The 57,671-nt window shown below is 40.1% G+C and carries 50 protein-coding genes (1 of these 50 running past the window's edge); 25 read left to right on the forward strand and 25 right to left on the reverse strand.

Translation table 11 applies throughout. The features are described 5' to 3' along the window. Nucleotides 1-174 precede the first annotated feature (174 nt). From E0D95_RS14415 to E0D95_RS14425, 3 genes are all read left to right on the forward strand, one after another. Entirely contained in the window at nt 175-1,566 is a 1,392-nt protein-coding gene (locus tag E0D95_RS14415; RefSeq protein ID WP_130804721.1) for a 3-oxoacyl-ACP reductase, read from the forward strand. Between the two features lie 115 nt (nt 1,567-1,681). Beyond that, on the forward strand, nt 1,682-2,536 hold the full coding sequence (locus E0D95_RS14420; protein WP_130804723.1) for a MaoC family dehydratase: 855 nt from the start codon (nt 1,682-1,684) through the stop codon (nt 2,534-2,536). A 66-nt stretch (nt 2,537-2,602) separates the two neighbouring features. After that, nucleotides 2,603-3,865 (forward strand): serine hydrolase domain-containing protein, encoded by a 1,263-nt coding sequence (locus tag E0D95_RS14425; protein ID WP_130804724.1) that lies wholly within the window; start codon nt 2,603-2,605, stop codon nt 3,863-3,865. Here E0D95_RS14425 and E0D95_RS14430 read toward each other — a convergent pair. Further along, nucleotides 3,862-4,368, reverse strand: a complete 507-nt coding sequence (locus E0D95_RS14430; RefSeq protein WP_130804725.1) for a GNAT family N-acetyltransferase — start codon at nt 4,366-4,368, stop codon at nt 3,862-3,864. The two genes, E0D95_RS14425 and E0D95_RS14430, sit on opposite strands and share 4 nt — an antisense overlap. A 71-nt stretch (nt 4,369-4,439) precedes the next feature. Beyond that, on the reverse strand, nt 4,440-5,033 hold the full coding sequence (locus E0D95_RS14435) for a TetR family transcriptional regulator (protein WP_130804726.1): 594 nt from the start codon (nt 5,031-5,033) through the stop codon (nt 4,440-4,442). Nucleotides 5,034-5,148: 115 nt separating this feature from the next. On the opposite strand from E0D95_RS14435, the gene E0D95_RS14440 reads away from it, so the two are divergent. Both E0D95_RS14440 and dnaX read left to right on the forward strand, forming a co-directional pair. Continuing rightward, nucleotides 5,149-6,651 carry a SmvA family efflux MFS transporter gene (locus E0D95_RS14440; protein ID WP_130804727.1) on the forward strand — a complete coding sequence of 501 codons (1,503 nt, stop codon included), beginning with the start codon at nt 5,149-5,151 and terminating at the stop codon, nt 6,649-6,651. A 166-nt stretch (nt 6,652-6,817) separates the two neighbouring features. After that, nucleotides 6,818-9,061 (forward strand): DNA polymerase III subunit gamma/tau, encoded by a 2,244-nt coding sequence (gene dnaX, locus E0D95_RS14445; protein WP_130804728.1) that lies wholly within the window; start codon nt 6,818-6,820, stop codon nt 9,059-9,061. A 26-nt stretch (nt 9,062-9,087) separates the two neighbouring features. Here the strand turns inward: dnaX and E0D95_RS14450 are convergent, their stop codons facing one another. Together E0D95_RS14450 and E0D95_RS14455 are read right to left on the reverse strand one after the other, a co-directional pair. After that, nucleotides 9,088-9,546 (reverse strand): acyl-CoA thioesterase, encoded by a 459-nt coding sequence (locus E0D95_RS14450; protein WP_130804729.1) that lies wholly within the window; start codon nt 9,544-9,546, stop codon nt 9,088-9,090. Beyond that, entirely contained in the window at nt 9,543-10,703 is a 1,161-nt protein-coding gene (locus E0D95_RS14455; RefSeq protein WP_130804730.1) for an iron-containing alcohol dehydrogenase, read from the reverse strand. Before E0D95_RS14455 ends, E0D95_RS14450 begins: the two co-directional genes overlap by 4 nt. A gap of 117 nt (nt 10,704-10,820) precedes the next feature. Here E0D95_RS14455 and E0D95_RS14460 point away from each other — a divergent pair, with 117 nt between their 5' ends. The 8 genes from E0D95_RS14460 (at nt 10,821) to E0D95_RS14495 (ending at nt 20,717) form a co-directional block, all read left to right on the forward strand. Continuing rightward, a complete protein-coding gene (locus E0D95_RS14460) occupies nt 10,821-11,339 on the forward strand; it encodes a low molecular weight protein-tyrosine-phosphatase (RefSeq protein ID WP_130804731.1) in 519 nt (172 codons plus the stop codon). Nucleotides 11,340-11,383: 44 nt separating this feature from the next. After that, on the forward strand, nt 11,384-12,418 hold the full coding sequence (gene murB / locus E0D95_RS14465; protein WP_171478595.1) for a UDP-N-acetylmuramate dehydrogenase: 1,035 nt from the start codon (nt 11,384-11,386) through the stop codon (nt 12,416-12,418). Between the two features lie 6 nt (nt 12,419-12,424). After that, on the forward strand, nt 12,425-13,567 hold the full coding sequence (locus E0D95_RS14470) for a YdcF family protein (RefSeq protein WP_130804733.1): 1,143 nt from the start codon (nt 12,425-12,427) through the stop codon (nt 13,565-13,567). Continuing rightward, a complete protein-coding gene (locus E0D95_RS14475; protein WP_130804734.1) occupies nt 13,568-14,593 on the forward strand; it encodes an alpha/beta hydrolase in 1,026 nt (341 codons plus the stop codon). Between the two features lie 25 nt (nt 14,594-14,618). Continuing rightward, complete coding sequence (locus tag E0D95_RS14480) at nt 14,619-14,972, forward strand: hypothetical protein (protein ID WP_130804735.1); 354 nt, start codon at nt 14,619-14,621, stop codon at nt 14,970-14,972. Nucleotides 14,973-15,068: 96 nt separating this feature from the next. Continuing rightward, on the forward strand, nt 15,069-18,527 hold the full coding sequence (mfd, locus tag E0D95_RS14485) for a transcription-repair coupling factor (RefSeq protein ID WP_130804736.1): 3,459 nt from the start codon (nt 15,069-15,071) through the stop codon (nt 18,525-18,527). Between the two features lie 262 nt (nt 18,528-18,789). Then, on the forward strand, nt 18,790-19,224 hold the full coding sequence (locus tag E0D95_RS14490; RefSeq protein ID WP_130804737.1) for an HIT domain-containing protein: 435 nt from the start codon (nt 18,790-18,792) through the stop codon (nt 19,222-19,224). Nucleotides 19,225-19,340: 116 nt separating this feature from the next. Next, a complete protein-coding gene (locus E0D95_RS14495) occupies nt 19,341-20,717 on the forward strand; it encodes an adenylate/guanylate cyclase domain-containing protein (RefSeq protein ID WP_431830766.1) in 1,377 nt (458 codons plus the stop codon). Nucleotides 20,718-20,760: 43 nt separating this feature from the next. Here E0D95_RS14495 and fdx read toward each other — a convergent pair whose 3' ends face one another. The 8 genes from fdx to E0D95_RS14535 all read right to left on the reverse strand — a co-directional run bounded on the left by fdx (nt 20,761) and on the right by E0D95_RS14535 (nt 26,881). Further along, nucleotides 20,761-21,099, reverse strand: coding sequence for an ISC system 2Fe-2S type ferredoxin (gene fdx, locus E0D95_RS14500; RefSeq protein WP_130804739.1), 339 nt, complete (start codon nt 21,097-21,099; stop codon nt 20,761-20,763). A gap of 15 nt (nt 21,100-21,114) precedes the next feature. Beyond that, nucleotides 21,115-22,974 carry a Fe-S protein assembly chaperone HscA gene (gene hscA, locus E0D95_RS14505; protein ID WP_130804740.1) on the reverse strand — a complete coding sequence of 620 codons (1,860 nt, stop codon included), beginning with the start codon at nt 22,972-22,974 and terminating at the stop codon, nt 21,115-21,117. A 37-nt stretch (nt 22,975-23,011) separates the two neighbouring features. Next, entirely contained in the window at nt 23,012-23,527 is a 516-nt protein-coding gene (gene hscB / locus E0D95_RS14510; RefSeq protein WP_130804741.1) for a Fe-S protein assembly co-chaperone HscB, read from the reverse strand. A gap of 85 nt (nt 23,528-23,612) precedes the next feature. Next, nucleotides 23,613-23,933, reverse strand: coding sequence for an iron-sulfur cluster assembly protein IscA (gene iscA, locus E0D95_RS14515; RefSeq protein ID WP_130804742.1), 321 nt, complete (start codon nt 23,931-23,933; stop codon nt 23,613-23,615). A gap of 28 nt (nt 23,934-23,961) precedes the next feature. Next, on the reverse strand, nt 23,962-24,348 hold the full coding sequence (gene iscU / locus E0D95_RS14520) for a Fe-S cluster assembly scaffold IscU (protein WP_130804743.1): 387 nt from the start codon (nt 24,346-24,348) through the stop codon (nt 23,962-23,964). 80 nt (nt 24,349-24,428) lie between these two features. After that, nucleotides 24,429-25,646, reverse strand: coding sequence for an IscS subfamily cysteine desulfurase (locus tag E0D95_RS14525; RefSeq protein WP_130804744.1), 1,218 nt, complete (start codon nt 25,644-25,646; stop codon nt 24,429-24,431). A gap of 1 nt (nt 25,647) precedes the next feature. Next, the gene (locus tag E0D95_RS14530) at nt 25,648-26,121 is read right to left on the reverse strand and encodes an Rrf2 family transcriptional regulator (RefSeq protein ID WP_130804745.1); all 474 of its coding nucleotides are present in this window, start codon (nt 26,119-26,121) and stop codon (nt 25,648-25,650) included. Between the two features lie 112 nt (nt 26,122-26,233). Then, entirely contained in the window at nt 26,234-26,881 is a 648-nt protein-coding gene (locus E0D95_RS14535) for a hypothetical protein (protein WP_130804746.1), read from the reverse strand. 193 nt (nt 26,882-27,074) lie between these two features. Here E0D95_RS14535 and E0D95_RS14540 point away from each other — a divergent pair, with 193 nt between their 5' ends. The 3 genes from E0D95_RS14540 (at nt 27,075) to E0D95_RS14550 (ending at nt 29,968) form a co-directional block, all read left to right on the forward strand. Continuing rightward, nucleotides 27,075-27,530, forward strand: coding sequence for a phasin family protein (locus tag E0D95_RS14540; RefSeq protein WP_130804747.1), 456 nt, complete (start codon nt 27,075-27,077; stop codon nt 27,528-27,530). 167 nt (nt 27,531-27,697) lie between these two features. Next, the gene (locus E0D95_RS14545; RefSeq protein WP_004925576.1) at nt 27,698-27,970 is read left to right on the forward strand and encodes an HU family DNA-binding protein; all 273 of its coding nucleotides are present in this window, start codon (nt 27,698-27,700) and stop codon (nt 27,968-27,970) included. A 129-nt stretch (nt 27,971-28,099) separates the two neighbouring features. Further along, entirely contained in the window at nt 28,100-29,968 is a 1,869-nt protein-coding gene (locus E0D95_RS14550; RefSeq protein ID WP_130804748.1) for a SurA N-terminal domain-containing protein, read from the forward strand. A 70-nt stretch (nt 29,969-30,038) separates the two neighbouring features. Here E0D95_RS14550 and E0D95_RS14555 read toward each other — a convergent pair whose 3' ends face one another. Next, nucleotides 30,039-30,974, reverse strand: a complete 936-nt coding sequence (locus tag E0D95_RS14555) for an AraC family transcriptional regulator (protein ID WP_130804749.1) — start codon at nt 30,972-30,974, stop codon at nt 30,039-30,041. Between the two features lie 186 nt (nt 30,975-31,160). On the opposite strand from E0D95_RS14555, the gene E0D95_RS14560 reads away from it, so the two are divergent. Further along, entirely contained in the window at nt 31,161-32,384 is a 1,224-nt protein-coding gene (locus E0D95_RS14560) for an alkane 1-monooxygenase (RefSeq protein ID WP_130804750.1), read from the forward strand. A 69-nt stretch (nt 32,385-32,453) separates the two neighbouring features. Here the strand turns inward: E0D95_RS14560 and E0D95_RS14565 are convergent, their stop codons facing one another. The 9 genes from E0D95_RS14565 to E0D95_RS14605 all read right to left on the reverse strand — a co-directional run bounded on the left by E0D95_RS14565 (nt 32,454) and on the right by E0D95_RS14605 (nt 42,632). Further along, nucleotides 32,454-32,945, reverse strand: coding sequence for a GNAT family N-acetyltransferase (locus E0D95_RS14565; RefSeq protein ID WP_130804751.1), 492 nt, complete (start codon nt 32,943-32,945; stop codon nt 32,454-32,456). 97 nt (nt 32,946-33,042) lie between these two features. Further along, nucleotides 33,043-34,248: an acyl-CoA dehydrogenase family protein gene (locus E0D95_RS14570; RefSeq protein WP_130804752.1), complete on the reverse strand. Its 1,206-nt coding sequence runs from the start codon at nt 34,246-34,248 to the stop codon at nt 33,043-33,045. A 15-nt stretch (nt 34,249-34,263) separates the two neighbouring features. Beyond that, the gene (locus tag E0D95_RS14575; protein WP_171478596.1) at nt 34,264-35,547 is read right to left on the reverse strand and encodes an acyl-CoA dehydrogenase family protein; all 1,284 of its coding nucleotides are present in this window, start codon (nt 35,545-35,547) and stop codon (nt 34,264-34,266) included. Nucleotides 35,548-35,790: 243 nt separating this feature from the next. Then, on the reverse strand, nt 35,791-37,164 hold the full coding sequence (locus tag E0D95_RS14580) for an ABC1 kinase family protein (RefSeq protein ID WP_130804754.1): 1,374 nt from the start codon (nt 37,162-37,164) through the stop codon (nt 35,791-35,793). 272 nt (nt 37,165-37,436) lie between these two features. Continuing rightward, nucleotides 37,437-37,742, reverse strand: coding sequence for a hypothetical protein (locus tag E0D95_RS14585; RefSeq protein ID WP_130804755.1), 306 nt, complete (start codon nt 37,740-37,742; stop codon nt 37,437-37,439). A gap of 255 nt (nt 37,743-37,997) precedes the next feature. After that, nucleotides 37,998-39,962: a family 2A encapsulin nanocompartment cargo protein cysteine desulfurase gene (locus E0D95_RS14590; RefSeq protein ID WP_130804756.1), complete on the reverse strand. Its 1,965-nt coding sequence runs from the start codon at nt 39,960-39,962 to the stop codon at nt 37,998-38,000. After that, nucleotides 39,937-40,869 carry a family 2A encapsulin nanocompartment shell protein gene (locus tag E0D95_RS14595; RefSeq protein ID WP_130804757.1) on the reverse strand — a complete coding sequence of 311 codons (933 nt, stop codon included), beginning with the start codon at nt 40,867-40,869 and terminating at the stop codon, nt 39,937-39,939. Before E0D95_RS14595 ends, E0D95_RS14590 begins: the two co-directional genes overlap by 26 nt. A gap of 275 nt (nt 40,870-41,144) precedes the next feature. After that, nucleotides 41,145-42,068, reverse strand: coding sequence for a serine O-acetyltransferase EpsC (gene epsC / locus E0D95_RS14600; protein ID WP_130804758.1), 924 nt, complete (start codon nt 42,066-42,068; stop codon nt 41,145-41,147). Between the two features lie 69 nt (nt 42,069-42,137). Continuing rightward, nucleotides 42,138-42,632, reverse strand: coding sequence for a rhodanese-like domain-containing protein (locus tag E0D95_RS14605; RefSeq protein WP_130804759.1), 495 nt, complete (start codon nt 42,630-42,632; stop codon nt 42,138-42,140). A gap of 242 nt (nt 42,633-42,874) precedes the next feature. Here E0D95_RS14605 and E0D95_RS14610 point away from each other — a divergent pair, with 242 nt between their 5' ends. The 4 genes from E0D95_RS14610 to E0D95_RS14625 are packed head-to-tail and all read left to right on the forward strand — an operon-like array spanning nt 42,875 to nt 45,800. Next, on the forward strand, nt 42,875-43,639 hold the full coding sequence (locus E0D95_RS14610; protein ID WP_431830767.1) for a HesA/MoeB/ThiF family protein: 765 nt from the start codon (nt 42,875-42,877) through the stop codon (nt 43,637-43,639). Nucleotides 43,640-43,661: 22 nt separating this feature from the next. Then, entirely contained in the window at nt 43,662-44,960 is a 1,299-nt protein-coding gene (locus E0D95_RS14615) for an ABC1 kinase family protein (protein ID WP_130804761.1), read from the forward strand. 17 nt (nt 44,961-44,977) lie between these two features. Beyond that, entirely contained in the window at nt 44,978-45,358 is a 381-nt protein-coding gene (gene folB, locus E0D95_RS14620; protein WP_130804762.1) for a dihydroneopterin aldolase, read from the forward strand. Beyond that, complete coding sequence (locus E0D95_RS14625; protein WP_130804763.1) at nt 45,315-45,800, forward strand: 2-amino-4-hydroxy-6-hydroxymethyldihydropteridine diphosphokinase; 486 nt, start codon at nt 45,315-45,317, stop codon at nt 45,798-45,800. The genes folB and E0D95_RS14625 overlap by 44 nt, the downstream gene beginning before the upstream one ends. 52 nt (nt 45,801-45,852) lie before the next feature. On the opposite strand, the gene coq7 is transcribed toward E0D95_RS14625, so the two are convergent. Then, nucleotides 45,853-46,488: a 2-polyprenyl-3-methyl-6-methoxy-1,4-benzoquinone monooxygenase gene (gene coq7, locus E0D95_RS14630; RefSeq protein WP_130804764.1), complete on the reverse strand. Its 636-nt coding sequence runs from the start codon at nt 46,486-46,488 to the stop codon at nt 45,853-45,855. Nucleotides 46,489-46,492: 4 nt separating this feature from the next. After that, a complete protein-coding gene (locus E0D95_RS14635) occupies nt 46,493-47,812 on the reverse strand; it encodes an MFS transporter (RefSeq protein ID WP_130804765.1) in 1,320 nt (439 codons plus the stop codon). A gap of 166 nt (nt 47,813-47,978) precedes the next feature. Here E0D95_RS14635 and E0D95_RS14640 point away from each other — a divergent pair, with 166 nt between their 5' ends. From E0D95_RS14640 to E0D95_RS14650, 3 genes are all read left to right on the forward strand, one after another. Beyond that, nucleotides 47,979-50,756 (forward strand): autotransporter assembly complex protein TamA, encoded by a 2,778-nt coding sequence (locus E0D95_RS14640; protein WP_130804766.1) that lies wholly within the window; start codon nt 47,979-47,981, stop codon nt 50,754-50,756. Nucleotides 50,757-50,779: 23 nt separating this feature from the next. Then, the gene (locus tag E0D95_RS14645; protein ID WP_130804767.1) at nt 50,780-55,285 is read left to right on the forward strand and encodes a translocation/assembly module TamB domain-containing protein; all 4,506 of its coding nucleotides are present in this window, start codon (nt 50,780-50,782) and stop codon (nt 55,283-55,285) included. Between the two features lie 138 nt (nt 55,286-55,423). Beyond that, complete coding sequence (locus E0D95_RS14650) at nt 55,424-55,783, forward strand: hypothetical protein (protein WP_165443245.1); 360 nt, start codon at nt 55,424-55,426, stop codon at nt 55,781-55,783. Nucleotides 55,784-56,454: 671 nt separating this feature from the next. Here the strand turns inward: E0D95_RS14650 and E0D95_RS14655 are convergent. After that, entirely contained in the window at nt 56,455-57,195 is a 741-nt protein-coding gene (locus tag E0D95_RS14655) for an SDR family NAD(P)-dependent oxidoreductase (RefSeq protein ID WP_130804769.1), read from the reverse strand. A gap of 184 nt (nt 57,196-57,379) precedes the next feature. Here E0D95_RS14655 and E0D95_RS14660 point away from each other — a divergent pair, with 184 nt between their 5' ends. Continuing rightward, nucleotides 57,380-57,671: the start of an IclR family transcriptional regulator domain-containing protein gene (locus E0D95_RS14660; RefSeq protein ID WP_130804770.1), read on the forward strand. The gene runs 515 nt beyond the window's last position; only the first 292 of its 807 coding nucleotides appear in the window; the start codon lies at nt 57,380-57,382; its stop codon lies off the right edge, out of view.

Here is a 57,671-nt window from a genome sequence, read left to right on the forward strand (position 1 = left end):
GACTGGAATGACATTCTAGAGTGCATTCAGGTCAAGACATATCAAGAGTAACTCAAGTATTATTTTATTCAAATCCATGAACCTATCTGTTCACAACTTTGCAACAAAGCACATGAACAGCACCAATCTAGCTAGGTTTATATATAAACATTTTTTGCATGAGAGATAATAAAGATGACTGATCAATACCAGGCATTTACCCAATCACCACTTGGCAAGTTTGTCGTAAAAAATTTAGGTTTACCATCACCTGTCAGTTTAGATCGTTTTGAAAGTGCAGAACCTGTGATTCATGGTGCTGTACTACTTGGTGCTGCGCCATCAAGTACATTGTCAGGTGCTATTGCACAAGTGCTCAGCAACATTCATGCGGACAGCTATGCAGGTAATAACAGCGAATTACAACAAACTGCGGCAAAAGTTGGCTTAAACTTACGCGCTTTTAATTCAGGCGATAAAGAGTCTAAGTTTAAAGCGGTTGTGTTTGATGCATCTGGTATTCAAAACTCAGAACAGTTAAATGAACTGTATAAATTCTTCAATCCAGTTGCGCGTCAAATTCAGAGTTCTGGTCGCGTGATTGTAGTTGGTACAAGCCCTGAATCTGCAAAAACAGTGAAACAAGCCATTGCACAACGTGCACTTGAAGGCTTCGTAAAATCAGTCGGTAAAGAGTTTAAAAAAGGCATTACTGCTCAAGTGGTCTATGTAGATGAAGGCGCTGCGGATAATTTGGAATCGACTTTACGTTTCTTATTGTCTCCACGTTCAGCATATGTCTCAGGTCAAGTGATTCGTGTATCAAAAGCAGACGTAGTGAAAGTAGATTGGGCTCAACCATTGGCAGGTAAAACAGCGTTAGTGACGGGTGCAAGTCGTGGTATTGGTGAAGCGATTGCACATGTATTGGCACGTGATGGCGCGCATGTCATTTGTCTGGATGTGCCACAACAACAAGCTGATCTGGATCGTGTTGCATCAGAAATTGGTGGTTCTGCTTTAGGATTAGATATTACTGCGGCAGATGCAGGAGAGAAAATTAAAGCAGCGGCTGCAAAGCAGGGCGGTTTAGATATTATTGTACATAACGCGGGTATTACTCGTGACAAAACTTTGGCGAATATGAAGCCTGAGCTTTGGGATCTCGTTATTAACATTAACTTGTCTGCGGCTGAACGTATTAACGATTATTTGCTTGAAAATAATGGTTTAAATGCCAATGGTCGTATTGTTTGCGTTTCTTCAATCAGTGGTATTGCCGGTAACTTGGGTCAAACCAACTATGCTGCATCTAAAGCGGGTGTCATTGGTCTGGTGAAATTTACCGCGCCAATATTGAAAAATGGCATCACGATTAATGCGGTTGCACCTGGTTTCATTGAAACGCAAATGACGGCTGCCATTCCATTTGCGATTCGTGAAGCTGGTCGTCGTATGAACTCCATGAATCAGGGCGGTTTACCTGTAGATGTTGCCGAAACGATTGCATGGTATGCATCAACTGCATCGACGGGTCTAAATGGTAACGTAGTTCGTGTTTGTGGACAAAGCCTATTAGGTGCATAATGCTTAAGCCTAGTCTGGGTTTTGTTTAGAAGACCGTCATATTAACTCTCTCTTTAGCTTTAAGGAGAGGGTATCCTCATAATTTTAAATCAATAAAAAACGAATCAGGTTTATCATGAATACACGCCATTTTAGCCAACTGCCTAAACCTTATCTGGCTTATCCGAAAGTCATTCAAGGTTTAGTCTTTAAAAAACCAAAAGGTCCTAAAGTTTTGCCACAGGTTGACTATGTGGTGGATTCATTTCAGGTCGATCAAAAACATTTGCAAGCTTATAATGAAATTTGTGGTTTTAAAAATGATGGCTTTATTCCTGCAATTTATTTAGCGGTGCTGTCTCAAAGTTTGCAAATGCATATGATGACGACTGAGGCATTTCCGTTTGCAATTTTAGGTTTGGTGCATATTCGTAATCAAATTAAACAAACCCGTAAAATTGCAGTGAATGAAACTTTAAGTTTGTCTTGTAAATTCGGTGAACTCAAACCACATGACAAAGGCGTTCAGTTTGATTTCATTACCACTGCAAAAGTCGGTAATGATGTCGTGATGGAAGGTGTGACCACCTATTTAGCTCGTCAAAAAGTTGAACAAAAGTCTGTTGAAAAACCGAAAGAAACCAAAACACCTGATTATCAGTTACAACAGGTTTGGGACGTTGCTGAAAATACAGGCCGTCGTTATGCCATGACATCGGGCGATTTTAACTTGATTCATATTCATGCAGTGACTGCAAAAGCATTTGGTTTTAAGCAAGCCATAGCGCATGGCATGTGGAGTAAAGCCAAAGCATTGGCAAACTTGCCACTTCCAGAAGCGTATGCAGCAGATGTCTGGTTTAAGCTTCCGATGTATTTGCCGTCTAAAGTAGAGTTTTTAACTGCTCAGGATGCCAAAGATACAGACTTTTTAATTCGTAATGAAAAGTCGAAAAAACCGCATGTGTCGGGTACTGTTAGCGCATTGTAAAATACAACACTTGAAAAGCCCGATTCGTCGGGCTTTTTACATACAATTATAAATAAGGAATGATCAATGAATGCAGTAACGGAAATTTTATTTGCAGATAAACATAATTATCAAGGTTGGGTTGATCCGCATTTTACTGACTTGGCAACACAATTTAGTCGCTTGCAGGATGCACGTACTGAACAGGGTGGTGCAGCTTTAGCGGTATATTTTCAGGGTCAAAAAGTTGTTGATATTTATACAGGTAAAAAATCACTGACCGAATCATGGTCTGAAGATACGCTTTCGGTGTGTTATTCAACTGGCAAAGGCGTATTAGCAACGTTGGCACATATCTTGGTCAGTGAAGGCTTGCTTGAATATGATGTACCAATTGCACATTATTGGTCTGAATTTGCCCAAAACCATAAAAAAGCAATCACACTTCGGCATATTTTGAGTCATCAAAGTGGTTTGTATGATATTCGCAATCTCATTAATGATGCACGTGAAATGCTAGACTGGTCACATATGTTAGACGTATTTGCACAGGCGACGCCACGCTTTGCAGTGAATCAAGCAAATGCTTATCAGGCATTGACATTTGGCTGGTTGGTTGGCGGTACGCTGGAAAAAGCAACCGGACGTAGTTTGACCGATTTAATGCGAGTCTACTTGGTTGAACCCTTGCAATTAGACGGGGCTTATTTTGGCACGCCAAGTTCTGAGTTATCGCGTGTGGCGAGACTTATTCAGAAATCAAAAACAGTGCAAAGTCCACGAGCGTTGAGCCTGCCGAAAGCAGCAAAGACACATAAACCATCTTTGGCAGATAAATTAGTCACGTGGACTGGACAAAATCCTCAAGATTTTCAAGATGCCATGATTCCAAAAGGCATGAAAAATTTTAGTTTTTTTAGTGATGAAGGTTTGCAAGCGATTATTCCAGCAGCGAATGGAACTTTTACTGCAAATAGCCTAAGTAAAATATATGCCATGCTTGCCAATGGTGGACAATGGGAAGGAAAAACCTTGATTAAGCCTAAAGTTTTTCAGCAGCTTAACCATATTCAAAACTATGCAAGAGATAAAGTCATGCCAATCCCAATGAATTGGCGCTTGGGCTATCATCGTGTTTTAACTATGGGTAAACGTGCCAAACATGGCTTTGGACACATGGGTTACAATGGTTCTGGTGCATGGTGTGATCCAGATCGAAATTTAAGCTTTGCTTATACCCATAATTTTAAAATCGGTTCTATTACGGGTGACTATCGTTTATGGGGACTGACTCAGGAAACTTTACGTTGTGCAGATCAGGTTTTAAAAGGGCGTAAGGGTTGGTTTTAATTTAAGTCATCTGTATGTGCAGGAATGTGATAAGTGATCTGAATATATTTGAGTTGTTGTTTGACATGGCTGATGCTTCCACCCAAACCTTCTGCAAGTTTTCGGCTGGCAAAATTTTGTTCTGCTACAGGATAAACAAAATAATCAGCCTCACAGTTTAAAACTGCCCAATCATAAATCGACTTCAATGCTTCTTTGGCATAGCCCTTGGCGTGCTCATCTTCACGTATCCATAAACCAAATTCAGGCATTTGGGTATGGATACGGTGAATGCCAATTAAGCCAATAAATTTTTGAGAACTTTTATCTCGTAGCACAAAATGTTGATTTGTGCCTTGAGTTTGAGCATGTATCCAGCTTCTACCAATCGACTCAAATTCCGCAAAAGATTTTGCTGGCTCCCAAGACATAAATCGAGTCAAACTTAACGTAATGCATGGATAAATATCAGGACAATCCTGTAACTTAAAGATTTCTATATTGAGTCTATGAGTAGCAAGCATAGTGAAATTTATATATATATTAAAAGAATTTAATCATCATATATAAATAATAATCATTTTCAAATATAAAGTTAAATTGAATTCATTAATTCCATTCTAATCATGCTTTCAACATGATATTTGAAGGCATTTTCATTTAAGCCTTTTAAGCCTAGTTGATAAATACCTTCTAAACCACAGACAAAAGCAATCAGACGCCATGCAATATTCTGGCTAGAGTTTGGCGGGACAATTTTAAATGCTTGCTGCACCACACCCAATTCTAAGACTTTAACTAAAGCCTCGTGCCATCGCTCCATGGTGATGTTATAGGCTTTTTTCATTTCAATATCCTGTTGAATCAAAATCTCAGCTTCATTCCAGAGTCGTAAATAAGGCTGAGTTTGTTCGATATTTTCAGATCCAAGCAATAACAATAAGCGTTCTAAACAACTAGTTGTATTAATTTGTGCTTCGACTTCATTCAATTGATCCATCAATTCAATAAATACTTCTGCCTTAAGATGCGACGCAGACTCAAAATGATGGTGTACCTGACCTGTAGAGACCTGAGCTTCGGTTGCGATGCGTCGTACAGTCAGTCCATTTAAACCCTCAAGCAATGCAATGCGTTTTGCAGCTTCTAAAATCATGGTGCGACGTTGTTCACGATTTAAATAATTCATGGATTTGAACGAAACAAAATTTACAGAAAGATATTAAACAAAGTTGGACGTTTGTTCAAGTCTGAGTATAATGAGCTTAATTTGAACAAGTGTCCAACTTTAATTTGGGTGGGTTATGTACCGTAAATGGGTGATTCTAGCGATCATCGTGCTAATTTATTTACCTGTATCGATTGATGCGACTGTGCTTCATGTCGCGATTCCGACCTTAAGTGCAGATTTATCTTTGTCAGGCAATGAAATGCTCTGGGTCATTGATATCTATTCATTGATTATGGCAGGTCTGATTTTACCTATGGGCGCATTAGGTGATCGTATTGGCTTTAAACGGCTGATGCTTATTGGAGCTACAATTTTTGGATTAGCATCTTTGGCGGCTGCATTTTCACATTCAGCTTATATGCTGATTGCTGCCCGAGCCTTTTTAGGTCTGGGTGCTGCAATGATTTTACCTGCAACATTGGCAGGGGTGCGTAATACCTTCTTGGATGAAAAACAACGTAATTATGCATTAGGTGTCTGGGGAACTGTCGGCGGGGGTGGAGCAGCATTTGGCCCACTTTTAGGCGGTTTTATTCTTGAACATTTTTCTTGGGGAACTGTATTTTTAATTAATATTCCAATCATTATTCTGGTGCTTATTTTAACTCTATGGCTGATGCCCAAACAGCAAGTACATACTAAACAGCCGTTGAATCTGTTTCAGGCATTGGTGTTGGTCAGTGCGATTTTAATGCTGATTTATGCTGTAAAAACTTCCATGTATGGTTTTAATACAGGGTTGCTGGTCATGTTTTTGGCCGGATGTGCTTTATTGGTTGGCTTTGTTCGTCATCAGTTAAACAGTGCAATACCCATGATTGATTTTAGCTTGTTTAAACATCCTGTGATCTCGACCAGTATTATTATGGCAATGGTCGCCATGATTGCTTTAGTGGGCTTTGAATTACTCTTGTCACAGGAGCTACAATTCGTCTATGGCTACACACCTTTACAAGCTGGTCTATTCATTTTGCCATTTATGATTGCAATTAGTATTGGTGGACCTTTTGCCAGCTTACTTATGAATCGTTATGGATTAAGACCTGTGGCAACAATTGGCATGTTCATGTGTGCGATAAGTTTTTTTGGCATGGCTATGACCAATTTTGACACGCAGCATATTCAGGCGTGGAGCTGGATGGTGGTGATGGGGATTAGTGTCGAGATTGCTTTACTGTCATCCACCGCAGCTATTATGTCTTCGGTCGCTGCAAATAAAGCCACCGCAGCAGGCGCGATTGAAGGAATGGCCTATGAGTTGGGGGCAGGTCTGGGGATTGCCATTTTTGGATTACTCTTGTCATTCTTCTATGCGCAGTCCATGGTGTTACCTATGGGTTTACCTCAAGATATGGCGGTGTTTGCAACTTCATCAATTGGGGAAGCTGTACAAATGGCACAGCAACTTGAACCTGCTATGCAACAGCCCTTGTTGCAAGCAGCAGCAGATGCATTTACCCATTCACATGCAAAAGTTCTGGGGATCGCAGGCGGCTTGTTTTTAATTCTTTCAGGATTTGTATGGTGGGCTTTGCCTCCAAAACTCAATACTCAGGTTGAACATCAGAATGTGTAAGTCAAAATGCATAGAGACGGAGCTTAAAAAAGTGATTCACTTTAAAGCGATCCTGTAATGCGATTAAGCTTATGCGTTCACTATCAGTCAAAAAAACAGTATGCTTATGCAAGCAATATGCAGATAGGCTTAAAAATATGCCTATGTGTATTCTCAAGGAGCATTCATGTATCAAGTTTTGGCAAGAAAATACCGTCCTCGTAACTTTATTGAGTTGGTCGGGCAAAACCATGTATCACGAGCACTCACCAGTGCCCTTGAGCGTGGTCGTTTGCATCATGCCTACTTGTTTACAGGAACGCGCGGTGTCGGTAAAACCACGATTGCACGTATTTTAGCCAAATGCTTAAACTGTGAAACAGGAGTGACCTCAACACCGTGTGAAGTTTGTCCTACCTGCCGCGCCGTGAATGAAGGGCGTTTTATTGATTTGATTGAAATTGATGCGGCATCACGAACCAAAGTAGAAGATACGCGGGAGTTGCTGGACAATGTTCCTTATGCACCCACACAGGGACGGTTTAAGGTTTATCTGATTGACGAAGTGCATATGTTGTCGACGCATTCATTTAATGCCTTGCTCAAAACGCTGGAAGAACCACCTGAACATGTGAAGTTTTTATTTGCCACCACTGATCCGCAAAAGCTTCCAATTACCGTGATTTCTCGTTGTTTGCAATTTACCTTACGTCCTTTGGCTGTCGATGAAATTACGCAACATTTGACTGCTATTTTAACTAAAGAACAGATCAATGCAGATCAAGATGCAATTTGGCAAATTGCTGAATCGGCACAGGGTTCTTTGCGTGATGCTCTATCTTTGACCGATCAGGCAATTGCTTATGGTCAGGGCGAGGTACATCATCAAGATGTCAAAGAAATGTTGGGCTTGATTGACCGCACCATTATTTATGATTTGATCCTAGCGATTCATCAAAATCAGCAAGCAAAGGTCAGTCAGTTGCTTTTACAATTTCGTCAACAGGCACTGGATGTTTCACTGGTTTTGGATCAATTGATTTCAACCTTACATGAGTTGGCGTTGCTACAATATCTGCCTGAATTGGCTTTAAAATACAGCCAAGAAATTAATCAAAAAATTGTGGCATTGTCGAAAATTGTTTCGGCTCAGGATTTACAACTTTATTATCAGATTGCCTGTAAAGGTCGTGAAGAGTTACAGCTTGCCGTGACACAGGAACAAGGTTTTGAGATGTGTGTGTTACGTCTTTTGGCTTTTCGACCTTTGGCAAGAGATGAAGTCATTACCGACCAAGCTTCTTTCAATGAAGGCACGATTGATCAAGTCTCTACACATCACGCTAGCAGCCATGGAACGACGACTCAACACATTGTTGAGCGTTCAATGCAATCCGAAGCTAAATCTGGCGTGATATCCACTCAATCTTTGGTTGTTTCTGAATCCGAAGACGTATCAATTCAACCCCTTGAGCAAACAGAATTGGCCCAAGAAGTTCTACTTTCAGATCCTGAGATATCATCAATTTCAGATACTCAAGTATCATCTGAAATTGTAGAGGAGTTTGATAATTTTGAAGAACCTGCTCAATTGGTGGCACTCGATCATGAAGCTTTAGAAACTTCACCAGAACCCGTGTTAAATGATTCAGAAAGTGTCATCGTGTTTGATGCCAATTCTGAACAATTGATTGGTTTTGAGACGCCTGAATCGACCTCAGCATTTTCGCTTGATGATATCCAAACTTTTCCTGTAGATGAATCTGTGCCTGCATCTTCTTTTGATCAATCGCATTCGAACATGGATGTTGCTGCTCAAGGAAGTGAGGGGGCGGATATTAGCCTAGATGCAGCAGAACCTGATTTATTTGTAGCAGAATTACCTAAAACATCTGAAAAGTCTGTAGATCTAAATCAAGCTGAAACAGCTTCACCATTAGAAACTGTAGCATTAACACAAATACATGTTGACGCTGTTCAAGCAGATCTAAAACCTGAAAATCATGTTTTGATGCCACAAGATATTCTTAAACTGTCAGAACAAGTATTGGAAGGTGCATGGACGCTGGAAAAATGGGAGTTCTGGTTTAGAAATAGTCCACTTTCGCCTGCGGTACAAGAACTGGCGCAATATGGTCTTATGTCGGGTCAAATTGATGGGGCTTGTAAATTTACCATTCCGAAACAATACGAAAGAATGCTGTCGCAACTTCAACATGCACTTGAGTCTGAAATTAAATCTCAATGGCCAAATACCCAGTTTGATGTGCAATATGCTGAAATTGATGGAACAACACCATACCATCAGCAAGTTGAACGTAAGCAGAAGGCCTTTCAACGCGCAGAGCAATTACTGAATGAAGACCCAGTGATCAAAAATTTGCTCAATACCTTTGATGGGGAATTGCAGAACATTCAGTTGAAAGGATGAATCAAATATTCAGCCTTTCACAATGACTAATCTGTTGATTTTAATTGATAAGGAGTTAATAACTGCTTCATATCTTCTGAAATTGGGGTGCTTTTTCGCGTTTCACGCTCTACAAAAACATGAACAAAATGTCCTTGTGCAGAAGGCTGAATGTGATGTTGTTTAAAAATTGCTAACTCATACCTTAAAGATGAGCGACCTATTTTCCCAATGGCCACCCCAACTTCAATCATTTCTGGAAAAGAAAGTTCCTGAAAAAAACTACAGGCTGAATCAACCACAAGTCCAATGATCGGAGAGTGGTGAATATCAAAACCAGCATGCTGGATTAAGAGTGAATTGGCGGCTGTGTCAAAGTAACTATAATAAGTGACATTGTTGACATGCCCATAAATATCATTGTCTGCCCATCGGGTTTGAATATTTAAAAAGAATTGAAATTGATCTCGTGTACGCGCGAGTGGTTTTAAACTTTCCGATTTCATGCGTAAATTGCCTCATAAATGTGTAGCGCAGCTTGCTCTGTCATTTCTCGGGGATTATTTTGTAAAAGACGAGTTTGCAACATGGCATCTTGAGCAAGTGTGGTAAGACTCTCTTTAGGTACATTTAAATTTTGCAGTTTTAATACCAAACCACTTTCATCCAGATGGTTTTGCATATGATCAATAAATAAATCGCATAGACCGTCTGAGCATCCGTTGCTACGTGGGTCGAGCCATTGCATGAGTTCTGCATATAAATGCTTTGCATGTGGTGCATTAAATTTGAGAACTTCTACTAAAACCAATGCATTGGTATGACCATGAGAAAGATGAAAATGTCCACCTAAAGGATATGCCAAAGCATGTACAGCTCCGACTGGTGCATTGGCAAAAGCTTGCCCAGCGAGCATGGAACCCAATAACATATTTTGCCGCGCTTCCAGATCTGTCGCATTTTTTAGAACTTTAGCCAGATTGTCATTGAGCAAACGCAGGGCATTTTTGGCCAACATGTCTGCATAAAAATTTTTCTTAATTTTAGAAGTATAAGCTTCTATCGCATGAACCATCGCATCGATACCTGTGGCAGCGGTAATGTGTGCAGGTAAGTCTTGAGTAAAATTGGCGTCTAATATCGCAAAATCTGCATATAAAACAGGCGAAACAATGCCAGTTTTTGTGGTTTCTCCTGTAGTGACAATAGAAATAGGCGTGACTTCAGAACCTGTTCCTGCGGTTGTCGGCACTAAAATTAAGGGAAGTTTAGGACCCTTCGCAAGATTGACACCGTACATCTCGGCAATTGTCTGTTTTTGTTGAGGATGTGCCAGTAAGGCAATAATTTTGGCAACATCCATGGAGCTACCACCACCAAAGCCTAAAATTGCATCGACTTTTTCTTTTTTTGCGAACTCAGCAGCATCCAGCACAATATGTTCAGGCGGGTCTGCCTGTATATTCGAATATATTGCATAAGCAATGTTTAAACGCTCTAAAATCTCAATAATAGGTAGATGCAGTTGATGCTGTACCATCCCTGTATCTGTCACGATGAGAAGTTTACGATAATGACCATCCGGAATAATATTTTTGAGTTCCTGTATCGAGCCAAGACCTGAAATAATGCTGGATGCTGTCTGAAATTGAAATTGGCTCATCATTATTTCCTTATTTTTCATCATAAATCGAACATTTCTGTCGATATCTTCTATAGGATTCTGCTTTTAAATAACTTAACATAAGACACCTGAAAATAAAGCACCTTCGAGGTTTATATGTCATCACAGTCACCTTACAAGGTGCTATGTGTCTGTTTGGGGAATATTTGTCGTTCGCCCACAGCAGAGGTTATCCTTCGACATTTTTGTGATGCTCAACAACTTGATGTGCTGGTGGACTCAGCAGGTACGAGTAATTATCATCCTAATAAGGCTCCTGATTCACGAAGTCAACGACATGCCAAAAAACGGGGCTACGATTTATCTTCACTTCGTGCGCGCCAATTAACTATAGACGACTTTAGCGAGTTTGATCTTATTTTGGCGATGGATCAGGAAAACTTGAATGATATTCAGGCATTACAAAAACGAGCTTTAGCCCAAGCGACTCTCCAGCCACTCAAAGCACACATTGCGCTTATGAGCGAACATGATCCTGTTTATACACGGCAAGCCCTGCCTGATCCTTATTATGGTGAAGCTGAAGACTTTGAGCGTGTTTTGGATCAATGTGAATCCAGTGCAAAAGCTTGGGTCGAACTATTTAAACAGCAAGCTCTAAACAACAAGCTTTAATCAACAGATCATGACTGCTAATTAATCAAATGAGTTTTCCTGTGATTCAAATTGAAAAAAACGTTCAGCTTCAATCTTTTAATACTTTAAATTTAAACGCGATCGCTTCGGAATATGTCAAGATTTATTCCATTGAAGATTTAATCGCAGCGATTGATTATGCCAAACAGCAACAACTTCATATATTGATTCTATCGGGTGGAAGCAATATGTTGTTGCCTGAGCATATCGAGGCATTGGTATTGCATATACACATTCAGGGTATTGATGTTCTGGAGGATACTTCGGAAGCAGTCAAAATCAAGGTCGGTGGCGGCGAAGTCTGGCATGATTTTGTTTTAATGACGACTGAGCGGGGCTGGTACGGCTTGCAAAATCTCGCACTGATTCCGGGGCGAGTGGGTGCATCACCTGTACAAAATATTGGGGCGTATGGCGTCGAAGTGGGTGAGTTTATTGAGTCCGTGCAAGTCTATGATCGGCAAGAACAGTGCACCAAAGATATTGCTGCTATTGATTGTCAGTTTGCTTATCGGGATAGTATTTTCAAACGTGATCCAAATCGTTATATCATTACGCATGTCACGTTCCGTTTGTTCAAGAAAGCTCAACTTAAATTGAATTATGGTGATTTAAAAGCGGCTGTAGGGGATGACTTAACACCTGAAAATCTTCAACGACAAGTTATCCAGATTCGTCAAAATAAACTGCCAGATCCAAAAGAGTATCCAAATGTTGGTAGTTTTTTTAAAAATCCTGTGATTGACCAATCAGATTTTGATCAATTACTTACAAAATATCCGCACATTCCACATTATCCTCAAGCACAAGGCTACGTTAAAATTGCAGCAGGCTGGCTGATTGAACAAGCGGGTTGGAAAGGAAAGACATTAGGTTCTGTGGGAATGTTTGAAAGACAGGCATTGGTATTAGTCAATTATTCTTGTGCAAATCTGTCCGATGTTCAGCAGACTTATCAAGCCGTACAAAATGATGTAAAACAAAAGTTTAGTATTTTACTTGAACCAGAGCCTGTGTTGTTTGATCGGACAGGTCTTATTCGTTCACATTCGGAATAATGATTTATGGCAAAAACACATTGGATGATTCGATTGGTACGTATAGTCGGAGTACTATTCATACTGCTCGCATGTCTCGTGGTGTTTATTTATACGCCGTATTATTCCAAAATGATTGTTCGGGCACTGAATTATTTTGTTCCTGTTGAAGTAAATCAGCTTGCAGCCAAAAGCCAACAGCAAGCAGCTTTGAGTGAACATGATAATTTAGAACCGGGTTCGAAATTATGGATTGCACGTCAAGCCTATCTGAATTTGATGGAGCAGGTGTTGGATGCAAAAGATCCCGACGCCTTAACTTTACTTCAAACCCGATATAAGCTTTTGCAGGAACAGATTTTAGCGCAACAAAAACAAGAAGAAACCGACGAGCAGGACAAACCAGCCGTGCCATTACTTAAAGCTTCCGTGTCTGAACCTGAGGAAACTTCAGCAACTAGTGAAGCTCAATCGGGTGAAAATCCAAAGCTATTCATGGAATTAAATAGCACTGAAAATAAAGCATTAATGCAGCAATACCTTGAGTTCCTTAAAAATCATCCTGTTCCTGCTGAGCATGAGCATGTAATTAATCAACAGACGACACAAGATATTGCCTATGTTAAACAAAATCAGAATGATGAAAAGCTTAGTCATCACAGCAAACCATATGCGATTGTAGTATTGGGCGGAGGTTTAACCTTAGCTGAAAATAGAAAAGACATCGTGGTTAATCCTTATACCCGTTTAAGACTTGAGAAAACGCTGGAATTACATCGTCAAAATCATTTACCAATTGTGTTAAGTGGTGTTGAAGCCCCATATATGCAAAAATGGTTGAAAGTACGTGGGGTAGATGCCAAGTTGCTTGAAAATAGAAGTATGAATACCTGTGAAAACACAAGATTTAGTTCATTGCTTTTACAAAAGAAAGGGGGGGCACCCACAGTGATGTTAGTCACCGATGTGTATCATATGCCTAGAACCCGTCGTTTATTTGCACTCAATGGAATTGAGACGATTCCTGTCGTTGCTCCGATGCCAACACAATTGACCCAATGGCAACCGAGTCAGCAAAACTATGATCATAGCCGCCGTGCCAATTACGAATTATTGGCGACGATACGAGATGTACTTTTTGGCTCTAGCGGCTGTCGCGAGGTTCCTTAAATGTCCGAGATTCCTTTTTTAAATCCCAATGTGCTTCAACAACTGGATTTACCCATTCCAAGCCGTGACCTGACGCCAAAAGTCTTACAACCGCTTAATCTCAACCATGCTTTTGAACCAAACAGAGAGCTTTTGGCATACCGAAAACTCTATGCGCTGGATTTGCTAGACTGTGAACAATGGCAGGGATATATCCAGATTCCTTTATTTAAACTGCATGTACAAGTTTTTAAGCCTCATCAAAAACCTGTAGGAACAGTGTGTTTGTTGCATGGTTATCTGGAACATAGTGGGATTTACCAGCCGATTATTCGAGAAATTCTTGAACAAGGCTTTAGTGTCATTACTTATGATTTACCGGGACATGGTTTAAGTGATGGATCACCAGCCAGCATTCAAAATTTTGATCATTACCAACAAGTGCTAAAAGCGGTTTACCAGTATGTTAAACATGCCAGTCAGCTTCCAAAACCGTGGCTGGGAATAGGTCAAAGTACAGGTGGTGCAATCTGGATGCATCATTTACTTGAATATGCAGAAAAACGACAAGACCCGATTGTTGATCGAGTGCTTTTGCTATCGCCGCTGATTCGTCCAGCCAAAACAGCATGGTGGCATAACTCCGTCGGTTTAGGCATTATTAAACGGATTAAACGTCAAGTTCCGCGTCATTTTAGACGGAATAATCATAATCCGGAGTTTCTGCGTTTTATTCGACTCAAAGATCCACTACAACCGCGTATGATGGGAATGGACTGGATCTTAGCCATGTCCAAATGGATGTTTGAAATGGAACAGCGTCCGCCATGTCGAATTCCGGTATGGCTGGCACAGGGAGCATTGGATCAGACTGTCGACTGGCGATATAACATCGAATTTATTCGCCGTAAATTCCGCTTACAAACCCTGCTTATGCTCGAAGAAGGTTCACATCAACTGATCAATGAACGTGCTGATATCCGTGCGGCATTAACAGGCCTCATTCCTGCATTTTTGCATGCCCGCCCTAAACATTATTATTATTGATCAAGTGCAATCGTGATGAAATCTAATGTTCAATAAGCTTTCTAATTTATTTAAATCAGGTCAATCTTCTGCTGAACAGCAGTATATGCAACAGCATCAGATTCAGTTTGTGCAAGACACAGGTTATATCGTTGATGGGATTGTGATGAATGATTTGTCCGAGCGACTTGAGTATTTTTCAAATCGTAAATTGTCCAGTTTTAATGACCTGGAACAGCTTTATTTAAGATCAATGCTGATCAATGAAAAAATTGATCTGGAAATTGCAACGGGACGTTATGTGGCTCGTTTAGGAAATAATCAACAGAATTTGCAACAATTCAAACATTTGATAGAAAAGCTGAATCAATATTATCGTGAATTTAAACGAGCCAAATAATCATTACCTTGCTTGGATAAACCACAACATAAATCAGCTTAGGTCGCAGCGCATCATGCTACTATAGCGGTTATGTTTTTTATCTAAACACATTCAATGTTCCAACAAGAAATCTCTCAACTTAAATTACAGCAATTAAAAGCAGGCGAAAAACGCTGGATTGGGTCAATATTGGGCTCTTCAGGCGCGTTACTCTTTAAAGAAATTGCGGATCAATGTGCATCTTTATTGGTGATTGTGGCAAGAAATAACCAGCACTTAGCTCAGTTAGAAAGCGAACTTGAATTTTATGGCATTAAACCGACCATTTTCCCTGACTGGGAAATTTTGCCTTACGATCGCTTATCGCCACATCAGGATATTGTGTCTGAGCGTCTTGCGATTTTATCCAATATGCCACAAAAAGGTATTCTGCTCATTTCAGCTGCTACACTGGCTCAACGGGTGGCACCTGTTTCATGGATATTGGGCGAACATTTTGATATTCGGGTGGGACAGAAGTTTGATCTGGAAAAAGAAAGGTTAAGACTCATTCAGGCAGGCTATCATCTGGTCGATACGGTTTATGATCATGGTGAATTTGCAGTGCGTGGCAGCATTATGGATATTTTTGCCTCAGGACAAGCACAACCGATTCGGGTAGATCTATTTGATGATGAAATTGACACGCTTAAATTTTTCGATCCAGAAACACAGCGAACCACTGAAAGTCTGACTCAATTTACGGTTTTGCCAGCAAAAGAATTTCCTTTAAAAGAAGGTCGTTCGATTTTTCGTGATCGTTATGCAGAAAGTTTTCCGACTGCTAATCCAAAGAAAAATCCGATTTATCAAGATGTATTAGATGGAATCTCATCGCCCGGTGTGGAATTTTACCTGCCGTTATTTTTTGAAAAGGAGGCGATGCAAGCTCAAAGTGCATTGACTTCTTACTTACCTAAAAATTGCATTGTCATTACAAATTCTGATATTGATGAAAATTTAACCCAATTCTGGAAGGATGTAATGCAGCGCTTTGAGAGTCGTAGGCATAACATTGATCAGCCGATTTTAGCACCCGAAGATTTATTTCTTATGCCCAATATGGTGCTCGAGCGTCTAAATCACTTTCCACGAATTTTAGCCAGTGCCGCACCCATAGAAGTGCGTGCAGGTGTAATCAATCTCGATGCTTTACAGCCACCAAAACTCCCTGTGGATGCCAAGAAAGAGCATCCATTTGAAAGTGTTAAAAAGTACATTGATGAGTCAAATCATCCTGTACTTTTAGTGGCTGAAAGCGCAGGTCGCCGTGAAAGTTTAAAAGATTCATTGCGTTCAAGTCTGGGTGACATTCCAAATGTAGAAGGCTTTACAGACTTTTTAAAACAACAATATGCGATTGCGATTACCAATGCACCCTTAGATCGTGGTTTGCTTATCCGTGATCAGCTTTCGGTGATTTCAGAAAATCAACTGTATGAGCATCGTGTTGTTCAACGTCGTCGTAAACGTCAGCAGGAAGTATCAGAAGAGTTTCTGATTCGAAGTTTAACTGAACTCAGCATTGGTGCACCTGTGGTGCATATTGACCACGGCGTTGGGCGTTACGCTGGACTGATTACATTGGCGATTGATGGGCAGGATCATGAGTTTTTACAACTTGATTATGCCGAAGGCGCAAAAGTTTATGTGCCTGTGACCAATCTGCATTTGATCAGCCGTTATAGTGGCGGAGACCCGGATCTTGCGCCATTACATAAACTTGGCACCGATGCATGGAGTAAAGCAAAACGTAAGGCCTTGGAACAAATTCATGATGTTGCTGCCGAGTTATTACACATCCAAGCGCGTCGCCAATCCAAACCGGGTTTTGCTTTTGAATTGGATCAAAGTTTGTATATGCAATTTGCTAGTGGTTTTGCCTATGAAGAAACGCTGGATCAGGCCAATGCCATTGAAGCTAGCATCCACGATATGCAACTGGCAAAACCGATGGATCGTCTGGTCTGTGGCGATGTCGGGTTTGGTAAAACTGAAGTGGCGATGCGCGCCGCATTTGTGGCTGTTCAAAATAATAAACAGGTTGCGGTGTTAGTTCCTACTACGCTTTTGGCACAGCAGCATTATGAATCCTTTAAAGATCGTTTTGCAGACTGGCCAGTACGAATTGAAGTGTTATCGCGTTTTGGTTCAAACAAAACCCATCAAAAGAATATTGAAGATTTAATTGAGGGTAAAGTCGATATTGTGGTGGGTACACATAAATTACTTCAGGAAAATGTCCTTTTCAAAAATCTGGGCTTAATGATTGTCGATGAAGAACATCGTTTTGGAGTAAGAGACAAAGAGCGAATAAAGGCCTTACGTGCTGATGTCGATATGCTGACTTTAACCGCAACGCCCATTCCGCGTACTTTAAATATGGCATTCTCAGGGATGCGAGATTTATCGATTATTGCGACACCACCTGCGCGTCGTTTGGCAGTCAAAACCTTTGTACAGGAACATACCGATGAATCTGTCAAAGAAGCCATTTTGCGTGAATTATTGCGTGGTGGGCAGGTGTATTTTCTACACAATGAGGTCGACACGATAGAACGCACAGCTGAAAATATTCGTCATCTCGTACCCGAAGCGCGTGTCGCGGTTGCTCATGGGCAGATGCGTGAACGTGAACTCGAACAGGTCATGCAGCAGTTTTACCATAAAGAATTTAACGTACTGGTGTGTTCAACCATTATTGAAACGGGTATTGATGTTCCGAATGCCAATACCATTATTATTGAACGTGCTGACAAACTTGGACTGGCACAGCTTCATCAATTACGCGGGCGGGTCGGACGTTCACACCATCAGGCGTATGCCTATTTATTGGTGCCATCGATTAAACATTTAAAAGGTGATGCTGAAAAACGTCTGGATGCGATTCAACGTGCTTCTACTTTGGGTGCTGGTTTTATGCTGGCAACCGAAGATTTGGAAATTCGTGGGGCTGGCGAATTACTTGGAGAGCAGCAAAGTGGTTCGATGCAAGCGATTGGTTATAGTTTGTATATGGAAATGCTGGAAAAAGCCACCAAAGCGATTCAAAAGGGTAAAACCCCGAATTTTGATGCGCCTTTGTCACTGACCGCCGAAATTAACCTGCATATGCCAGCACTGATTCCAGATGATTATCTGGGTGATGTACATCAGCGTTTATTATTTTATAAGCGCATCAGTAATACCGATACGCAGGAAAAGCTGGACAACATTCGTATGGAGTTGATTGATCGCTTTGGTACATTGCCACAAGCAGTGAAACAACTGTTCAGTGTGCATCAGGTGCGTCTTAAAGCAGAGCATTTAGGCATTACCAAAATTGATGTCACTGCAAACGGAGGCTATATTGAATTTTCTCCAGATACTCCAGTACAGGCCATCAGTATTATCCAATTGATGCAAAAAAATCCTACCCATTATCGAATGGAGGGTGGTCAACGGCTTAAATTGACCGTGCAACTTCAGGAATATGACAAACGCATCCAATTTGTTCAGGACTTACTGACTAAACTTATGAATGAGTTGAACTAGAACTTGCGCCTGTTTTTAAAGTTGAAATAACGACAAGTTTGCTCAATGATTGTGATGAAAATGAGCTGATTTTCATCACAATTTTTAGTTTTTCTACACTTGTCATTTTTGCAAGTCTGATTTGTTTGAAAACTCATCTTATAAGCATGAATAAGTGAATAAAATCATTGTTATTTGTAAGTAAACAAGGTACTAATAATATTCACATCACAAGTGTTGTGATAGTATTAGCCATCATAATTCATGCGTCATTTATAAAGATATGTTTAGTTTGCATCCACAACTTGCTCAAGATACTTTTTTTGTAGGCGATTTTCCGCTTTCAACATGTCGTCTAATGAATGATATGCAATTTCCTTGGTTAATTCTCATTCCGCGTGTGCCTGGAATTACTGAGTTATATGAGTTGAGTCAAGCTGATCAAGAACAGTTTTTACGTGAATCAAGCTGGTTGTCCAGTCAGTTGTCACGTGTTTTCCGTGCGGACAAAATGAATGTTGCAGCATTGGGAAATATGGTTCCTCAGCTTCATTTTCATCATGTGGTTCGTTACCAAAATGATGTTGCTTGGCCAAAACCTGTTTGGGGTACCCCAGCAGTACCATATACCAGTGATGTACTTGCACATATGCGCCAGACTTTGATGTTAGCTTTACGTGGACAAGGTGATATGCCATTTGATTGGCGTATGGACTAAGTTGCGTTTTACCTCACCAATTTAGGTGTGGTTTAAATCAAAGATTGGAGACTGGAGTGCCTTTAGATCGGCTAGTTGATAGAGAACCTCGGCAGTTTGCATATTTTCATCGATTGATGGGCTATTCGATACTGTCATTAATTGTGGTGATTTATTCATTCACATCTCCAGATGCTCACTATCAAATTTACATTCCTGTCTTTCTTCTCTTTGTTTTATTGATTGCGCCAAAGCTAGATCGTTGGCTTCAATATAAATTTGATAAAACTGTAACGCGTAATGTATTTTTTACCCTTGATGCAATTGCGGTTGCAGTTGCACTGGCTGGGGTTCATCTTAGTTTAGTCCTCAGTTTTACCTCATTATTTGCACTTCTTTACACTGCCATAAACGCACGTATTTCGTTTATGGCTGCTTCATTAGCAAGTATTATTGGCATTATTGTTTTTTATAGCACCACCATTTTTATATTTGGTTTTCAGGAATATTTCGAACCGACCAGTCAGGAATTGACGGTTATTAGCCTAATTTGTCTGATCATTTTTATTAATATTGGTAACTATTATCAGCATACCCGAATTGAAAAGCTCAATCAGTTACGCCAGCACTATTATAATCAAATGACACGCTACATGACTTTCGCGAATCAATTAAGCCGTTATGCGCCGCTGCAACTTTGGCAATCCATTATGCGTGGAGAAACAGAAGCCAAAATTGAATATAAACGTAAAAAACTCACTATTTTTTTCTCCGATATACAAGGGTTTACCGAACTCTCTGAAACTTTGATTCCCGATGATTTGGCCTTTTTACTTAATGATTACCTCAGTCACATGACTGAAATTGCCAAACAATATGAAGCAACCGTCGATAAATTTATGGGCGATGCAATCTTGATTTTTTTTGGTGATCCTACTTCACAAGGTGTAGAAAAAGATGCCAAATCTTGTGTAGAAATGGCGATTGCTATGCGCCAGCAAATGAAAATTTTGCGGGAACGCTGGAAGAAAATGGGCTATCCTGCATTACATATTCGTATGGGAATTAGTACAGGCTATTGTCACGTTGGAAACTATGGAGCAACTCATCGTATGGCCTATACGATAGTGGGACGTGATGCAAATTTAGCAGCTCGTTTACAATATGCGGCTGAAATCGATGAAGTATTAATTTCTGATGATACTTACCAACTTGTTAAAAATGAATTTTTATGTGCGCCTAAAGCCCCTATTTATTTAAAAGGTATTCAAAGTGCAGTAAAAACATGGCAAGTGATGGAAAAATACACAGCGAAAAAACTAGATAATCAGCAGTGGTTTGATTATGAATATAAAGGATTCCATCTGGTGCTTAATATGGAAGAAGTTCAAAATTTTGAATATCCAGAATTAGTCGAAGTACTTGAAAAAATGATTTTGAGAATTAAGCTTCAACAAGATTTAACCAATGCACAAGGTGTAGTCCGGCTTAAACTCGAAGATGAAATAAAATAAAAGCCACTCAACTGAGTGGCTTTTATTTTTCTTGATCTGATTTTTAGTGATTTTCAGAAGCATGATTAATCGTGTATTTTGGAATTTCGACTTCCAGATCTTCATCCACAATTTTCACCTGACAAGATAGGCGAGAGTCGGGTTCAAGTCCCCATGCACGATCTAGCAAGTCTGCTTCTACATCATTCATTTCTTCAAGACTGTCAAAACCTTTGCGTACAATGACATGACACGTGGTACATGCACATGACATATCGCAGGCATGTTCAATTTTAATGCCATTTTTTAATAGACTTTGGCAAAGATTGGCATTTTCTTCAACCTCAAACTCAGCACCTTCAGGGCAAATTTGCGCATGTGGAAGAACTTTAATACGTGGCATATATTCACCTGTTTGTTAATTTGAATCTGACCAGTCGTTGAGTTTGGTGCCTTTTAGCGCATGATCAATGTGGCGGTTCATACGTAAAGCTGCAAATTCATCGCTATGCACTTTAAGTTGTTGCACAGCGGCTTCAATGGCTTGAATATCATTTGCATTGAGTTGAGCATGTAAATGATCTTTCGCAGTATTGAGTGCCTGTAATTGATTTTCAGATAACAACGCTGTATCAACTTTTAAAGCTTGTTCAAGTGCTTCAAGCTCACGTTGAGCTTCGACTTTGGTTTCTTGCAAATGACGAAGTAATTTATCTTCTTCAGCATGCTGAAAACCTTCAATCAATAGTCGCTCTGTATCTGTTTCAGATAAACCATAAGAGGGTTTAATATCAATTTGTGCTTTCACACCAGACGTGGTTTCTTCTGCTGCTACAGTCAGTAAACCATCTGCATCGACCTGAAAAGTGACTTCAATACGTGCCTGACCCGCAGTCATCGGTGGAATACCATGCAGAACAAAACGACCAAGTGAACGACAGTGTTCAACCAGATCACGTTCACCTTGTACCACATGAATCAGCATAGCAGTTTGACCATCTTGATAGGTGGTAAACTCCTGACGACGTGCAACAGGAATCGCGGTATTACGCGAAATAAGGCGTTCTACTAAACCACCCATCGTTTCTAAGCCAAGAGAAAGTGGTGTGACATCAAGAAGTAGTGAGCCATCCTGAGAATTACCAATCAGCTGATTGGCAGTGATTGCAGCACCAATCGCCACAACTTCATCTGGATTAATCGTACATAAAGGTTCTTGGCCAAACACATCACGCACGGTTTTTTGTACTGCATAAGAGCGCGTAGAACCACCAACTAAAACTACATTTTGAATATCATCCAGACTTAGCTTTGCATCACGTAGCACACGCTTACAAACATTGATGGTTTTATCCAGTGCGATTTGAATAATTGATTCAAAAGTAGTGCGGTCTAAATCTATTACATAGTCAAGGGCTTTAAACTGAACCTGCTCTTGATCAGAGAGAGCTTCTTTGGCTTTACGTGCGGCGACCATGAATGCAGCATATTCAGCATCATCCAATACATCAATATTAAGCTGTTTTTTTACCCATTTCACAATGAGACGATCCAGATCATCACCACCTAAAGCGGTGTGTCCACCTGTGGCAAGAACTTCAAATACGCCTTGTGAAAAACGTAAGATCGAGACGTCAAAGGTACCACCGCCTAAATCATAAATTACATAGTTATGATCTGTTTCTAGGTTGGTTTCCTGATCTAGTCCATAAGCAACCGCAGCAGCCGTTGGCTCATTTAAAAGGCGTAAAACATTTAAGCCTGCCAGTTGAGCTGCGTCACGTGTCGCTTGGCGTTGTGCTTCATCAAAATAGGCAGGTACTGTAATGACTGCGCCATTTACTGGGTTTTTAAGGCTAGCTTCGGCACGATCTTTTAATTGCTTGAGAATTTCTGCTGAAATTTCAACTGGGGTCTTACGTCCAGCACGAGTTTCAAAAGCAGGCATCTCATTATCTGCACCAATGAGAGTGTAGGGATGTTGAAACTTAATATCTGCCTTGGAACGTCCCATAAAACGTTTTACAGAAACGATGGTATTTTGGGAATCGGTGGTAATAAATGCTTTGGCATCCTCACCATATTCGGTGCTTGTTTCTGCATAGTGCACAATCGAGGGTAACAACACTCGATCTTGATCATCTTGTAAAACTTTGGCTTTACCCGATAGCACTGTGGCAACTAAAGAATGTGTTGTTCCAAGGTCAATCCCAATCGCAATACGATGTTGATGCGGGGCACTGGATTGACCTGGTTCAGCAATTTGCAAAAGTGCCATGAGTTAAATCCCTTGAAAGTAAATCGGTACAACTAAATTAAAATTCATCATCTAAATCAAAACTGTCATCATCTAGCAGGCGATCTTCAGCTTTGTCGATGTCATTTAATACCCGCTGGAAAAAACGCAGCTTACGCACCGTATCTCGTGCTTCGCCCCAGTCTTCATCTGCATAATCAATTTTGAACTCACGAATTAAACCATCAATCCACTGATGAACTTCAACTTTTAAAGTTTCAAGCTGTTCAGTATTCTGAGCTTCATCCAGTTGTTCGCGCATTTCCAAAGCTGACTGCAAAAACTCAAAATCACTAATGGATTGATCTAGATGATAATCTTGTTTTTTGAGTGAAAGTAAATAAGCAGCACGGCTATCGACTTGCGAAAGTGCCTTATAGGCTTGATTGATTTCACTGGACTTAATAAGGGCTTGATCTTTATCGACTGCTTTATCTGGATGATATTGCTGTTGTAGCTCAAGATAACTGGATTTTAATGTGGCTAAATCGATGTCAAGTGCTACGGGCAAGTTAAACAACTCAAAATGATTCATGGGAGATGAATTCCGTAGTAAATAAATATATTAAAAACAGTGTAAAAACACTGCTTTTAATATCAATTAAAAAAGATGAGATGGATTAAACTGTGAAGGATTCTCCACAACCACATTCACCTTTTTTATTCGGGTTGTTAAACTCAAAGCCTTCATTTAGACCATTTTTGACATAGTCCATTTCCAGACCTTCAAGATAAACCAGACTTTTGGGATCAACAAAAACCTTTACGCCATGCTGGTCAAAGATTTGATCATGTGTATCGATATCGTCTACAAATTCGAGAACATAAGCCAGACCTGAACAGCCTGAAGTTTTCACACCCACGCGAATGCCTTCACCTTTACCACGATTCGCTAAATAATTACGAATGTGAGTGGCCGCATTTTCAGTTAAATGAATCATGAAAACTCCGTCAAATTATGGCAATCAATTAAGCTTTGGTCTTTTTACTACGATAGTCGTCAATCGCAGCTTTAATCGCATCTTCTGCTAATACTGAACAGTGAACTTTTACAGGAGGTAAAGCAAGTTCAGTGGCGATATCAATATTCTTGATCGCTTGTGCTTGATCAAGCGTCTTACCTTTTAGCCATTCAGTGACCAAAGAGCTAGAAGCAATGGCTGAACCACAACCATAAGTTTTAAAACGTGCTTCTTCAATCACACCTTCGTCATTCACCTGAATTTGTAGGCGCATAACATCACCACATGCTGGTGCACCAACCATGCCTGTACCTACATTTTCAGCATTTTTGTCTAAAACACCGACATTACGAGGGTTTTCGTAATGATCAATTACTTTTTCGCTATAAGCCATGTTGCTTCTCCAAACCTCGGGGTCAGCCTAATATTAAATATGAGGGTAAAATTACTTTTTTCAATCAACAGTGTTTGGGATTAGTGTTCAGCCCATTCCACAGTTGAAAGATCAATACCATCTTTATACATATCCCAAAGCGGAGAAAGTTCACGTAATTTCTCAACAGCAGCCTTGGTAATTTCAAGCACATGATCAATATCTTGTTCGGTAGTATATTTACCGAAGCTAAAGCGAATTGAACTATGCGCCAGTTCATCAGATAAACCTAAAGCACGTAACACGTAAGAAGGCTCTAAAGTTGCTGAAGTACAGGCAGAACCTGAAGATACAGCTGCATCTTTAAGTGCCATCATGAGTGATTCACCTTCAACAAAGTTAAAGCTGACATTTAAATAGTTGGCTACGTTATGGGTTGGGTGTCCATTCAAGAACACTTGCTCAAGCCCTTGTAAACCATTCCAAAGTTTGTCACGTAGTTTACGAATACGGGTTTGTTCTTCTTGCATGGTCTTTCCAGCAATTTCAAACGCCTCGCCCATACCTACAATTTGGTGTGTAGCAAGAGTACCTGAGCGCATGCCACGCTCATGACCACCACCGTGCATTTGCGCTTTGAGGCGAACACGCGGACTACGACGCACATACAGTGCTCCAATACCTTTAGGACCGTAAACTTTATGGCCTGAAAAACTCATCAAATCAATTTTCATGGTAGACAGGTCAATTTCTACTTTACCCGCAGCTTGTGCAGCATCTACATGTAAAAATGTTTTGTTGGCACGCGTTAATTCGCCAATTGCAGCGACATCAGTCACGCTACCAATTTCATTGTTCACCATCATCAGAGACACTAAAATGGTATCAGGACGTAAAGCAGCTTTAACCATCTCAGGAGTAATAAGTCCAGTTTTTGGCTCTGGCTCAAGATAGGTAATTTCAAAACCCTGTTCTTCAAGTTCTCGGCACGGATCTAAAACTGCTTTATGTTCAATTTTACTGGTAATAATATGTTTACCTTTTGAACCATAAAACTGAGCAATACCTTTAAGCGCGAGGTTATCAGACTCAGTTGCGCCTGAAGTCCAGACAATTTCACGTGGATCAGCCTTAATCAGATTAGCCACTTGCTCACGTGCATATTCAACTTTCTCTTCTGCTTGCCAACCATAAGCATGAGAACGTGATGCAGGATTACCAAATGTGCCATCAAAAGTTAGGCATTCCATCATGCGTTCTGCCACTTCAGGCAGTACAGGCGTGGTCGCAGCATAATCAAGATAAATTGGGCGTTTCATTTCAAATACCTGTAGCCGATAAAAGGGCAGAATCATATTCTGCTGAATTTTGACGAAGCGCGACGGTTTGAACATTGTCACGGTTCACAAGATCAGCCAGTGTGATTTTTGCTAAATAATCAGCAATGTGGTGGGAGAGTTCTTGCCATAAGTCATGAGTTAAACACATTGCACCATTTTGACAGTTGCCTTTATGATCGCATCGTGTCGCATCGACAGTTTCGTTTACAGCTTCAATAATTTCTAATACGGTAATTTCATTGGCCTGACGGGCTAAATGATAACCACCGTTTGCACCACGAACACTTGAAACTAATCCATGACGCTTTAGCTTGGCAAATAGTTGCTCAAGGTAGGCGACGGAAATGGATTGACGGGCTGCAATTTCTGCAAGCGTGATCGTTTGTTCAGTTGGCTGCAAAGCTAAATCAAGAAGAGCAGTCACTGCGTAGCGACCGCGAGTTGTAAGGCGCATGATTCGGTACACATGTTTAGACTAGATGGTTTAATTTTAAGAATCCCGACTAAAATAGTCAAGTTATTTTATAGTTATTCGATTGATTTGTAGGGAAGGGGGCAGATACTGATTATGCTGCCCATAAATTATACACTAATAAACTAATTAAAACGACTGTTATTACAGCAAAACCGAGATTAATCAAGCGTTGGCGTTGTTGTAAGCGACGCAAGCGGTTTTTATATTGTTTAAGTTCAACATGCAGTCCATTAATCTGTGAACGCTGCACATCAATTTTTTCAAGCAATGGTGCAATACGCTTTTTGGAAGCAATTGCCTGATGAGGTTCATCTGGCTGACGTAACCACTGTTTCCAGTCTGCAAAAAGCTTAGGTAAACTAAAATATAAAAGTAAGTCTTTAAATTGTTCTTTGAGTGCTGGATCTCCGCCAATACGCATGGTTTTAATGCTACGACGATTACCAAATATAAAAATTTTGATGAGGTCGAGTAAAGTGCTACTCACTTCAAGATCGACATCGCGGTCAGGTGCCTGTAAATCGAACAGAACCCCTTTATCGGTAAACTGAACGTAAAAATCGAAGTAAGGGATATAGCTATTGATTCGCAAAATAATTTTTCTTTCGACAAAGGACTTTGCCTGAAGACGAATCACGGCATCATTCTTTAAAATAAAAGAGAAAACGGTTTCAAGTACAATTAACAAAATGTTAAGCAACAAATGAGACTGTTGTGTGCTTTGTTGCGAATCGCTCATACCAACACGGTCCTTAAGACTATAAAAATTCGAGATCCGATCTCAAAAATATAAAAATAAATAAAAATTAAAGTATTTACACAGCTTTGTAGAACACTTTAGCAAAACGATCAAGTCTTAAGTTTGCTATTATAGAAACATTTTATAATTAAATGTAGCTTATGTGCTGCAAAAGTAATCGGGAGAAACCAAAATGGAAAAGGAAAGCAACGAGCAAGATTTCGAAAAAGAATCAGAAAAATTGACTGGAAAAACCAGAGCTTCGCGCAAGTCTGCTCTTGATTTTAGAAAATACACCAAACAAATTTGGTTAGCTGGATTGGGGGCTTTTTCACGGGCAGAAGAGGAAGGCAATAAGCTATTTGACTCTTTAGTCAAAGTTGGCGAAGAATTAGAGTCAAAGACTATTGATACTGCCGATGCAACAGTGAACAAAGTGGCAGAAAAGGCCAAAGAGTCTGTGACGGATACCAAAGATAAAGTTGAGCGTATGATTGACCAAAGCGTGAATCATTCTTTAAACCGAATTGGCTTAGTGACGGCTAAAGATTTACAACATATCGAGCAACTGCTGTTACAACTACATGGCAAGGTCGATGAGTTAATCGAAGAAAATAAAAATTTGAAGGCAAAATTGAGTGAAAAATAAAAAAAATACCGTTTAGCGGTTTTTACTCAAAAAAATCTGGTTTATTTTTGATAAAACGCCCGATTCAGTATTGCCTTTTGCCCTAAAGCATTGCTATAAAGGCATCATGGCCTTTTAGACTTATAGCCTTAGATTTTAAATAAACGAAATAAGAGGATGTTATCTTCATGAATAAATCAGAATTAATTGATGCAATTGCAGAGAAAGGGGGATTGTCTAAGACTGATGCTGGTAAAGCATTAGATGCGACTATCGCTTCAGTAACAGAAGCTCTTAAAAAGGGTGATACTGTTACTTTAGTGGGTTTCGGTACTTTTAGTGTGAAAGACCGCGCAGCTCGTACAGGACGTAATCCTAAAACTGGTGAAGAGTTACAGATCAAAGCGACTAAAGTACCGAGCTTTAAAGCAGGTAAAGGTTTAAAAGATTCTGTTGCTTAATTGCACTAGATAAATTAACGCGCCTTTTGGGCGCGTTTTTTATTAAAAAACATAAAAGCAAGAGATTACAGATTCATTCAGCACAGTTTTTCAGTTAGAATCTGTTCGAAATAAAATAGTGGAATACTTATGGAATCGTTTCGTACAATCATTAAGGGTTGGCTTGGAAAAGTCCTGTTAGTCTTGTTTTTGACGCCTTTAGCGCTTGTAGGTATTGAAGGGTATTTTAGTGGACATAATAAGGCAGATGTTGCCAAAAGTGTAAACGGTCAAGATATTCCTAAAAAAGATGTTGAGAACCTAACAAAAACTTATAAAGATCAATATTTGTCGATGGTTAATGGAGATGAAACTTTATTAAACCAGTCGTTTATTCAAGAAACTGCACTCGATACTTTAGTGGCACGTACAGTGCTGCTGCAACAAGCAGAAAAGTTGGGTATTTCACTGAGTGATGGGCAAATTGAAAAAATGTTGGCTCAACAACCGAGTTTTCAAGAAAACGGTAAATTTTCTCAAACTTTGTATGAAAACTATTTGCGTTCGGTGGGAATGACCAGTCAAGCTTTAATTGCGAGTTTAAGACAGGATCATGCATTGAAGATGTTAACATCCAGTATTAATAATACGGCTTTGGTCAGTAAAGCCGATATTAATCAGATTGCAACATTACAAACTGAGCAACGTACATTACATTTGGCAAGTATTAAGCTGGATGAATACAAAAATGGAATCACGGTAAGTAATCAGGAAATTGCAGATTACTACAACAAGCATAAAAATAGCTTTAAGCAAGTGGCAAGTGTTGATGTTGATTATGTGATGCTTTCACCTGTACAGGTTGTGACCAATGCAGCAATCACTGATGCCGATTTGCAACAAGCTTATAAGGCTTTTGTGGAAAAGCAGCAACAAGAAGTGAAGCCTGAAGTCAAACATATTTTAATCACGACGGATGCTCGTTCAGATGCGGATGCACAGAAACTCGCGAATGATATTTATGCGAAAATCAGTGCAGGTACGTTATCTTTTGCTGATGCGGCTAAACAGTATTCCGATGATACCAGTTCCAAAAATGAAGGTGGTTTACTCAGTGCATATGCGCCAGGAGTATTTTCAAGTGAATTTGATCAGGCGGTAAATGCGCTGAATAATGGTCAAATTTCCAAACCTGTCAAAACACAGTATGGTTATCATATTATTGAAAGTAGTAAAACGGCTGCAAATATTCCTTCTTTTGAGGCAGAAAAAGCGCGTTTAACTGCTGAAGTACAAAAATCGAAAGCAGCCAATGCATATTCAGATGCAGTAAATAGTTTGAATGAAATGGTTGTAAGTAGTGATGATTTAACAGCAATTACTCAAGAAGTAAAATCAACGCGAGTGGAATCGGTTAATGGCGTAACTTTAGCCACGAATCACCCCGTTCTGAGTGATTCAAATGTTAAAACACGTATTTTCAATGATGATGTGAAAAACGGCGATCGTAATGCTTCAAGCAATATTCAATTAAGTAATGGCGATACGGTTTGGGTGAAAGTACGTAATTATCATGCTGCGGGCGTGAAGTCACTTGCAGAAGCGACTCCAGACGTTAAAGCCAAGCTCATTGAAGAAAAAGCTTTTCAGGCGGCTAAAGCCAAGATTGCAAAAACGCTCGAAGCTTTTAAAACTCAGCCTGCTGCGCAAGTCGTTGCAAGTAGTGGTATTAAGTTTGAAGATGCTGGAACATTTACACGTTCTCAAGGTTTAAAACGTGAAATTGAACGTGCTGCGTTTAGCCTAAGTACACCTCAACAAGGATTATGGTCAGTTACAACAGCCAAATTACCGAATGAGTTAGTCGTGGTCGGTGTTTCAAATGTGAATTCAACGACTGCCAACGCTTTAACCCCTGAACAATTGAATGAATTGAGTAAGTTGTATCAACAGTTCCGTGGTCAACAAGAGTTAGATGACTATACTCAGTACTTAAAGTCTAAAGCAAAAATTAAATAATGCTTTGATAAGAGATAAAAAAACACCTTTCAAATCGAAAGGTGTTTTTTTATGACTATGATTTATGTATTTAATTGGATTGATCCAGATAGTTTTGTCGATATTGCTTGGGGGATAAATCAAACTGACGTTTAAATGCCTGACTAAAAGCCGTTTCAGATGAATATCCGACATTATTGGCGATCTTTTGAATGGTCAGGTTACTTTCTCTTAAAAGCTGACTGGCAAGGCGTAGACGATGCTGTTGTAAATAAGCCAAAGGTGTTTCCTGAATAATGCTTTGAAATAGACTGGCAAATTTAGAACGAGACATACAACATTGTTCAGCGAGGCTTTCTACTGTCCATGGCTGTTCAGGACTACCATGAATTGCAGCTAGAGCATTGGACAGTTCTGGATGACTTAATGCATTTAACCAAGAGCTTTGATCCTCTAATTGTGCGATATAATCTCGAACACATTCAATCAATAAAATACTCATTAAATGATCAAAAATTTTATCGCGCCCTGGTTGAATGCGTTGGGTTTCCAATGCCACAAAATATAAGCCAACACGTAGCCATTCGGGACCAGTTGAGCTCATGGCATGATGAATATGAATATAAGGAGGTAAAGCACTTATAAGGGGGCGTGCCATCAGTGTATCAATATGACAGCGCACAGTAAAAATTAAAGCAGATTTAGACGATTTATTGCCAAGTTCAATCGCATCGTGACGATGACCTTTAAAGTGTGTACTAATATCCAAACTGTCAATGAGCTTGGTTTCTAAGCTATTAGAACAATGATGTGCTTTTCCGGCTGGAATGAGAACAATATCTCCAGCTTGAGCACTGACGTGTATATTATCGTCTATTTGAAAATAAGCAGAACCCATCAAAATAATATGTGCAATCACAGCATTTTGCTGCTGCATGCAAAATGACCATTCTCCTTGCGCTTTAATATAAAGATATTCAGATTTATTTAAATGAATATCGTCAAAAATTTTACTAAGTGCATCCATATTAATCTTAAGTTTCTTATTTCCAATAATGATAAAAAAAGCTCAAATTTAAAAAATGTGATTTTAGGACAAAAAAATGGTCGAAAATGCCAAAGACTTCTACATAGGTTTTTTGGACGCAAACAACTGTCCTTTGCAGTATAAATTCAAGAAGATATAGATATCAAGAGAGAAAGGATGCGAGATATGAATGCGCCAGTAAAAGTTCAAGAAGAATTCATCACCATGGCTGCAAAGTCAAAGCTTGAATTAGATCGTAAACGCTATCTCTGGATGATTAGCCCAGCATTGCCTGTTATTGGCCTTGGTATTTTAGCAGGTTATCAATTTTCTCCACGCCCAATTAAAAAGATTTTTGCTTTAGGTGGCCCGCTTTTACTTCATGTGGTTATTCCAACCATTGATACTATTGTGGGTAAGGATGCCAATAACCCCACCAGCGAAGATATTAAACTATTAGAAAATGATCCTTATTATTCTAAATTAGTGAAAAGTTTTATTCCCTTGCAATACGCAGCCAATGTATATGCTGCCTATATTAGCAGCCGTAAAGATACATCTTTTATTGATAAGATCTTACTCGGTATTTCAATGGGCGCGATTAATGGTATTGCAATTAATACGGCGCATGAATTGAGCCATAAACACGATCGTATTGATCATATTTTATCTCATTTGGCACTTGTGCCAACAGGGTATAATCATTTCCGTGTCGAACATCCATATGGTCACCACAAACGTGCTGCCACACCTGAAGATCCTGCATCTTCAAAAATGGGTGAAACATTTTACGAATTTTGGCCACGTACCGTATTTGGCTCCTTGAAATCAGCCATTGAAATTGAAACCAATCGTTTAAAACGTAAAGGCAAACAATTTTGGTCTAAAGACAATGAGTTGTTACAAGGCTGGGCAATGAGTACAACTTTCCATGCATCGATGGTTAAACTATTTGGAAAAGGCGCGATTCCATATTTAGCAACGCAAGCTTTTTATGGCATTAGTTTGTTTGAAGTGATTAATTATATTGAACACTACGGCTTATTGCGTCAGAAAAAAGCCGATGGCAATTATGAACGTACCATGCCAGAGCATAGCTGGAACAATAATAATATTGTAACCAATCTATTTTTGTATCAGTTACAACGTCACTCAGATCACCATGCTTATCCAACCCGTCCATTTCAGGCTTTACGTCATTTTGATGAAGCACCTGAGTTACCGAGTGGTTATGCCAGTATGTTACTTCCGGCATTAATTCCACCACTTTGGTTTAAAATGATGGATAAACGTGTGTTAGAACATTATAAAGGTGACTTAAATAAGGCCAATATTTTTCCAAAACGTCGTGCAAAACTGTTTGCTAAGTTTGGATTGGTTGATAAGTCATTGCAAACTGAAGAAAAGTAAACGAACTCATTTTAGTTAAATTTTAGCTTTCTTTAACAAGCCCTTATTTATTGAGGGCTTGTTAGGTTTTTAGTTTTCTAAGTTTTTTAGCATCCAGATTTCACAGGCTTGGCTATGTCCTGTTTGACCACGTGGTTGGTTTAAATGCTGAAAACCTAATTTTTCATATAAGCCAACCGCTTCTTTCAATGCCGAAGTTGTTTCCAGATAGCAGGCATTAAAGCCTTGTGCTTTTGCAAATTCAAAACATTGCTGTAGAAGCTTTTTAGCGAAACCATGACCGCGTAATGTCGGCAGTAAATACATTTTCTGGATTTCAAGTAAACTTGTATCACCCAATAAAGGCGCAATTCCGCCGCCACCCACTACGTTGTCGTATTGATCTACAATGACCCAATATTGACTGTTTGCCTGAGCATAAACTTCAGACATCTGATCCAAAGTAGGGTCGGAAACGGCAAATCCTGCATCTGTGGCAAGACCATATTCTTTGGAAACATCTCTAATAATTTTAGCAATAGCTGGGTTGTCATCTGGTTGAATAGGACGAATTAAATACATTAATTTTCAAGTAAAAAGTGAAAGTGGAATCGAATTTAGCTGAAATTCAGATTCCACTCAAGTTGATGATTAAGTTTGAATAAAATTTTATCGACGATTATTTTAATTCGCTGGAGGATTTACCCAATTCACGACGTGCAATAATGAGTTGTTGAATTTGTTGAGTACCTTCAAAAATGTCCAGAATTTTGGAATCACGTGCCCATTTTTCCAATAATTCATCTTCGTTATAACCGACACTTGCGGCCAGCTCAACACATTTTAAAGTGATTTCATTGCCGATGCGTCCTGCTTTGGCTTTGGCAATAGAGGCTTCTTTAGAGTTTGGTTTTTTATTATCTGCCATCCATGTTGCTTTTAAGGTGAGTAAACGCGCAGCTTCCCATTCTGCTTCCATTTTATAAATTTGAGCAGCAATATTGGAGGTTTGCAAATAAGGTGTGGCATAGTCCGCTTCAAGTTCATCTTTAAAGATTTCTTTAATTCGCTCTAAAGAAGCTTTCGCACAGCCGACTGCCATTGCTGCAACCAAGGGACGAGTATTGTCAAAAGTTTCCATCACGCCAGCAAAGCCTTTGGCGACATCTACTTCAGCATTTCCCAAAAGGTTAGCCGCAGGAACACGACAGTCGATAAAACTGATCGCAGCTGTATCAGAGGCTTTAATTCCGAGTTTGTGTTCCAGACGCTCAACTTTCATGCCGGGTGTTCCTTTTGGAACCACGAAAGATTTAATTGCAGCACGACCTGCTTTTCGATCTAAACTTGCCCAAACCACTACAGAGTCGGCGCGTTCACCAGAGGTCACAAAGATTTTTTCACCATTGAGAATGTAATCATCACCATCTTTGGTTGCTGTGGTACGAATTGCAGCAGAGTCTGAGCCGCAACCCGGCTCTGTAATAGCCATAGCTGCCCATGTGCCTTTAAAGCGTTCAAGTTGTTCATCATTGGCGACGGCAGCAATGGCTGAGTTTCCTAAGCCTTGACGGGGCATACTCAGTAACAGTCCTGTATCTCCATAGCACATTTCAATAATACCCAGTGCAGTTGACATATTGGTGCCATTACGAACCCCTTCATTTTCAGATTCGCCACGTTTTCCTGCACCTGTTGCACCCGCATTAATGCCTTCGCCACCTTCATTCATACCATCGATCAGTGAGGCTAACATGTCTAGTTCTTTAGGATAAGCATGTTCAGCTTTATCGTATTTACGTGAAATAGGACGTAGAACGTTGCGTGCGACTTCATGTGCCTGATCGACCAGCATTTTGAATTTTTTAGGATTTTGTAAATTCATTTTATTGTTCTCCGATTAAGCATGCAGGCCTGAATGTAAGATTGCTGTAGCACGCAAATCACGATACCAGCGTTCAACAGGGTGTTCTTTGGTAAAACCATGTCCACCTAAAATTTGTACGCCATCTGTACCAATTTTCATGGATTTTTCAGCACAGAGTAATCGCGCGAGATAGGCTTCTCGATGAAAAGGCTGACCTGCTTCAGCTAAACTGGCTGCATTTAAAATCAGCATACGCATCGCATCAATTTCAATCGCCATGTCCGCAATCATAAATGCAACGCTTTGACGATGTGAGATTGGTTCGCCAAATGCAGTACGTTCATTGGCATAGGTAATACAGTAGGCTTTGACTGCTTCACAGGTACCGACAGCCATTGAGCACCACATCAGATTACCCAAGTCGATAAATGAATTATAATCAAAATCTTGGTCACCTAATGGGATAGCAGGTGTGTTGTGAAAGTTTAAAGTGACCGTTTCTGTTGCTTTTAGTCCCATGGCTGGGGAAGTTTTTAATTGAATAGTTTCATTACGTTCTACAATAAAAACTTTAGCCTGACCATTGAAATCTGCACTGACCAGAAATAAATCCGCAGTTTCACCCAGAACCACCAGTGTTTTTTCACCTGTAATAAAAAACTGACCATTATTTTCAGTCGCTTTGGTTTTAAGCTTAAATGGGTTAAATGCGGGTGTATTTTCCTGAACTGCAAATGATGCTGTAATTTTACTATCCTCTGCAAAAGCAGTTAGATATTTAGACTGGACATCACTTGAACCCCAACGTGTGATGGCATTGATCACGCTAAATGTGCTGAGTAAGCCAGCAGTTAAGCTAAAATCGCCTTTTGCCAGATGTTCTGCGATCAGGATATTACTCACAATATTTTGTTCTGCTGCAACACCGCCTAAAGCTTCAGGTAGAGCATAATAATTGAGTCCTAAATCTTCGATATATTGCCAAAGTTGCTCTGGAAATTTGGCATCGTGATCGGCTTGATGGGCAAGTGGAGCTAAAACTTCCTGTGCAAATTGGGACATGGCCTCAACGGTCATTTGTTGTTCTTCGCTCAGACTTAAATCGAACAAGTTTTTTTGCTGATGAGGTAAACGCTGACGGTCAATATTTTGTGGCTTAAATGCTTTTTGAGTATGAGTCAGTGCTTTAAATCCAGTTTTTGAACCCTGATAAAGTGATTTTTCAACAAATTTGCGGAGCTTTAATTGATCCAGTAAATCACTGGACGCCATTTTTGTCAGTAATGAAAGTCCAAAACCTTGGGCCTTATTTACCATATTGGTCATTGCGCTGCATCCTTCGCAGTTTAGTTATGGTTTTAATGCTGACATGCCTCAAATCAAAAAACCATGTCAGTGTTGACAGTGATTTTTCAGGCAGATAAATGGAAAATAGAGATAGATATTTAAGTCTAATAATATGAATTTTATATAAAAATTAAAAATAAAAGAAATGTAGAGAGTTGGGCAATTGACTAGGCTGACAAATCGATCGCCTAGTCATATCAAAATTTTCAGCTTTTAGGCATATTCACGGATCATTTGACGAACATTGGTTCTCGCATCAATGACGGTCATAAAGGTGTAAGCGCCTATAAATTTACGGCTGATAAACATAAATTCTTTGGGTGGAACTGAAAAGTAACGCGATGCCATCGATTTACTGGCTTGTTGCATTACTCGGCTATGTAGTTGGCTCTTTTTCCAGTTGTAACGTTCTTGTTCATCCATCAAACCAGCTGGCATGTCAGGGTTGTTTTCAGGAGAACTAAAAGCTTCAGTGGCAAGCAGGAATACTTTTGCCATATCAGGTTTAATGCCTTGCGGAATTGAATCAAAAAACTCGTAGCCAGTCATGGCCTTGACCATTGCGTCGGCATCATGATTGTAGCCGGCCTTGATCAAATTACGCGCGACATTTAGCAGATGATCATCAAATTGACGGATGGCACCAAAGTCCAGCAGTACAATTTTATCTTTAATGTCATCGCCATTGCCCAGACGTACCAGATAATTCCCAAAATTCGGATCAGTCTGCATTTCACCCCATTCAAAAATTTCTCGAACGGCGATTTCCAGCGAAGCTTCACCCAAGACATTGCGACGTTCTTGAGGCAGTGACAGCATAACAGGACTGTTAATAGGCACACCGCGCTCAAAGGTCATGCACAAAATTTTGTCGGTACAATAGTCATCAATAATATGCGGCACAACATAACGCGGATCATGTTTAAGACGATCAGCAAAACGGCGAGTGGTGGCAGCTTCTATGTCATAACTCACTTCGCGATGCATCATTTCACGAACTTCTTCAAACCACTGATCAAACTCACGGGTTTGAGGCACCATTCGAGTGAGCTTGAGCATGTTTTTAAATAAACTCATATCGGAGTCAATTGCTTCAGCAACACCGGGATATTGAATTTTTAAGACCAGTTCTAAACCATCAGATTTACGAGTAGCACGATGCACCTGAGCCAGCGAGGCTGTGCCAATCGGTTCATGATCAATCGTTAGGTCATGAATTTTATCACCCAACTGTTCTTGTAAATGTTCTTTAATTGCAGGCCATGCCAAAGCAACCGTTTGGTTATTGAGTGTATTTAAGGCTTGAGTAATTTCTTCTGGTAAAAAATGTTCGCCATAAAGTGCCATCATTTGCCCAATTTTAACAATCGAACCTTTTAGCTTGCCAATTTCTGAAACCAGATAATTTGCCTGTTCAGCCATGGCTTTTTTACGTTTTTTTTCTTTATCTTCTTCGTTTGAAAAAAGAGAGGATGCATTGGCAGTGGCCCAACGCGTACCTGCGAGTAATGAGGCTTTAGCAATAGATAAGCGTCGATCCATGGAAGAAGTTTTTAGGTTCTTGAGCTTATCTTTCTGATCAGACATATAAAATCCTTGCTAAAGTCATGCAGAGTCAATGATTATAATTGTAGTGAATATTACATGCTATGACCGTATTAAAACAGTTAGAGTGTGCGAATGTTCATTTAAAAAAGATGGATAGTGTAATAAATAACCATTTTATGATGTGCATCTATATTCAAAATTACAAAAAATCGTGAAATTCAGTGCAAATGGCATGACTTATTCGACTTTAGTTGTGCAAAAAATAAAAAAAGTGATCATATCCAGTAGGGGTTTAAGTTCTAGCTAAATACTTAAAAATTAAACTGAATTTTTAAATTTTTGCGGGACTTTAATAGTTCAATATTGTTTTGAATGTGCTTGAAAATTAAATCCTGTACAGTCGGGTGCATAAAGCCCAAAGCATAACCTTTCACAATGATAATACTGGGAAGGGTAAAGAAAAAATATTTTGCGTCCTCTAAGGATGGATTGGTAAAAATACCATGATGATTGAGGGTGTCACAAAAATATTGTTTTTCGGTCTGTACATGGTTTGAATCCACGTCATTCCAATACATTTCACGCATGGCGAACAAATTATTATGCTTATAACTCATAGCATCCTGAATTTAGTAGTGAAGGAAAAATCTCTGGGCATTTGCCGATCTAAATGGGTTTTGAACCAATGCTCTTATTGTAAATCAATTTAAAGGCAGTACAATTTTAATCCAGAAAAAATTGTTATGGAAACGTGAAAAAAATCTCCATATTTAATGCTAAACAATTCATCCTAAGGGAATGACTTATATTCACGCATCATAAAAAGTTGATAAAAGCCGACGAGCAGCTTTTATCAACATAGATGATTGCAATTAACGCGTACGTCTATTTCTGGACAATTGATGCAGTACGGAAACCAGTAAGTCAATTTCCTCAGTGGTATTGTAAAATGCCAATGAAGGACGAACAGTCTGTTCAACACCAAAACGTCGCAAAATAGGTTGCGCGCAATGATGCCCTGAACGTACAGCAATACCATGCTGATTCAATGCCTGTCCTACTTGTTCTGTGGAATAGCCATTCAATACAAAGGACATGACACTGGCTTTGTTTTTTGCTGTACCAATGGGGCGTAGACCAGAAACACTACTGAGCGCATTTTGCCCATATTCGAGTAAAGCATGTTCATAGGCTGCAATATTATGAATGCCGACACGTTCAATATATTCAAGTGCCGCACCCAAACCTACTGCATCAGCAATATTGCCTGTTCCTGCTTCAAACTTGTTAGGTGCAGGCTGGTAAATCACCTGTTCAAAGCTGACATCCTGAATCATGTTGCCACCGCCTTCCCAAACAGGCATTTTTTCTAAAATTTCAGGCTTGACATAAACCGCACCAATCCCCGTAGGACCGAAGACTTTATGACCTGAAAACACAAAGAAGTCTGCATCAATTGCCTGAACATCTGTCGGCATGTGTGAGACAGATTGCGCACCATCCACTAAAACCTTAACACCATGAGCATGTGCAATTTGAATCACTTCAGCAACAGGAGTCACTGTACCCAACGCATTGGAAACTTGTGTAATGGACAGCAGTTTAGTTCGTTCATTGATCAATTTTGGGAGTTCTTCCAGAATGATCTGACCAGTATCATCAACAGGAATGACCCGAAGTTTCGCACCGACTTTTCTACTCAGTTGAAACCATGGCACAATATTGGCGTGATGCTCTAAATGCGACACAATGATTTCATCACCTTCAGCAATATTTTGCTCACCCCATGTTTTGGCAATTAAGTTAATGCCTTCAGTTGTGCCCCGAACAAAAATAATTTCTTTAGATGATTTTGCACCAATAAAACGTGCCACAACATTTCTAGCATGCTCATAGGCGTCAGTTGCGCGGGCAGCCAGTTCATGCGCGGCACGATGGATATTTGAGTTTTCATGCTGATAAAAATAAGCAATCCGATCAATTACAGCTTGAGGCTTTTGTGTTGTCGCAGCATTATCAAACCAGACCAGAGGACGACCATTGACGCGTTCCTGCAAAATTGGAAAATCACGTCGAATAGCCTGTATGTCCAGCGGCTGTGTGGCATTTGATCTAAAAGATGTTTTGTTGGGTGTTGTCTGTATTGACGGATCAATCGAAGGCGTTTCAAGAAAGTAAAATTGTGATTGTGCTGGCTTCTGACTTAAATGCGATGTATCAGAGCGACGATGTGTTGGCTCCTGTTGATTGAGTAAACGTCGTAATTCTGCTCCCTGTGGTAACTGAAAGCTTTGCGCTGTTGCATATTGTTCAGCATTAAAATCAGAAGATGATGATGCAGGGGCAGAAAAATCATTTAAAAAATAGAAGGGAGAGACAGACTGCATTGAAGGTACATTGGCTTCAATGTGCGGTACATTTGGCTCATGATGTATCGCCTGAGGGAAATGTGGCTCAAACGGTGGCTTCGGTAAGTTTGCTCCACCAATGACGGGTGCGGAAGCGATGGCTCGACGTTCAGGGTAATCAGGATAATTTGGAATATGTTCAGGATATTCCGGGTTTAGACTTTTCTCAAATGCAATGTTCGGTGCACGACCAGTCAATGCCGCCAGCGGTTCACTGGGCTGCGGAGCATGGGGTGGTGTACTGACATTCGGTACATCCAGATGCAGTCCGTTCGGCTGATTACCTGTATTGGGCAAGGCTGCAAAAAACTCACTCGCCAAACGCGAAAGGGTCGCCTCATCAGGAAAGTTGGACGGTGGAGAAACACCGCCCACTTCCGTACCCGACGGACTACCTTGAAAATTATTTGTAGTTAACTGGGTAGTCATGATACTTATCGACCTCCACATCATCCAATACAGCTAAAGCATCTTCTGTTAATACTGCAAGTGAGCAATAGAGCGAAATGAGGTAGGATGCAATCGCATGACGATTGATCCCCATAAATCGGACTGACAACCCCGGTGATTGTTCGCCAGCAAGACCCGGTTGAAATAAACCGACAATGCCTTGACGTTTTTCGCCAACACGCAGTAACAAAATTTTGGTTTTACCATCTTCAATGGCAATTTTATTGGATGGAATCAGGGGAACACCACGCCATGTAATAAATTGCGAGCCGAATAAACTCACGGTTGGAGGTGGAACACCACGACGGGTACATTCACGTCCGAAAGCCGCAATCGCATCAGGATGTGCAAGGAAAAATCCCGGTTCTTTCCAGACTTTTCTCAGTAGATCATCCAGGTCGTCTGGCGTTGGGGGGCCATTTAACGTTGAAATACGCTGTTCATCTGAAACGCTAGCCAATAAACCATATTCAGGGTTATTAATCAGTTCACTTTCTTGGCGTTCTTTAATGGTCTCAATGGTTAAGCGGAGCTGCTCTTTAATTTGATCATGTGGGCTGCTATAAAGGTCTGCAACACGGGTATGAATATCAAGCACCGTAGATACGCCATTTAAAAAATATTCACGGGGTTGAGGATCATAATCCACAAAAGTCTGCGGTAATGTTGCTTCATCACGTTGGGTACAGGCAACCTGAATGTCATCAGTGTTATTGACCCGGTTGACTCGATAAATACCTGCTTCCACCGGAATCCATTGCAGTAAATGTGTCAACCAACGTGGCGTAATGGTTGAGAGTTGAGGGACGGTCTTGGTTGCATTGGCCAGTTGTCTGGCGGCATGATCCCCAAGTGCAAGTTGAGCCTTATCTGTGTTTTTTGCCATGGAGCTATTTTCCTATTTTAGTGGCGTTGTTTATAAGATGTTGTAAATAAAATTTTTATTTAAAATAATTTGCTGTATGTTCAGTAAATTAGGGCGTTGTTTGTAAAAATTAAAATAATAAATAAAGCTAAATATTCTCCATATTTTTGCTTATTCCTCATAAATATATATTTATAAAAAATATTCATATAACAGAGATATAGGCTCTTATTTGTTTTTTGAAACAAACACGCACTGGTTTCTTTGATTGTTGACCTCTCATCACATTTTGCCGTTCAGGCACTATTTTTTTGTTTAGATTCAGAAGGAGACTGTAAAATCTGACTTGCGGGTGGAATGCTATGCGTTAACCAGACATTTCCTCCAATAATCGAGCCTTTACCGATGGTAATACGCCCTAAAATGGTCGCTCCTGCATAAATAACGACATCATCTTCTACGACAGGATGGCGTGCATAGTCTTTCTTGAGTGAGCCGTTTTGATGCAGTTCAAATCTTTTGGCCCCTAGTGTCACTGCCTGATAAATGCGTACTCGTTCGCCAATGACACAGGTTTCTCCAATCACCACGCCTGTACCATGATCAATAAAAAAGCCTTGACCAATGGTTGCCCCGGGATGGATATCAATACCAGTTGCAGAATGAGCAAGTTCAGAAATAATGCGAGATAATAGCGGTACATGTGCATAGAGCTGATGCGCCAACCGATGATAAATCATGGCAAAAATACCGGGATAGCAAAGTAGGACTTCATCTACACTATGCGCAGCAGGATCACCTTCAAAGGCAGCGCAGACATCTGCATCCAGCAAGCATCGAATTCGAGGCAGGGCATCAGCAAAGTCCTGAACAATGTGTTCAGCGAAGGTTTCAAAACTGGGCGTATGTGCGTCATCGTTCCATTTAAGTTTATTTTTAGACTCGTAATTCAACGCCAGTTTGACCTGACTAAAAAGTTCATTCAGCACCCGATCAAGTGTGTAGGAAATATAATAATCCTCAGCTTCCTGTCGTAATTCCGCAGGTCCAAGTCGCATTGGAAAAAGAATGCCGCATAGATCATCCAGAATCGTTTTAAGAATATCTTTGGATGGAAGCTCACGGCCCCCAATTTCTTTTAAACGATGTTGACGTTCACGCCATTCATGACGTGCCTGCTGCAAGCCTTTAACAACAGGAGAAATATTCCATTGAGCCACATTGTTTCCTTATTTGCACAAGCATTGATTAAAATTACAATTGATGCGTGGTTTGAAAGACATGCGAATTTAGTCTTGTAGCCAAGGCAACTGATGAATACGCCAGCCATTACTGCTATTCCGCTGTTGTTGTTCGTTTAAATCTCCCTCAAAACCTTCAAGTACATTATAAATATGCTCAAAACCTGCGTTGAAAGCAGCCTCTGCGGCCAGAGCAGAACGTTTCCCACTGCGACAGAGCAGTAAAATGGTCGCGTCTTTCCCGACTTTATTTTCCAGTTCTTTGATGAAACGCGGATTACGATTAAATGAAGTGCCTGTCGCCCAAGCGACATGAACACTTTCTGGCACATAGCCCACAAATTTACGTTCTTCATTGGTACGAACATCGACAAGAATGGCCTGATCATGTTCAACCAAATACCATGCATCTGCTGGTGTGACGCTACCGGTAAAATCCAGCTCATGTTCTTGGGCATATTGCTGTGCTTTGTTTAAAATTTCTTCTACATTGCGATCAGCTAATATTGGGGTGGAATGTAAATTGTTGAGTTTGGCATTCATGGTCAGATCCTTAAAAAAACTATCCAGATCATTGGATTGATTTGAATGCTACGCCTGATTACTTATTCTTAAAAATAAATAAATTGCATGTCTATATACTAAATTTTCATAAATTGATTTGGATAAAATAAAAACTTCATCAAGATGGTCTTGCCTCTATAATATTGGCTAAGCGAACACATAAGGGCATTATTCCTGTGAATGATATTTCCAATACTGAACTTGAACTCAGTGATGACGAAATGCATCTGTATAGCCGACAGATTTTATTGGACGGTTGGGATATTGAGGCTCAGGAAAGATTAAAACTTGCCAATGTTTTGATTGTCGGTGCCGGCGGAATTGGCTGTAGCAGTGCTGAATTATTGGCGCGTGCAGGCGTGGGTAAACTAACCATTGTTGATGCAGATACGATAGAAACCAGTAACTTACAACGGCAAATGGCGTTCACTCCGCATGATATCGGTCAGTTTAAAGCTGAAGTTTTGGCAAAACGCTTAACGATGCTGAATCCGCATATTCAAGTCGAATATGTCATTGCAAAACTGAACGAAATAAATGCTGATGAATGGATTCAATCGCAGGATGTTGTATTGGATGGTTGTGATAATTTTACAACACGGTATTTAGTTAACGCTGTATGTAAAAAATATGCTGTTCCCCTCATTAGTGCTTCTGCCATTGGTTTTCAGGGACAACTATTGATGGTGGATGCAGATTCAGCTTGTTATGAATGTTTATTTCCCAAAGAACAACATGCCAATGAAGGTTTACGTTGTGCTGAATCAGGCGTATTGGCAAGCACCCCTGTCATGATTGCGTCATTACAAGCACATCACACATTGTTGTTTTTAGGTCTAAATTTAACCCCTTTAAAAAGTAAACTTTTACTTTGGGATGGTTTAACCCTTAAACAGCGTATTCTTCATTTTGAAAAAGATACAAATTGCCCAACTTGTCAGGCAAGTTTATCGGTAAACTCATTGAAGTTTGATACACTGCCTTGATGAACTCAACACATTAAATGATATGAAAAAAAATATTCTATTTGACGGGCTACGTTCCGTTGCCCGTATTGGTGAGACTGCTGTGGTTGCTGCCAAAGCAGGCATTAAATACGCCACTGAAAAGCCAAGTAATGCCAAACTCATGCGTGAGACATTCGAGTCTTTAGGTTCGACTTATATTAAATTAGGTCAGTTTATTGCCAGCACACCTTCACTTTTCCCGCGTGAATATGTCGAGGAGTTTCAAGGCTGTCTGGATCAAACCCCAACTTTACCGTTTAGCTATATTCAAGAGGTTTTGGCGACTGAGTTTGCGGGTCGTAATTTAAATGAAATTTTTGCCTCGATAGATGAAACGCCACTGGCTTCAGCCTCTATTGCACAAGTGCATGCTGCAAAACTTACGACTGGCGAGAATGTCGTTATTAAAGTGCAAAAACCCGGTGTGGAAACGATCTTATATACCGATTTGAACGTGGTACATTGGGCCACCAAGATGCTGGAAAAAGCCATTCCAAAGGTTAAGTTTGCTTCACTGTCTGAAATTGTGGACGAAATTAAAACACGTATGGTACGTGAAGTTGATTTCATTGAAGAAGCACAAAATCTGGATGATTTCGTTGAATATTTACAGATCAGTAATAATCAGGCTGCGACTGCACCGAAAGTTTATCATCAATTTTCAACCCGCCGTGTCCTCACCATGGAACGCTTATACGGTGTGTCTTTAACGGATTTTGATGTGGTGAAAAAATACGCCAAAGATCCATCACAAGTATTAATTACTGCCATGAATACGTGGTTTGGTAGTTTAATGCTGTGTAAAAGCTTCCATGCAGACTTGCATGCGGGTAATCTCATGTTGCTTGAAGATGGACGCATTGGTTTCATTGACTTTGGAATCGTCGGGCAATTAAATCCTGATGTATGGACCGCGTGTTTGGCATTTATGGATGCTTTGCAGAAAACCGATTACACTGCAATGGCTGAAAATATGTTGAAAATGGGCATGACCCATACCAAAATTGATACCAATGTTTTGGCACGTGATCTTGAGCGATTATTCAGTGGCGTATTACTTGCTGATCCACAGGAAATTTTGACTTCAAAACCTTCTGATTTAAATGACATCATGTTGGATATGGTAGCAGTGGGTGAACGTCACGGAATTAAATTCCCACGTGATTTTGCCTTATTGTTCAAACAAATGCTGTATTTTGATCGTTTTATGCGCGTCCTTGCGCCATATACCGATATTTATGCAGACCAGCGTTTGAAAATGGTTCAAACTATAGAACCGCAATTGTTGTTTAAACATTAAGTTTGAGTTGGATCACCATGGATGCCATTGTTATTGAAGGTTTAAAGGTCAATACTGTGATTGGCTGTTTCAATTGGGAACGACAAATTCTTCAACCTTTAATGTTGGATTTAACCATTCATGTTGATTTGAACCAAGCAGCACAATCAGATGAGCTAGAAGATACCTTAAACTATGCCCAGATTTGTGAACTTGCGGCGCAAACCATTCAAAAAGCACAGCCTAAATTAATTGAACATGCCGCTCATTTGGTTTTGAATGTGCTTTTTGAGACATTTTCAGCGATTCATTCTATTATTATTACCATTCGTAAGCCTGCCATTATTGCAGAAGCCAATTCTGTAGGAATTCGCCTTGAACGCCAACGAAACGATTTTCGCCCTCGCACTGGCGAGTAATCTGAATCCAGAACAACATTTTCAGGTTGCCTACCAAACCATTTTGTCTTGGGGAGAGGTGCAATTCTCGCATATTTATCAAATTCCGTGCCGTGACGGCGTGGGGGCAGATTACTGGAATTCGGCTTGTTTGCTTAAATCCTCAAAAACAAAATCACAGCTTGAAATTGCGCTCAAACAACTTGAAACGGCATCGGGTCGGATTCGACCCTCACATCAAATTTCTTTGGATGTTGATTTGATTGCTTGGGGAAATAGTTTAGAGAAAATGCAGTTTAATCCCAAAAAAATGCCGCTGGCTGTGGATGTCAAAATTCCATTGTCTGAACTGTGGAATCATTCAACTTTGCATGTTGCTGGAAGCCATTTCCCAAAAGTTGATGTTCACAGCGATGTTCAGAGCAACGCTCACATTCAGACGAATATTCAAGTCGTCGAATAAACATTTAGCAAAAGATTTTCAACATACCAGCAGCCTTTTGCTATCTAGCAAGTCAAACGTAATAACTGGTTTTGGTCATTAACTTTGAAATTGCGGTCATAGTGATTTTGACAGGAAAAGGTAAATCAACACCACCTGCATGCAAGGCAGTATCGCGATGATGTAATTCATCTTCATTCATCTGCTCTAATATGCGTTTTGACCGCTGATCATAAGCGGGTAATTGATTTAAATGATCAATCAAATGCGCACTCACTTGACGCTCGGTTTCTGCAACAAAGCCCAAGCTGTATTTATCACCTGCAATGCCTGCAATTGCACCCATGCCAAATGAAAGACCATACCAGATCGGGTTGAGTAAACTTGGTACACTGTCTAGCTCTTTTAAACGATCTTCACACCAAGCCAGATGATCTTGTTCCTCAATAGCAGCTTGTTCCATTTCACGGCGTACATTGGGGAGTTTTGCAGTCAGCGCTTGACCATGATAAAGCGCTTGAGCACAGACTTCACCGCTATGGTTGACGCGCATTAATCCAGCCACATGACGCGCATCACTGACAGTGAGCGGTGCATCAGTTTGTTCGGCTGGATTACTGCGATGCGCCGCAGTTGCACCAGGAACTAAACTTCTTAATGCCTGATCGAAAGAGTTGATCAGTCGGTCGATACCCGTAAAGTGACGCATGGAATTAATCCTCCAGAGAAGCATGTGCTGAATTTAACATAGGCGGCAACTTACGTAGTAACCAAACTGAAAAAATAGCACTCAAGACAGCTGTAATAATAAAAAGAATTTTAATGTCAATTTTTAAAATACTTAAAATAATAATCGAGAATATTGCTGATGACACCATAAATACAGCATTTAAAATATTGTTTGCAGCCACCACACGAGCCCGGTGTGAGCGCGGTGAATAAGCCTGCATCATGGCATAAAGGGGAACAATATAAAATCCACCACTAATACCCAACAATGTGACTGCAAGCATGACATGATAATACACCCAGCCCGATGTAAACATCTCTTTTAAAGATAGTAATGCTCCGGTTTTTTCAGGAACAAAGGCCAGGCTTGCAGCTAAATACAATGCAAATAAGCTCAACCCGACAGCACCAATTGGTACCATTTTAATATTGAGTTCTGAACCACCAATTTTACGGCACAGTAATGAACCGACTCCAATCCCCACGGAGAAAAACGTCAGGAGCAGACTCACTACATTTTCCGAGGCATGTAAATTTTGCTGAGTGAGTTGTGGAATTTGAGTCAGATAAGTCGCACCATAAAACCAATACCATGAGTTACCAAGCAAAATCGTAAAAATTAAAGGAATACTTTTGGCATATTTTATAGTTTGAAAACTGGTTCTAAAGAAATTCCAGTCAATTTTTAAATCAGGTTCGGCAATTTTCTGGGGAAGAATAAAGCGGCTACACACATAACCAATCACCGCAATACTCACTACGGTCAAACTAATCCAGACTAAATTGCCATTGGATGATGAAATTACCGCACCGCCTAAAATCATACCGAGTAAAATTGCAATTGAAGTGCCAGACTGAAATAAAGCATTACCTGACATCAGCTCATTAGGCTTTAAAATTTCAGGTAAAATCGCGTATTTTATCGGTCCAAAAAAGGTGGAATGTACGCCCATTAAAAATAACGCCACCATCAATAACACCAAATGACCAGTAATAAAACCAACTGAACCAATGAGCATGATGATAATTTCAAGCACTTTAATGGCACGAACTAGGCTCGCTCGTTCGTATTTGTCTGCAATTTGACCTGCGGTCGCAGAGAAAATGAAATAAGGCAAAATAAATAACAGCGCAGCCAGATTATTCAGTGTACTGATACTGGCGGACTGCTGGCTAATCAGTCCATAAGTAATGACCAGCAGTAAGGCTTGCTTGTAGACATTGTCGTTTAACGCACCAAAAAACTGCGTTAAAAACATGGGCAAAAATCGATGTGATGTTAAGAGATTGTTATCATTTTTCATAGGTTGAACTTCATTGCGATTTATTAAGAAATGTGATCAATTTGTTAAAGTGCCTTGAAAATCATGTATGATAATTTTGAGCGGTTGATACAATGAAAATTCAATAGATTTCCATGTGTTTATATACATTAAAGCTATTCCGATTAAAATAAGTTTAGAGTTTTACATGCTTGCGAATATTAAATTTAGACATACAACTCTTGCCCAATCTGTACGTTTTATTTTAAATGTAGAGGGGATGAATAAACTCATTTGCTCAGGAGTGCTATTGAGTTTTTCTATTTCACCTCTTGTCTATGCGCAAGCACCGACATTAGAGCCAGTATCTTCTAGTTTAAGTCAAAGTTTAAAATCTGAAAATCAAATTATAGCGTCAGCACCTACACCATCAGATTCTACAGCCTCTACAACAGCACCATCTGATCTAACACCAACATCACAGCAAAATTCTGTTCATCCGTCAGGTGTCAATTCATCTGTCAATGCTACTCAAATGTCGGCTCAACAAAATGATAGTGAGGCTTTATTACAGCAACAGGAACAGATTTCCAACAAGATTGAGGCATTTAAACCGATTGAGTTTGAAGACCTTCAGGATTTGCCAGAGACTCAGGTCGATGCCAGTATGGCCAATGAGATTTTTAAAGTTGCAGAAGAAGCCAAGCAGGAAGCGGCAAATGCGAGAAGTGCAAGTCCGGCTTCAGCTCAAACCAATGTAAACAGTCCGACGCAACAAGAACTGGCACAGATCAATCAGGCTCCTGTAAATATTGATAATCTGATGCAGGAAATTCAATCAGATAAGCAAATTGTGGTGGAAGCAAATACCTCAGGACGTACTTTAGAGGATGTAGCTGAAGTAGAAAGTGCGCGAGATAATGAAAAGGTCGGATTTTTTAGACGTATTCTTTACAAAATTAGACCTGCACGTAATTTTAATACTGCTAAACCAGAACCTCGTATTTCTGCCGAAGTGGTCGGCGCGCCAGACGACTTGGCAGAAAATATACGGGCTAAACTATCAAGTTATACGCAAGAAGCATTTGGAGACTTTAACGCAGCATTACCGCAATTACGTAACCTGAGTAATCAGGCAGCGCAGGCTGTGGGCTATTACAATGCTAAATTTACTTTTGAAAAGCTCAGTGATCGTCAGGTTAAAGTAACGGTAGTGCCGAATAATCCTGTGAAAGTCGAAGAACAAAATATTGAATTTTCTGGTGAAGGCGCAAACACACCGCAGTTCCAGGTGATTCGTTTGGTGCCAGACTTGGATGTCGGCGATATTTTGAATCATGGTCAATATGAACAAACCAAGAGTCGTATTGTAGAATCGGCATCGGACAATGGTTATTTTGATGCATATTGGCGTTTACACGATGTGCGAGTGAAGCAACCTGAAGACACCGCTGCAATTAATCTAAAATACGAAACGGGCGAACGTTATAAATTGGGCGATGTCGAGTTTAGGATGAGTGATCCTAATAAACCTTTGCCTTTAAAAATGAAAGTCTTACGTAGCATGATGCCTTGGAAAGACGGGGATGACTATACGTTTTGGCGTGTGAATACACTTGCAAATAATTTAACCAATGCCAGATATTTTAATTACACGCTTGTCGATACTGTTAAACCTGATCCTATTGAAAAACCACTGGAATTACCCCCTGATATCCAGACCTTGGTCGATCAACAAAGAGTTGAAGAACAACAGGTGGCTCAAATTAAACAATCGGATGCGCAATCTGGTCAGGAAGTCAAACAAAATGTAATTGATGAAAGTGAATTCGCAGGTACGAAAGAAGCAGGCGATGAAGATCAGAATTTGCGTGTCATGCGTGAGCGTCAGGAAAAAAAGCAGTCTGAAATGGAGGTATTGCAGGACAAAGCACGCCAGGAAAAGAAAGTTCCTGTCATTGTGACCTTAAATGCGGATCGTTTGAATAGTGTAGAAACGGGGATTGGTTATGGTACGGATACCGAATTTCGTATTCGTACGCAATATCGACGTGCCATTGTGAATAGTCTTGGACATTCTTTCGATGCCAACCTTGAACTCTCTAAAATTCGTCAATCACTAGATGGTCGCTATAGCATTCCTTATAACGATCCAATTAATGACTATATCAATATTGTTGGGGGCTATGAGCGCGAAGACCGTGATGATATTGGCCCTGATGTAACACTGGAAACCGAATCTGCTGTTTTAGGTGCTGAACGGATTATTAAAAATCCATTAGGAGGTTGGCAGCATAGTTTTGGTTTTCGTTATCGTCTGGATCGCTTGACTCAACATGGTGTAGTCGACAATGACGATATTCCCGATGCTTTTAAAGTTCCAGGTTCGGATGCAGAACAAGAAGCATTGTTGTTTGGATATGAATTATCCAAGACCATAAGTAATAATAACATTAACCCAACGCGTGGTTTTAAACAAAGCTACAAAGTTGAATTAGGCAGTGAGTCACTTTTGTCAGATGCCAACATGGCAATTTTGACTGCTGGCTGGCGTTTTATTTATTCTTTGGGTGAAAATGCAGATCATCAATTTATTGGTCGTTCCGATTTAAGTTATATCTTTACTGATGATTTTGACAAAGTTCCTTATAATTTACGGTTCTTCGCGGGCGGTGATCAGACCATACGCGGCTTTGATTATAAGAGTCTATCCCCTGAAGAATACGGCTACAAAGTAGGTGGGCAAGCATTGGCGATTGGTTCTTTGGAATATAATTATCAATTTAAAGATGGCTGGCGCGCTGCAATTTTTTCAGATGTGGGGAATGCTTATGATGAAAAATTTAAAAATGATACGGAATACAGTGTAGGTGTGGGCATTCGCTGGCGATCACCGATTGGTCCGATTCGACTGGATGTTGCATCAGGAATCTCTGATGAAAACCATCCAATTCGATTGCATTTCTTTATTGGTTCACAACTTTAAAATAAATTTGATTCAGGATTATTATGGCTGACGTAGAACAACCGGCTACTCCTACACCTCCCAAAAAACGTCGCATTTTAAGAAATTTAATGCTGACTTTATTAATTGTGATTGTATTTTTAGTTGCGGCACTTGGGGTCATGTTTACGACTGACAAAGGCAGTCAATTTTTGCTAAATCGAGTGATGGAACGTCAGCATATTTTGAGTTATGAATATGAAGGAGGCAATCTTCTACAAGGTATTATTCTTAAGAATGTCTGGGTCAAACTCAAGGATCTGGATGTCAAAATTGACAAGGCGGATATATCGCTTGGCTGGCGCGCCATTTTAAGTAAAGAAATTCATCTAAGCCGCGCTGATGTTCGAAATTTACAAATTATCAGTCACGCTCCGCCGACAAATGAGCCATTTAAATTTAGTGAAATAAAATTACCTTTCGTACTGCGTTTAAATCAAGCTGATGTCGATCATTTACGTATTCAGACAGTGAAATCAAAAGTCGATTTTCACGATATTTATCTTGAGGATGCAGTCTGGTCAGGAACAGAGTTAAAGTTTGAAAATTCACGCATGAACATGGGTTATCTCGCGCTTGCCAATGCAACAGGTCAGATGACATTTAGCGGCAAATATCCACTGAATGCCCATGCAGATTTAAAAATTCCATCATTAAAAAGTTTAAATATTGAGACCATTAAAGTCGCTGCTCGTGGCAGTCTGGATACTGTTTTGGCAGGTGTTGCGACTAATACGCCTGATTTATTAACCGGCTGGGTGGTCGTTCATCCTGTGCAAAATGGGGTGCCCATGTTTGGACAGCTCAATTTTAAAAATTATCACTGGCCATTACTGACTGAACAAAAGTTATTTTCTAAGGATGGTATTGCTAAATTTAAAGGCAATGTTGAAAAACTTGATCTGGATCTGGCCACGGATTTGAAAGGTGAAAATATTCCAGAAGGCCAATATAGTGCGGTGATGTCTACAGATTTGGTGAATGGACTGGATATCCGTGATTTCAATGGTCAATTGATGCAAGGTTTCGTGACTTTAGCAGGATATGTGGGTTGGCATGATCATGTAACATGGGATGTCAAAGGTCGGCTCAATCGTCTTAACCCCAAAGATAAAGTCATACCACAAGCGATTGTAGATTTTTTACCGCCATCTTTAGATGCCAACGTCACTTCTCAAGGTTCTCTTGAAAAAGGCATGGCACTCACGGCAAATCTTGACTTTGACAAATATGAGTCATGGGCAGTTAAGCTGAATCAGGCAGCTACGCCACAATCACAAAAAGCACAACCGATGCTGCTGGATATATCTTGGAAAAATATAGACCGTGCTGTGCCATATATTGGATGGTTAAATAGCGACGATGGTCAGGTCAATCTTGCTTTGGTTGACTCTAAACAGGATATTCACATAGCAACCCATGTGCGCCCACACGAAAAAACAACCTTGCCTGCTGGAAAATACACAGCGCGTCTGGACTTAAAAGATAATATTTTAAATGTCCCAGATTTTAGCTATCAAGCTCTACAAAAAGGTAGTTTAACGGGGCAGGCCAAAGTCGAGCTGCCTTCTGAAAAACGACAATTGAAATGGAATGCCATTTTAAATGCCAAAGACTTTAACCCGCAAAGTATCACACCTGCTGCGCCTGTAAATTTGCTCAATGGTCAAATTAAAGCCAATGGTTATGCCAAACCAAATCAGCAAATTATTCAATTCGATGCGATTTCATTAAAAGGTCGCATGGCTAACTCAACACAAAATGAAATGGTAGAGCTTACAGGTAAAAGTACCGCAGCAATTGTGTTTAATGATGAAAAATCAGGTGGGGGATTTAAAGGTTTTGCTGTTCGTTATGATGGTGGCTTAAATGCTTTTAATCAGGGTAAGGGGCTATTAAAGTTCAATGTTTCAGGCACACCTGATTTTATTAAAATTGCTGAATTACAACACAATGGTGTCGCTGGAAAGATTTATGCATCTGGTGCAGTCAATCTTAAAAATGCGATTGGTTGGGATATTAATGCCTCATTGGTACGTTTCAAACCCCAGTATTTTGTATCGACTGTAAAGGGAGAGCTATCTGGGAATTTAAAAACACAGGGTTTATGGGCAGAACACTCAAAACGGATTAATATTGAAAAACTCAATATGGCAGGCTTTTTAAATAATAAAGTTGTCCGTGGTATGGGGAATTTATCGATTGTACTTAATAACAATCAGAAAGGTTTTTTACCTCAGCAATTTGAAGCCAATAATTTATTTTTGGCTTATGGACAAAATCAAATACAGGCATCAGGAAATGCGCAAAACCTGCGTTTGAAAATCAATGCACCAGCGATGTATGAAATTTATCCGGGGTTGCGTGGTCGTACCTATGGCTATTTAAATGTTCAAGCTCAACCGCGACTAAAAGCCACAGCAAATCTAGCAGTGGATAATTTTGGTTTCGGTGATATGAGTGTGAAAAAAATTCAGATTCGGGGTGAGCTACCGACTTCGGACACCACACCCACTTCGTTAAAAGCCACACTGGATGACTTACGCCGTGGTGGTCGTCAAATTCAATATGCAGGCATCACACTTTCTGGAACGCGTAAAGCACATTTGGTTCAGTTGCAAGGCTGGAATTATTATTCCAAATTTTATGTACAGCTGGCGGGTGGCTTTAATCAGAAGAATGATTGGCTGGGACAAATCCAGCAAGGTATTTTTGACTCACGTCGTGCGGTACTCAAGCAACAGCAAAATGCTGCTGTGATTTACACGCAAGCCAGTCAGGAATTGTTTGTGGGCCAGCACTGTTGGACTAGTCAAAACAGCCAATTATGTATTGATCAACCTTTGCGTGTTAGTAAAACACGGGGCAATGTGTCTATAGCCACGCGGGATCTGGATTTAAACGATTTTGCTGCTTTCATGCCTGAAGGTTTAGCCATTACTGGTAAGCTCAATGGTTATGCTAAAGCATCATGGGCAAATGGTTCACAGCCTAAGTTAGATGCTCAACTCATTACCCAAAATGGTGAAATTGGCTTGGCAGCGGCTGATCCACAAGATCCTGCATCGACATTAAATTATGATCAACTGAGTGTGATTGCCAAGAGTGTCAGTCAGGGCTTGTTATTACGTTTAGATGTTAAAACTCCAGAAATTGGTACAGGTTATGCCAAGGTCATTATTAATCCTTATCAAACCCCGATGCCAATGAATGGTGAGGTGGCATTTAATAACGTACAGCTTAAAGTACTCAAACCGTTTATCAGCGATGTACGTTCCATGAATGGCACATTGGCACTGGCTGGTAAGGTCAATGGTACCTTAACACAACCGCAAATTACCGGTGAATTACGTCTGAAAGATGGTGCAATCAGCATGATGTCATTGCCTATCAATTTGACCAACATTCAGTTGTATTCTTCAATCCGTCAAGACAACGCGAGCATTAACGGAGCATTTAATAGTGGTCGTGGTGTTGGTCAACTCACTGGTAATTTTGACTGGAAGAATGATCCGCGTCTCCAACTGAATTTAAAAGGTGATAACTTACTGGTGCGCCAAGCACCGTTAATCACAGCAATTGTAACTCCTGATATATCAATGGAAGCCTATCCATTAACCAAGCGTCTAGTGGTTAATGGGAAAATAGATGTTCCACGTGCTTTAATTTCGATGCCAGAATCCACTGAACCCGTTGTTGCTGTGTCATCAGATGTAAGAATTGTAAGGGATGGACAAGATCAGCTTGCGATATTAAAAGCGGCTAAACCTTGGGATATTCGTGCTGATGTGTCAGTGAATATTGGTAGCGAACGTGTTATTTTCCAAGGCTTTAATAGTCGTATTCCTTTGGTGGGACGTTTGAATTTATCGCAACGTGGTCTGGAAACAGCCATGCGTGCCAGTGGTGCAATCGGGGTAAGCCAAAAAGTTAAGATTGAAGCATATGGACAAAGCCTTGACTTAAATCGTGCGATTGCGCGTTTTAATGGACCTTTGTCTAATCCAACACTAGATGTAGATGCGACAAAATCGGTTCAGGGCAGTACAGTGGGTGTTCGTGTAACAGGAACCGCAAGTGTACCGAATATTCAGATTTATAATGATGCTGGACTGTCAGAACAGGAAGCATTGAACGCACTTGTGACTGGACGTATCAATGAAGGAAATAGCGGTTTAAGCAATACAGCAGGTTTTAAATCGGATGTAAACAACACCATTGCGGCGGCAGGCATCAGTATGGGGTTAGGAGGAACACGTGCATTAACCAACCAGATTGGACGTACATTTGGTCTAAGTGGTTTGGCACTTGATGCTCAAGGCACAGGAGATGACACCCAGGTCAGCTTAACGGGTTATATTACTCCTGATTTGTTTATTCGTTATGGCGTTGGAGTCTTTACACCAGTCAACAAATTAACCTTGCGTTATCAAATGAATAAGCGTATGTACCTTGAAGCAAGTCAGTCTCTGGAACGTGCTGTTGACGTATTTTATAACTGGCGTTTTTAAGGATGTAATTGAAAATCAAAGAGCTGTTTTAACAACGGCTCTTTTAATATTGTTTCTACGTTAAAAACATGCAATAGGTTTTGGAAAAACTGGCAAGATTCAGTATCATGATGCCACCAAATTAAGTACTGTGTGATGATGAAAAAAGTTCTATTTCTTGTTTTGGGTCTGGCTTTGGTCGGATGTAGTGAAAAGAAACCCCTGACACCCGAAGAACAATGGCATGGTTATTGTGTCAGTATGGGGAATGCTGCACGTTCGATTATGCTTGATTACCAAAATGGAATTGAAAAATCACAAGCGGTAGAACATGCCAAAAAAATTGAAGATGAATTTACTCGCTCATTTATTTTAAAAATTATTGATGATGTCTATGCCATGTCTAGGCAACAAGTGCAAACTGATCCTGATGCTATTCGCGAGCAGATTAGACAGCAAAAAACAGATCAATGTCTAGTCACTCCGCACGATAAAATGCCGAATTATAAACCGTTCTAAGAACGGTTTTTTTATAGAATTTTTTGCATTAAATTGCTGAAAATAAAATTTCATCATATATTTAAGTAGAACAATTGGTTGTTATAGCAATTATACGAACTTTATAAAAGCAAAATGGTCTATATAGACTGCTGAAAAAATATGCTTAAATCAACATTAGCTAGAGTCTTAAGCAATTATGAATCCCAACAAATCCAATGTTAGTGCTATTTCATTGATGGAAAAAGGTTAAAAAATATATTAATGACGCTGAGTGAATAGGATTTGCTATTTGAGTCACTATTAAAAGCAAAACTTATATCGTTGAGCTGTAGGCACGAAAGCGATTTATTTCGGGTTATCATAGGAAAGGCTATGCAAATATCAACTGTAACTGTGCGACGAAAAGTACAGATGATATAGTTCAGAATTTAAACCGTACACAATAGATTATATATTTTGAAACTCACATGAGCCTATAACTTCAATCGTTCAGAAGTTAGGTATTGGCTAGCAGAAGCCGACAATGGTGGCAAGATAGCCATTAAACATCTTGGTCAAAATATCAAATTCACGACCGATACCCTATTGGGCCATGGTCATGATGAACTCAGTATTTGCGACTATCAAAAAAGATGCCGACTGAAGACAAACTCATGCTGAAAAAGTGACGACCCAGGTTGAGTAATTATTTAAACAATGGTGTAGCCACCATCAATCGTGATGCAAGCACCACTCATAAAACGTGCTTCATCCGATGCCAGAAAAATCGCCAAGTCTGCGACTTCAGATGCCTCGCCAAAACGATCTAATGGAATTTTATCGGTTGGGCGGGTTTCTAGCATTTTTGCAGTCATCGGTGTGCGTATGGTTCCTGGGCAAATGGCATTAATTTTAATGCCATGTTTGGCATACACTGCTGCCAAATGTTTGGTATAGCCAATCACCGCATGTTTAGATGCAGTATAAGACGCACCTCCCATTTGTGCGACCAATCCAGCAACAGATGCAATATTAATAATAGCACCCGAACCTTGTTCTATCATTTTGGGTAAGACCAGATTACTTAAACGAAAGACCGATTTGACATTGATGTCAAACATTGCATCCCAAAGTTCATCTGATGTTTCTAAGCTATTAGTATATCGATCAAAAATACCTGCATTATTGAGTAAAACATCAATTCGTCCAAATTTTTCAAGGCTAAAATCAACCAGATGTTGCAGTTGATCCAGTTCGGTCACATTGACTTGACAGGCAAATGCTTCGCCACCCGCAGCGACAATCTGCGCTGCTACACGATTGGCTTGTTCCAGATTTAAATCGGCAATCACCAATTTAGCCCCTTGTTGTGCAAAGGCCAATGCTTCTGATTCTCCCATGCCTGAAGCTGCACCCGTGATGATACAGACTTTATTTTTGAGTCTAGACATAATACGATTCCTTGATGACAAATTCTGATCGAAGCGATGTTGACGGCATAAACGCTGCGATTTGATGTATTCCTGTATTTAACTTACGTGCTTTGCTATTTTGGCTCTAGATCGTGGTTGTGATTTCAGACGATCTTCAGACATACTGAGCGAACATCGGACAGGGAATGGCAGGGAAAAATAAATGCGGGATCAAATTATTCAACATGAGCTTTCACAAGAAACCATCAAATATGATGACTATATTGCGGGACTTGCCAAAGGTTTGAGTATTCTGGAGGCATTTGGGACAGATCGACAGCGATTGAATGTCACCCAAGTTGCAGAGCGTACCGCAATTACCCGAACAGCGGCGCGTCGTTATTTAAAAACTTTAAAATTTTTGGGTTATTTAGAGAGTGATGAGTATTATTATTGGCTGACCCATAAAGTTCTGAAATTTTCAGGTGCTTTTTTAAGTACCGCTCATCTACCTA

Origin of the sequence: Acinetobacter ihumii, from assembly GCF_900625095.1 — a bacterium.
Classification (GTDB): domain Bacteria; phylum Pseudomonadota; class Gammaproteobacteria; order Pseudomonadales; family Moraxellaceae; genus Acinetobacter; species Acinetobacter ihumii.

Coding starts and splice junctions, on each gene's coding strand:
- E0D95_RS14545 (WP_004925576.1), top strand. CDS start 27,698: ATGAATAAATCAGAATTAATTGATGCAATTGCAGAGAAAGGGGGATTG.
- E0D95_RS14640 (WP_130804766.1), top strand. CDS start 47,979: ATGCTTGCGAATATTAAATTTAGACATACAACTCTTGCCCAATCTGTA.
- E0D95_RS14615 (WP_130804761.1), top strand. CDS start 43,662: ATGAAAAAAAATATTCTATTTGACGGGCTACGTTCCGTTGCCCGTATT.
- E0D95_RS14425 (WP_130804724.1), top strand. CDS start 2,603: ATGAATGCAGTAACGGAAATTTTATTTGCAGATAAACATAATTATCAA.
- E0D95_RS14580 (WP_130804754.1), bottom strand. CDS start 37,164: ATGTCTGATCAGAAAGATAAGCTCAAGAACCTAAAAACTTCTTCCATG.
- E0D95_RS14610 (WP_431830767.1), top strand. CDS start 42,875: ATGCATCTGTATAGCCGACAGATTTTATTGGACGGTTGGGATATTGAG.
- E0D95_RS14440 (WP_130804727.1), top strand. CDS start 5,149: ATGTACCGTAAATGGGTGATTCTAGCGATCATCGTGCTAATTTATTTA.
- E0D95_RS14480 (WP_130804735.1), top strand. CDS start 14,619: ATGTTCAATAAGCTTTCTAATTTATTTAAATCAGGTCAATCTTCTGCT.
- E0D95_RS14605 (WP_130804759.1), bottom strand. CDS start 42,632: ATGAATGCCAAACTCAACAATTTACATTCCACCCCAATATTAGCTGAT.
- E0D95_RS14435 (WP_130804726.1), bottom strand. CDS start 5,033: ATGAATTATTTAAATCGTGAACAACGTCGCACCATGATTTTAGAAGCT.
- E0D95_RS14590 (WP_130804756.1), bottom strand. CDS start 39,962: ATGACTACCCAGTTAACTACAAATAATTTTCAAGGTAGTCCGTCGGGT.
- E0D95_RS14535 (WP_130804746.1), bottom strand. CDS start 26,881: ATGAGCGATTCGCAACAAAGCACACAACAGTCTCATTTGTTGCTTAAC.
- E0D95_RS14555 (WP_130804749.1), bottom strand. CDS start 30,974: ATGGATGCACTTAGTAAAATTTTTGACGATATTCATTTAAATAAATCT.
- E0D95_RS14495 (WP_431830766.1), top strand. CDS start 19,341: ATGGGCTATTCGATACTGTCATTAATTGTGGTGATTTATTCATTCACA.
- E0D95_RS14455 (WP_130804730.1), bottom strand. CDS start 10,703: ATGAGCCAATTTCAATTTCAGACAGCATCCAGCATTATTTCAGGTCTT.
- E0D95_RS14560 (WP_130804750.1), top strand. CDS start 31,161: ATGAATGCGCCAGTAAAAGTTCAAGAAGAATTCATCACCATGGCTGCA.
- E0D95_RS14490 (WP_130804737.1), top strand. CDS start 18,790: ATGTTTAGTTTGCATCCACAACTTGCTCAAGATACTTTTTTTGTAGGC.
- hscB (WP_130804741.1), bottom strand. CDS start 23,527: ATGAATCATTTTGAGTTGTTTAACTTGCCCGTAGCACTTGACATCGAT.
- E0D95_RS14470 (WP_130804733.1), top strand. CDS start 12,425: ATGGCAAAAACACATTGGATGATTCGATTGGTACGTATAGTCGGAGTA.
- iscA (WP_130804742.1), bottom strand. CDS start 23,933: ATGATTCATTTAACTGAAAATGCGGCCACTCACATTCGTAATTATTTA.
- dnaX (WP_130804728.1), top strand. CDS start 6,818: ATGTATCAAGTTTTGGCAAGAAAATACCGTCCTCGTAACTTTATTGAG.
- E0D95_RS14575 (WP_171478596.1), bottom strand. CDS start 35,547: ATGGTAAATAAGGCCCAAGGTTTTGGACTTTCATTACTGACAAAAATG.
- E0D95_RS14415 (WP_130804721.1), top strand. CDS start 175: ATGACTGATCAATACCAGGCATTTACCCAATCACCACTTGGCAAGTTT.
- mfd (WP_130804736.1), top strand. CDS start 15,069: ATGTTCCAACAAGAAATCTCTCAACTTAAATTACAGCAATTAAAAGCA.
- E0D95_RS14430 (WP_130804725.1), bottom strand. CDS start 4,368: ATGCTTGCTACTCATAGACTCAATATAGAAATCTTTAAGTTACAGGAT.
- E0D95_RS14475 (WP_130804734.1), top strand. CDS start 13,568: ATGTCCGAGATTCCTTTTTTAAATCCCAATGTGCTTCAACAACTGGAT.
- E0D95_RS14635 (WP_130804765.1), bottom strand. CDS start 47,812: ATGAAAAATGATAACAATCTCTTAACATCACATCGATTTTTGCCCATG.
- iscU (WP_130804743.1), bottom strand. CDS start 24,348: ATGGCTTATAGCGAAAAAGTAATTGATCATTACGAAAACCCTCGTAAT.
- E0D95_RS14450 (WP_130804729.1), bottom strand. CDS start 9,546: ATGAAATCGGAAAGTTTAAAACCACTCGCGCGTACACGAGATCAATTT.
- fdx (WP_130804739.1), bottom strand. CDS start 21,099: ATGCCACGTATTAAAGTTCTTCCACATGCGCAAATTTGCCCTGAAGGT.
- E0D95_RS14595 (WP_130804757.1), bottom strand. CDS start 40,869: ATGGCAAAAAACACAGATAAGGCTCAACTTGCACTTGGGGATCATGCC.
- folB (WP_130804762.1), top strand. CDS start 44,978: ATGGATGCCATTGTTATTGAAGGTTTAAAGGTCAATACTGTGATTGGC.
- E0D95_RS14585 (WP_130804755.1), bottom strand. CDS start 37,742: ATGAGTTATAAGCATAATAATTTGTTCGCCATGCGTGAAATGTATTGG.
- coq7 (WP_130804764.1), bottom strand. CDS start 46,488: ATGCGTCACTTTACGGGTATCGACCGACTGATCAACTCTTTCGATCAG.
- E0D95_RS14530 (WP_130804745.1), bottom strand. CDS start 26,121: ATGCGCCTTACAACTCGCGGTCGCTACGCAGTGACTGCTCTTCTTGAT.
- E0D95_RS14420 (WP_130804723.1), top strand. CDS start 1,682: ATGAATACACGCCATTTTAGCCAACTGCCTAAACCTTATCTGGCTTAT.
- E0D95_RS14655 (WP_130804769.1), bottom strand. CDS start 57,195: ATGTCTAGACTCAAAAATAAAGTCTGTATCATCACGGGTGCAGCTTCA.
- E0D95_RS14525 (WP_130804744.1), bottom strand. CDS start 25,646: ATGAAACGCCCAATTTATCTTGATTATGCTGCGACCACGCCTGTACTG.
- E0D95_RS14540 (WP_130804747.1), top strand. CDS start 27,075: ATGGAAAAGGAAAGCAACGAGCAAGATTTCGAAAAAGAATCAGAAAAA.
- E0D95_RS14645 (WP_130804767.1), top strand. CDS start 50,780: ATGGCTGACGTAGAACAACCGGCTACTCCTACACCTCCCAAAAAACGT.
- E0D95_RS14550 (WP_130804748.1), top strand. CDS start 28,100: ATGGAATCGTTTCGTACAATCATTAAGGGTTGGCTTGGAAAAGTCCTG.
- E0D95_RS14460 (WP_130804731.1), top strand. CDS start 10,821: ATGTCATCACAGTCACCTTACAAGGTGCTATGTGTCTGTTTGGGGAAT.
- E0D95_RS14565 (WP_130804751.1), bottom strand. CDS start 32,945: ATGTATTTAATTCGTCCTATTCAACCAGATGACAACCCAGCTATTGCT.
- hscA (WP_130804740.1), bottom strand. CDS start 22,974: ATGGCACTTTTGCAAATTGCTGAACCAGGTCAATCCAGTGCCCCGCAT.
- E0D95_RS14650 (WP_165443245.1), top strand. CDS start 55,424: ATGAAAAAAGTTCTATTTCTTGTTTTGGGTCTGGCTTTGGTCGGATGT.
- E0D95_RS14570 (WP_130804752.1), bottom strand. CDS start 34,248: ATGAATTTACAAAATCCTAAAAAATTCAAAATGCTGGTCGATCAGGCA.